General features: G+C 70.4%; 63 protein-coding genes and 2 pseudogenes (1 of these 65 only partly in view). 41 read left to right on the top strand and 24 right to left on the bottom strand.

What is annotated here, in order from left to right; all coding sequences use genetic code 11:
* On the top strand, nucleotides 1-506 hold the 3' portion of the coding sequence (locus IMZ11_RS09010) for a hypothetical protein (protein WP_228639488.1). Its footprint begins 238 nt before the window's first position; 506 of the gene's 744 nt are visible here — the last part of the coding sequence; the start codon falls outside the window, past its left edge; the stop codon is at nucleotides 504-506.
* Between the two features lie 112 nt (nucleotides 507-618).
* On the opposite strand, the gene IMZ11_RS09005 is transcribed toward IMZ11_RS09010, so the two are convergent.
* From IMZ11_RS09005 to IMZ11_RS08985, 5 genes are all read right to left on the bottom strand, one after another.
* Nucleotides 619-894, bottom strand: a complete 276-nt coding sequence (locus IMZ11_RS09005; RefSeq protein WP_228639486.1) for a hypothetical protein — start codon at nucleotides 892-894, stop codon at nucleotides 619-621.
* A 63-nt stretch (nucleotides 895-957) separates the two neighbouring features.
* Nucleotides 958-1,239, bottom strand: a complete 282-nt coding sequence (locus IMZ11_RS09000) for a hypothetical protein (protein ID WP_228639484.1) — start codon at nucleotides 1,237-1,239, stop codon at nucleotides 958-960.
* A 227-nt stretch (nucleotides 1,240-1,466) separates the two neighbouring features.
* Complete coding sequence (locus IMZ11_RS08995) at nucleotides 1,467-2,360, bottom strand: LysR family transcriptional regulator (RefSeq protein ID WP_228639481.1); 894 nt, start codon at nucleotides 2,358-2,360, stop codon at nucleotides 1,467-1,469.
* The gene (locus IMZ11_RS08990; RefSeq protein WP_228639479.1) at nucleotides 2,357-3,055 is read right to left on the bottom strand and encodes a hypothetical protein; all 699 of its coding nucleotides are present in this window, start codon (nucleotides 3,053-3,055) and stop codon (nucleotides 2,357-2,359) included. The genes IMZ11_RS08995 and IMZ11_RS08990 overlap by 4 nt, the downstream gene beginning before the upstream one ends.
* A gap of 145 nt (nucleotides 3,056-3,200) precedes the next feature.
* The gene (locus IMZ11_RS08985; protein ID WP_228639477.1) at nucleotides 3,201-4,097 is read right to left on the bottom strand and encodes a LysR family transcriptional regulator; all 897 of its coding nucleotides are present in this window, start codon (nucleotides 4,095-4,097) and stop codon (nucleotides 3,201-3,203) included.
* Between the two features lie 71 nt (nucleotides 4,098-4,168).
* Between IMZ11_RS08985 and IMZ11_RS08980 the strand changes: the two genes are divergently transcribed.
* Both IMZ11_RS08980 and IMZ11_RS08975 read left to right on the top strand, forming a co-directional pair.
* Nucleotides 4,169-5,059: an NAD-dependent epimerase/dehydratase family protein gene (locus IMZ11_RS08980; protein ID WP_228639475.1), complete on the top strand. Its 891-nt coding sequence runs from the start codon at nucleotides 4,169-4,171 to the stop codon at nucleotides 5,057-5,059.
* A complete protein-coding gene (locus IMZ11_RS08975; RefSeq protein ID WP_228639473.1) occupies nucleotides 5,044-5,937 on the top strand; it encodes an aldo/keto reductase in 894 nt (297 codons plus the stop codon). Before IMZ11_RS08980 ends, IMZ11_RS08975 begins: the two co-directional genes overlap by 16 nt.
* Before the next feature lie 9 nt (nucleotides 5,938-5,946).
* On the opposite strand, the gene IMZ11_RS08970 is transcribed toward IMZ11_RS08975, so the two are convergent.
* From IMZ11_RS08970 to IMZ11_RS08950, 5 genes are all read right to left on the bottom strand, one after another.
* Nucleotides 5,947-6,711 (bottom strand): isocitrate lyase/phosphoenolpyruvate mutase family protein, encoded by a 765-nt coding sequence (locus tag IMZ11_RS08970; RefSeq protein ID WP_228639472.1) that lies wholly within the window; start codon nucleotides 6,709-6,711, stop codon nucleotides 5,947-5,949.
* Between the two features lie 81 nt (nucleotides 6,712-6,792).
* Nucleotides 6,793-7,278, bottom strand: a complete 486-nt coding sequence (locus IMZ11_RS08965) for a carboxymuconolactone decarboxylase family protein (protein WP_228639470.1) — start codon at nucleotides 7,276-7,278, stop codon at nucleotides 6,793-6,795.
* Between the two features lie 102 nt (nucleotides 7,279-7,380).
* Nucleotides 7,381-8,145 (bottom strand): alpha/beta fold hydrolase, encoded by a 765-nt coding sequence (locus IMZ11_RS08960; protein ID WP_228639468.1) that lies wholly within the window; start codon nucleotides 8,143-8,145, stop codon nucleotides 7,381-7,383.
* Between the two features lie 7 nt (nucleotides 8,146-8,152).
* Nucleotides 8,153-8,836 (bottom strand): LysE family translocator, encoded by a 684-nt coding sequence (locus IMZ11_RS08955; RefSeq protein ID WP_228639466.1) that lies wholly within the window; start codon nucleotides 8,834-8,836, stop codon nucleotides 8,153-8,155.
* Nucleotides 8,837-8,878: 42 nt separating this feature from the next.
* Complete coding sequence (locus tag IMZ11_RS08950) at nucleotides 8,879-9,859, bottom strand: YafY family protein (protein ID WP_228639646.1); 981 nt, start codon at nucleotides 9,857-9,859, stop codon at nucleotides 8,879-8,881.
* A 72-nt stretch (nucleotides 9,860-9,931) separates the two neighbouring features.
* Between IMZ11_RS08950 and IMZ11_RS08945 the strand changes: the two genes are divergently transcribed.
* Complete coding sequence (locus IMZ11_RS08945; protein WP_228639464.1) at nucleotides 9,932-10,696, top strand: DeoR/GlpR family DNA-binding transcription regulator; 765 nt, start codon at nucleotides 9,932-9,934, stop codon at nucleotides 10,694-10,696.
* Nucleotides 10,697-10,841: 145 nt separating this feature from the next.
* The gene (locus tag IMZ11_RS08940; RefSeq protein ID WP_228639462.1) at nucleotides 10,842-12,113 is read left to right on the top strand and encodes an MFS transporter; all 1,272 of its coding nucleotides are present in this window, start codon (nucleotides 10,842-10,844) and stop codon (nucleotides 12,111-12,113) included.
* Here IMZ11_RS08940 and IMZ11_RS08935 read toward each other — a convergent pair.
* Entirely contained in the window at nucleotides 12,100-12,870 is a 771-nt protein-coding gene (locus IMZ11_RS08935) for a TSUP family transporter (RefSeq protein ID WP_228639460.1), read from the bottom strand. The two genes, IMZ11_RS08940 and IMZ11_RS08935, sit on opposite strands and share 14 nt — an antisense overlap.
* A 696-nt stretch (nucleotides 12,871-13,566) precedes the next feature.
* On the opposite strand from IMZ11_RS08935, the gene IMZ11_RS08930 reads away from it, so the two are divergent.
* From IMZ11_RS08930 to IMZ11_RS46660, 5 genes and pseudogenes are all read left to right on the top strand, one after another.
* Nucleotides 13,567-13,929, top strand: coding sequence for a hypothetical protein (locus IMZ11_RS08930; protein ID WP_228639458.1), 363 nt, complete (start codon nucleotides 13,567-13,569; stop codon nucleotides 13,927-13,929).
* An 11-nt stretch (nucleotides 13,930-13,940) separates the two neighbouring features.
* A complete protein-coding gene (locus IMZ11_RS08925; RefSeq protein WP_228639456.1) occupies nucleotides 13,941-14,795 on the top strand; it encodes a hypothetical protein in 855 nt (284 codons plus the stop codon).
* The gene (locus IMZ11_RS08920) at nucleotides 14,792-15,190 is read left to right on the top strand and encodes a YbaB/EbfC family nucleoid-associated protein (RefSeq protein ID WP_228639454.1); all 399 of its coding nucleotides are present in this window, start codon (nucleotides 14,792-14,794) and stop codon (nucleotides 15,188-15,190) included. The genes IMZ11_RS08925 and IMZ11_RS08920 overlap by 4 nt, the downstream gene beginning before the upstream one ends.
* Entirely contained in the window at nucleotides 15,183-15,563 is a 381-nt protein-coding gene (locus IMZ11_RS08915; RefSeq protein WP_228639452.1) for a YbaB/EbfC family nucleoid-associated protein, read from the top strand. Before IMZ11_RS08920 ends, IMZ11_RS08915 begins: the two co-directional genes overlap by 8 nt.
* Before the next feature lie 126 nt (nucleotides 15,564-15,689).
* Nucleotides 15,690-15,773: pseudogene (locus tag IMZ11_RS46660) on the top strand (IS630 family transposase); the annotation flags it as partial.
* Between the two features lie 353 nt (nucleotides 15,774-16,126).
* On the opposite strand, the gene IMZ11_RS08910 reads toward IMZ11_RS46660, so the two are convergent.
* Nucleotides 16,127-17,050 carry an SGNH/GDSL hydrolase family protein gene (locus IMZ11_RS08910; protein ID WP_308066770.1) on the bottom strand — a complete coding sequence of 308 codons (924 nt, stop codon included), beginning with the start codon at nucleotides 17,048-17,050 and terminating at the stop codon, nucleotides 16,127-16,129.
* Nucleotides 17,047-17,637 carry a PadR family transcriptional regulator gene (locus tag IMZ11_RS08905; RefSeq protein WP_228639449.1) on the bottom strand — a complete coding sequence of 197 codons (591 nt, stop codon included), beginning with the start codon at nucleotides 17,635-17,637 and terminating at the stop codon, nucleotides 17,047-17,049. The genes IMZ11_RS08910 and IMZ11_RS08905 overlap by 4 nt, the downstream gene beginning before the upstream one ends.
* 183 nt (nucleotides 17,638-17,820) lie before the next feature.
* On the opposite strand from IMZ11_RS08905, the gene IMZ11_RS08900 reads away from it, so the two are divergent.
* The 6 genes from IMZ11_RS08900 (at nucleotide 17,821) to IMZ11_RS08875 (ending at nucleotide 23,950) form a co-directional block, all read left to right on the top strand.
* Nucleotides 17,821-18,870: a PLP-dependent cysteine synthase family protein gene (locus IMZ11_RS08900; RefSeq protein ID WP_228639447.1), complete on the top strand. Its 1,050-nt coding sequence runs from the start codon at nucleotides 17,821-17,823 to the stop codon at nucleotides 18,868-18,870.
* 241 nt (nucleotides 18,871-19,111) lie between these two features.
* Nucleotides 19,112-19,525: an SgcJ/EcaC family oxidoreductase gene (locus tag IMZ11_RS08895; RefSeq protein WP_228639445.1), complete on the top strand. Its 414-nt coding sequence runs from the start codon at nucleotides 19,112-19,114 to the stop codon at nucleotides 19,523-19,525.
* Between the two features lie 206 nt (nucleotides 19,526-19,731).
* A complete protein-coding gene (locus IMZ11_RS08890) occupies nucleotides 19,732-20,718 on the top strand; it encodes a sigma-70 family RNA polymerase sigma factor (protein WP_255706193.1) in 987 nt (328 codons plus the stop codon).
* Between the two features lie 258 nt (nucleotides 20,719-20,976).
* The gene (locus IMZ11_RS08885) at nucleotides 20,977-21,834 is read left to right on the top strand and encodes a hypothetical protein (RefSeq protein WP_228639443.1); all 858 of its coding nucleotides are present in this window, start codon (nucleotides 20,977-20,979) and stop codon (nucleotides 21,832-21,834) included.
* A 152-nt stretch (nucleotides 21,835-21,986) separates the two neighbouring features.
* Nucleotides 21,987-23,303 carry a histidine kinase gene (locus IMZ11_RS08880; protein WP_228639441.1) on the top strand — a complete coding sequence of 439 codons (1,317 nt, stop codon included), beginning with the start codon at nucleotides 21,987-21,989 and terminating at the stop codon, nucleotides 23,301-23,303.
* Nucleotides 23,300-23,950, top strand: a complete 651-nt coding sequence (locus tag IMZ11_RS08875; protein WP_228639439.1) for a response regulator transcription factor — start codon at nucleotides 23,300-23,302, stop codon at nucleotides 23,948-23,950. The genes IMZ11_RS08880 and IMZ11_RS08875 overlap by 4 nt, the downstream gene beginning before the upstream one ends.
* Nucleotides 23,951-24,169: 219 nt before the next feature.
* Here IMZ11_RS08875 and IMZ11_RS08870 read toward each other — a convergent pair whose 3' ends face one another.
* From IMZ11_RS08870 to IMZ11_RS08860, 3 genes are all read right to left on the bottom strand, one after another.
* On the bottom strand, nucleotides 24,170-24,610 hold the full coding sequence (locus tag IMZ11_RS08870; RefSeq protein WP_228639437.1) for a hypothetical protein: 441 nt from the start codon (nucleotides 24,608-24,610) through the stop codon (nucleotides 24,170-24,172).
* A 907-nt stretch (nucleotides 24,611-25,517) separates the two neighbouring features.
* Entirely contained in the window at nucleotides 25,518-26,048 is a 531-nt protein-coding gene (locus IMZ11_RS08865; RefSeq protein WP_228639435.1) for a GNAT family N-acetyltransferase, read from the bottom strand.
* 171 nt (nucleotides 26,049-26,219) lie between these two features.
* Nucleotides 26,220-26,915 (bottom strand): transposase, encoded by a 696-nt coding sequence (locus tag IMZ11_RS08860; protein WP_228639433.1) that lies wholly within the window; start codon nucleotides 26,913-26,915, stop codon nucleotides 26,220-26,222.
* A gap of 81 nt (nucleotides 26,916-26,996) precedes the next feature.
* Here IMZ11_RS08860 and IMZ11_RS08855 point away from each other — a divergent pair, with 81 nt between their 5' ends.
* Both IMZ11_RS08855 and IMZ11_RS08850 read left to right on the top strand, forming a co-directional pair.
* Nucleotides 26,997-28,244, top strand: a complete 1,248-nt coding sequence (locus IMZ11_RS08855; RefSeq protein ID WP_374462250.1) for an IS256 family transposase — start codon at nucleotides 26,997-26,999, stop codon at nucleotides 28,242-28,244.
* Between the two features lie 373 nt (nucleotides 28,245-28,617).
* On the top strand, nucleotides 28,618-28,980 hold the full coding sequence (locus tag IMZ11_RS08850) for a nuclear transport factor 2 family protein (RefSeq protein ID WP_189143089.1): 363 nt from the start codon (nucleotides 28,618-28,620) through the stop codon (nucleotides 28,978-28,980).
* Here the strand turns inward: IMZ11_RS08850 and IMZ11_RS08845 are convergent.
* A complete protein-coding gene (locus IMZ11_RS08845; RefSeq protein WP_228639431.1) occupies nucleotides 28,905-29,264 on the bottom strand; it encodes a hypothetical protein in 360 nt (119 codons plus the stop codon). The two genes, IMZ11_RS08850 and IMZ11_RS08845, sit on opposite strands and share 76 nt — an antisense overlap.
* A 137-nt stretch (nucleotides 29,265-29,401) precedes the next feature.
* Between IMZ11_RS08845 and IMZ11_RS08840 the strand changes: the two genes are divergently transcribed.
* From IMZ11_RS08840 to IMZ11_RS08830, 3 genes are read left to right on the top strand one after another with little or no spacing between them, the layout of a single operon-like run.
* Nucleotides 29,402-29,935 (top strand): GNAT family N-acetyltransferase, encoded by a 534-nt coding sequence (locus tag IMZ11_RS08840; protein WP_228639429.1) that lies wholly within the window; start codon nucleotides 29,402-29,404, stop codon nucleotides 29,933-29,935.
* Entirely contained in the window at nucleotides 29,845-30,306 is a 462-nt protein-coding gene (locus tag IMZ11_RS08835) for a transposase (protein ID WP_308066769.1), read from the top strand. The genes IMZ11_RS08840 and IMZ11_RS08835 overlap by 91 nt, the downstream gene beginning before the upstream one ends.
* A 6-nt stretch (nucleotides 30,307-30,312) precedes the next feature.
* On the top strand, nucleotides 30,313-30,459 hold the full coding sequence (locus IMZ11_RS08830; protein ID WP_228639425.1) for a hypothetical protein: 147 nt from the start codon (nucleotides 30,313-30,315) through the stop codon (nucleotides 30,457-30,459).
* Nucleotides 30,460-30,461: 2 nt separating this feature from the next.
* Here the strand turns inward: IMZ11_RS08830 and IMZ11_RS08825 are convergent, their stop codons facing one another.
* The gene (locus IMZ11_RS08825) at nucleotides 30,462-30,806 is read right to left on the bottom strand and encodes a transposase (protein ID WP_228639422.1); all 345 of its coding nucleotides are present in this window, start codon (nucleotides 30,804-30,806) and stop codon (nucleotides 30,462-30,464) included.
* 111 nt (nucleotides 30,807-30,917) lie between these two features.
* Between IMZ11_RS08825 and IMZ11_RS08820 the strand changes: the two genes are divergently transcribed.
* Nucleotides 30,918-31,466, top strand: a complete 549-nt coding sequence (locus tag IMZ11_RS08820; protein ID WP_228639420.1) for a GNAT family N-acetyltransferase — start codon at nucleotides 30,918-30,920, stop codon at nucleotides 31,464-31,466.
* Between the two features lie 29 nt (nucleotides 31,467-31,495).
* Here the strand turns inward: IMZ11_RS08820 and IMZ11_RS08815 are convergent, their stop codons facing one another.
* Nucleotides 31,496-32,245, bottom strand: a complete 750-nt coding sequence (locus tag IMZ11_RS08815) for a hypothetical protein (protein WP_228639418.1) — start codon at nucleotides 32,243-32,245, stop codon at nucleotides 31,496-31,498.
* Nucleotides 32,246-32,340: 95 nt separating this feature from the next.
* Here IMZ11_RS08815 and IMZ11_RS08810 point away from each other — a divergent pair, with 95 nt between their 5' ends.
* The 8 genes from IMZ11_RS08810 to IMZ11_RS08775 all read left to right on the top strand — a co-directional run bounded on the left by IMZ11_RS08810 (nucleotide 32,341) and on the right by IMZ11_RS08775 (nucleotide 39,262).
* The gene (locus IMZ11_RS08810) at nucleotides 32,341-33,366 is read left to right on the top strand and encodes a MoxR family ATPase (protein ID WP_228639416.1); all 1,026 of its coding nucleotides are present in this window, start codon (nucleotides 32,341-32,343) and stop codon (nucleotides 33,364-33,366) included.
* Between the two features lie 7 nt (nucleotides 33,367-33,373).
* A complete protein-coding gene (locus IMZ11_RS08805) occupies nucleotides 33,374-34,294 on the top strand; it encodes a DUF58 domain-containing protein (protein WP_228639414.1) in 921 nt (306 codons plus the stop codon).
* Complete coding sequence (locus IMZ11_RS08800; RefSeq protein WP_228639412.1) at nucleotides 34,291-35,238, top strand: VWA domain-containing protein; 948 nt, start codon at nucleotides 34,291-34,293, stop codon at nucleotides 35,236-35,238. Before IMZ11_RS08805 ends, IMZ11_RS08800 begins: the two co-directional genes overlap by 4 nt.
* Nucleotides 35,239-35,257: 19 nt before the next feature.
* A complete protein-coding gene (locus IMZ11_RS08795) occupies nucleotides 35,258-35,878 on the top strand; it encodes a class I SAM-dependent methyltransferase (RefSeq protein WP_228639410.1) in 621 nt (206 codons plus the stop codon).
* Nucleotides 35,875-36,429 carry a TrmH family RNA methyltransferase gene (locus IMZ11_RS08790; protein WP_228639408.1) on the top strand — a complete coding sequence of 185 codons (555 nt, stop codon included), beginning with the start codon at nucleotides 35,875-35,877 and terminating at the stop codon, nucleotides 36,427-36,429. Before IMZ11_RS08795 ends, IMZ11_RS08790 begins: the two co-directional genes overlap by 4 nt.
* A gap of 97 nt (nucleotides 36,430-36,526) precedes the next feature.
* Nucleotides 36,527-37,318 carry a glycerophosphodiester phosphodiesterase family protein gene (locus tag IMZ11_RS08785; protein ID WP_228639638.1) on the top strand — a complete coding sequence of 264 codons (792 nt, stop codon included), beginning with the start codon at nucleotides 36,527-36,529 and terminating at the stop codon, nucleotides 37,316-37,318.
* 57 nt (nucleotides 37,319-37,375) lie between these two features.
* Nucleotides 37,376-38,794 (top strand): MFS transporter, encoded by a 1,419-nt coding sequence (locus IMZ11_RS08780; protein WP_228639406.1) that lies wholly within the window; start codon nucleotides 37,376-37,378, stop codon nucleotides 38,792-38,794.
* Nucleotides 38,795-38,917: 123 nt separating this feature from the next.
* Nucleotides 38,918-39,262, top strand: coding sequence for an RNA polymerase-binding protein RbpA (locus IMZ11_RS08775; RefSeq protein WP_061254757.1), 345 nt, complete (start codon nucleotides 38,918-38,920; stop codon nucleotides 39,260-39,262).
* 104 nt (nucleotides 39,263-39,366) lie between these two features.
* Here the strand turns inward: IMZ11_RS08775 and IMZ11_RS08770 are convergent, their stop codons facing one another.
* Complete coding sequence (locus IMZ11_RS08770) at nucleotides 39,367-39,648, bottom strand: DUF2218 domain-containing protein (RefSeq protein WP_228639404.1); 282 nt, start codon at nucleotides 39,646-39,648, stop codon at nucleotides 39,367-39,369.
* 110 nt (nucleotides 39,649-39,758) lie between these two features.
* On the opposite strand from IMZ11_RS08770, the gene IMZ11_RS08765 reads away from it, so the two are divergent.
* The gene (locus tag IMZ11_RS08765; protein WP_228639401.1) at nucleotides 39,759-40,244 is read left to right on the top strand and encodes a MarR family winged helix-turn-helix transcriptional regulator; all 486 of its coding nucleotides are present in this window, start codon (nucleotides 39,759-39,761) and stop codon (nucleotides 40,242-40,244) included.
* Between the two features lie 21 nt (nucleotides 40,245-40,265).
* Here IMZ11_RS08765 and IMZ11_RS08760 read toward each other — a convergent pair whose 3' ends face one another.
* Nucleotides 40,266-40,889 (bottom strand): TetR/AcrR family transcriptional regulator, encoded by a 624-nt coding sequence (locus IMZ11_RS08760; RefSeq protein ID WP_228639399.1) that lies wholly within the window; start codon nucleotides 40,887-40,889, stop codon nucleotides 40,266-40,268.
* A 259-nt stretch (nucleotides 40,890-41,148) separates the two neighbouring features.
* On the opposite strand from IMZ11_RS08760, the gene IMZ11_RS08755 reads away from it, so the two are divergent.
* Nucleotides 41,149-42,138: a zinc-binding dehydrogenase gene (locus IMZ11_RS08755; protein WP_228639397.1), complete on the top strand. Its 990-nt coding sequence runs from the start codon at nucleotides 41,149-41,151 to the stop codon at nucleotides 42,136-42,138.
* Nucleotides 42,139-42,153: 15 nt separating this feature from the next.
* On the opposite strand, the gene IMZ11_RS08750 is transcribed toward IMZ11_RS08755, so the two are convergent.
* The gene (locus IMZ11_RS08750; protein WP_228639395.1) at nucleotides 42,154-43,161 is read right to left on the bottom strand and encodes a phosphotransferase enzyme family protein; all 1,008 of its coding nucleotides are present in this window, start codon (nucleotides 43,159-43,161) and stop codon (nucleotides 42,154-42,156) included.
* 118 nt (nucleotides 43,162-43,279) lie between these two features.
* On the opposite strand from IMZ11_RS08750, the gene IMZ11_RS08745 reads away from it, so the two are divergent.
* From IMZ11_RS08745 to IMZ11_RS46655, 9 genes and pseudogenes are all read left to right on the top strand, one after another.
* A complete protein-coding gene (locus IMZ11_RS08745) occupies nucleotides 43,280-44,965 on the top strand; it encodes an FUSC family protein (protein ID WP_228639393.1) in 1,686 nt (561 codons plus the stop codon).
* A 71-nt stretch (nucleotides 44,966-45,036) separates the two neighbouring features.
* The gene (locus IMZ11_RS08740; RefSeq protein ID WP_228639391.1) at nucleotides 45,037-45,540 is read left to right on the top strand and encodes a MarR family winged helix-turn-helix transcriptional regulator; all 504 of its coding nucleotides are present in this window, start codon (nucleotides 45,037-45,039) and stop codon (nucleotides 45,538-45,540) included.
* Nucleotides 45,541-45,657: 117 nt separating this feature from the next.
* Nucleotides 45,658-47,238 (top strand): phenylacetate--CoA ligase family protein, encoded by a 1,581-nt coding sequence (locus tag IMZ11_RS08735; protein ID WP_228639389.1) that lies wholly within the window; start codon nucleotides 45,658-45,660, stop codon nucleotides 47,236-47,238.
* Nucleotides 47,235-47,672: a hypothetical protein gene (locus IMZ11_RS08730; RefSeq protein WP_061254768.1), complete on the top strand. Its 438-nt coding sequence runs from the start codon at nucleotides 47,235-47,237 to the stop codon at nucleotides 47,670-47,672. Before IMZ11_RS08735 ends, IMZ11_RS08730 begins: the two co-directional genes overlap by 4 nt.
* Entirely contained in the window at nucleotides 47,669-48,751 is a 1,083-nt protein-coding gene (locus tag IMZ11_RS08725; RefSeq protein ID WP_228639387.1) for a hypothetical protein, read from the top strand. Before IMZ11_RS08730 ends, IMZ11_RS08725 begins: the two co-directional genes overlap by 4 nt.
* Nucleotides 48,748-49,740 carry a hypothetical protein gene (locus IMZ11_RS08720; protein WP_228639385.1) on the top strand — a complete coding sequence of 331 codons (993 nt, stop codon included), beginning with the start codon at nucleotides 48,748-48,750 and terminating at the stop codon, nucleotides 49,738-49,740. The genes IMZ11_RS08725 and IMZ11_RS08720 overlap by 4 nt, the downstream gene beginning before the upstream one ends.
* 206 nt (nucleotides 49,741-49,946) lie before the next feature.
* Nucleotides 49,947-50,429, top strand: a complete 483-nt coding sequence (locus IMZ11_RS08715) for a hypothetical protein (protein WP_228639383.1) — start codon at nucleotides 49,947-49,949, stop codon at nucleotides 50,427-50,429.
* Nucleotides 50,392-51,504, top strand: coding sequence for a serine hydrolase domain-containing protein (locus IMZ11_RS08710; protein WP_228639381.1), 1,113 nt, complete (start codon nucleotides 50,392-50,394; stop codon nucleotides 51,502-51,504). Before IMZ11_RS08715 ends, IMZ11_RS08710 begins: the two co-directional genes overlap by 38 nt.
* An 85-nt stretch (nucleotides 51,505-51,589) precedes the next feature.
* Nucleotides 51,590-51,670, top strand: a pseudogene (locus IMZ11_RS46655) (hypothetical protein); the annotation flags it as partial.
* Nucleotides 51,671-51,875: 205 nt separating this feature from the next.
* Here the strand turns inward: IMZ11_RS46655 and IMZ11_RS08705 are convergent.
* Entirely contained in the window at nucleotides 51,876-52,544 is a 669-nt protein-coding gene (locus IMZ11_RS08705) for an endonuclease (RefSeq protein ID WP_228639379.1), read from the bottom strand.
* Between the two features lie 79 nt (nucleotides 52,545-52,623).
* Nucleotides 52,624-53,427 carry an SAM-dependent methyltransferase gene (locus IMZ11_RS08700; RefSeq protein ID WP_228639377.1) on the bottom strand — a complete coding sequence of 268 codons (804 nt, stop codon included), beginning with the start codon at nucleotides 53,425-53,427 and terminating at the stop codon, nucleotides 52,624-52,626.
* Nucleotides 53,428-53,484 lie beyond the last annotated feature (57 nt).

The following is a 53,484-nucleotide window of genomic DNA, read 5'->3' as shown; positions in this document are numbered from 1 at the left end:
TGGTCGACCTCGGGGCCATCGCCAGATCGGAGGGCATCTCCTACGAGGAGGCCATCGACCGCTTCGGCTCACAGTCGTCCAACAGCCGGGTGATCGACAAACTTAATGCGGAGTTCCCCGACGAGATCTCCGGCGTCAGATACGTCGACGACCAGCGGGGGCTGCGCGTCGGCTTCAAGGGTCCCATCCCGACTCGCGCGATCGAGCTGGCCAGGACCCTCCCCACGGAAGTCACCCTGATCGGCGGCAAGGGATTCTCGGCCGCGGAGCTCCGGCGGGCCCAGGACACGGTCGTCTCCTGGCTCCGAACCCGTCCTGAGGTGGCCACGATGATGGCGCAACCAGATGAGGAGACCGGCCAAGTCAAGGTCACAGTTCAACCGAAGGTGATGCCGGACGATGCGGAGGAGTTCAAGCGTGGGCTTCAGCTCCCGCAGCTGGACAATCCGTACATCACCGTCGAGGTCACCCTCTCCGCCGAATCGATCGCCGTTCGCCCGCAGTGAGGGCCACCGAAGCTCCCGGCGCGCACACGACTGCGCCCGAACTCACCGACCCGGCAGACCTCGCCGCCCAGCGCGCCGAACTCCAGCACCTGGTCGATCAGAACTGTCGTGATCAATACGGCACGACCACGCCGAGTTCGCGGAGCCGGGCGACCGCCAACGACAGGCACAGTGCGGCGCTGGCGGCATCGGTACGCATGCCCACCACCAGCGGGCCGCCGCTCGCCGCGAAGGTCCAGGAAGGCCGCCCCTCCGCCAGCCTCTCGGCATCAACCCTGAGCATCGCACCGATGCCCTGCTCGGCGAGCCACTCCATGATGAGCAGGGCCGCGTCCTCAATCCCGCCATCGTGATCGGCCTTCGGCCATCTCTCTTTCCGCCCGGTCACGAGACGACCACATAGACCGGAACCGCAGCCGGAGCACCGGAAGGCCGGGTGCGTTCGGAGAGCTCACCCCGCATTCTGGAGGCGCTCCCAAAGCATCGTGAGCCACGGCGGACCGTCCTGCGCGGGCGCGGAACGAAGTGGATGCACGGGAGCCGACTCGATCACGTGCAGGAGCGACCAGGCCACACCGTGACAGCCGTCCGGCCCGAAGCACCCGGCCAGCAGCTCCGCTTCCTCGACAGTTACCGGAGCGGAGATCGCATGAAGCTCGCTCTCCCGATCGGCGATCTCTTCGAACTCGGCATCCTCGCTGGGCAGAGGACCCGCATCAACGAACTTCGCCACCTCAGGCCTCACCACAAAGCGATCTTCTCAGAGAATCCGGCCTGCGTCCGTTCCCTGCACGTCCGGTCCCCCGTCGATCGAGAATCCCGGCATCCGCACGTTATGTCGCCGGCTGGAGGCCGTCGAGAGCCAGGCCCGTGACAGCCGGCGGACTTCGCGCGCCGGCCTTCCGCTTCGACACGACGCCCGAGAGCTACCTGGCCGCGTACAGGCCCTGGACCAGGTGCTCATCGGGTGGCGACGGTGAGAGTGACGGCCAGCTCGGCGAAGGCGGCGGCGGCGGGGAGCGGATCCGCGGGCAGGACGAGGAGAACGGTGCGCTCGGCCGCCGGATCCAGCGGGATCGCGTGTACGCCCGCGCGGTGGGCGGGCAGCGAGAGTTCGGGGACGATGCTCACCCCGAGGCCCTCGGCGACCATGGCGAGGATGCTGTTGGTGTCGCGCACACGGTAGTGGCACGTCAGGCTCGCCCCCGCCGCCCGCGCGAGCGCCGTGATCAGCGGCTCGCACCCACCCGTGGACATGATGAACGGGTGCCGGGCCAGATCGGCCACCGGCACCGAGTGGCGTACGCCCAGCTCGTGACCGCTGGGCAGGACGGCCAGCATGCGGTCCGCGGCGAGCGGCCGCGCCACCGCCCCGGCGGGGAGCGGGAACCCGGCCGCGCCCGTACCCCCGGCTGACACGGTGGCGATGTCCGCCGCCCCCGTCTCCAGCCACTCCAGCACCTCGTCGTCCGAACCCTCCAGCACTGTCAGGCGCACCCGCGGATGCGCGTCCCCGAACCGCCGCAGGATCGGCGGCAGCAGCCGGACGTTGGCGCTGGGGATGACACCGACGCGCAGGCTGCCGCGCTCCTGCTCCCGGGCCGCGGCCACCTCCTGCTCCAGCGCCTCCACCTGGGTGAGGATGAGCGCGGCGCGGCGGCGCACGGCACGCCCGGTCTCCGTCAGGGTCACCCCGTGGTTCCCGCGCACCAGCAGCGCGACCCCGAACTCGTTCTCCAGCGCGCGCAGCGCGTGGCTGACGGCGGACTGCGTGGTGGCCATCTCCTCGGCGGCCCGGGTCATGTTGCCGGTCCGTGCGACCGCCAGCAGGATCCTGAGCTGGGTGAGCGTCACAGCGCCGCACGCAGTAGGCCGACGACCAGCGGGTGCGGGGCATCGGGGCGCGAGCGGGCCTGCGGCACATACAGCGTGGCCACGTAGTACGGATGGCCGGGGAGCTCCAGCACCCGGGCCTCGCCGTCACCGTCCACGCCGGTGACCGGGAACCCGCCGTCGTGGAGGCTCCCCTGCCGGCTGGGGTCGAGGCCGAAGTTGCAGTAGTACTTCTCCTCGACCTCGGTCCGTCCGTACAGCGCGGCCACCCGGGAGCCGGGGACCAGGGTGACGGGCATGGTCATGCCCGCCGGCGAGCAGGTCAGCGCCGACACGAACAGGGTCGAGGCGTACGGGTCGTACTCGGCGTGCTGGGCGTCCTCGTAGCCGAGCACGTGGCGGGCGTACTCGATGACCATGTGCTGGCAGCCGCCGCACGTTCCCAGGGTGGGCACGCCGCGCTCGCGGCCGTACCGGAGCGCGGCGAGGGCGCCGAGCAGGCTGCGGTACGGGCTGCCGGGCGCGCACCACAGCACGTCGGCGGCCTCGACCTCGGTCAGGTCGGATTCGAGCGGTTCGGTGGCCAGCCAGCGAACGTCCACCGCGATACCGAGGTGCGCGGCGGCGTGCCGCAAGGCGTCGTCGGTGGCCAGGTGCGGGGGAAACGCCGGGTCGCGATCGCCGATGACGGCGACGCGCAGGGATCGGTCGAACATGGCACTCACTATGCGGTGGGCCGGCCATGACGGCCAATGCCGGATCACACGCCCGCCATGAGCGATCGCTCAGGTCAGGACGTGACCGCCGATACGCGGAGAATCCGGCGCATCGAGCGCTCTGACGGCGGGATCCCGCCCTCACTCAGGCTCCTTCCGACAGGAGCCCGCAGAGCGCCTCGACGTACGGCTGGGCGGGGCCGCGGTGGCGGCGGGAGGTCGCGATGCCGATGAAACGGGACGGGCTGGGCGGCTCAAGGGGGATCGCGACGACGTCCGGGGCGGGCGTCAGGGCGATCTCGGGGATGAGGGCGACGCCCACACCCGCGGTGACCAGGGACTGCGCGAAGAAGTAGTCGGTGGCGCTGCAGGAGATCCGCAGCTCGAAGCCGGCCAACTCGGCGTAGCGACCGAGGAGGTCAACGGTCTTCAGGCATCCGAGGATCCAGCGTTCCCCGGCGAGTTCGGCCAGATGGAGGCGGGCGTTCCCGGCTCGGGGATGCGTCCGCGGGAGGACGACCCGGAGCGGGTCGGCGATCAGCGGGGTCCAGTCCATGCCGGAGCGGTCACCGGGGCGGACGGGCGCGGGCCCGTCGAAGTGGTAGGCGAGGGCCAGGTCGGCGCGGCCCTCCCTGACCAGGGGCAGGCTGTCCTCCGGTTCACGCTCGAGGATCGTCAGCTCGGCCTCGGGATGCTCGACGACGAATCGGGCGAGCGCCGGCGGCAGGAGGCGGCGGCCCCCGCTGGCGAAGGCCGCGATCGTGAACCGGGCCCGCTCGGTGGACAGCCGGTCGATGCGCTCCTGAGCGTCGGCCAGTTCGGCGGCGATGGCCTCGGCGGCCTCGACGAGCAGGCGCCCCGGCTCGGTGAGGACCACGCCTCGGGTGCTGCGTTCCACCACGGGGACGCCGAGGCCGCGCTCCAGTGCGGCGACCTGCTGCGAGACCGCCGAAGGGGTGAACCGCAGGGCGGCGGCGGCGCGGTTGAAGCTGCCATGGCGGGCGACCTCACGCAGAACGCTGAGCCGGTGAACATCGATCAACAGTTTTCCTTACGACCAACTAAGAAGATCACCACTACCGCTGATGACTATACGCGGGCACCCTGATCCTCATGAGCGAGATATGCATCATCGGCGGAAGCAGGCACTTCGGCAGGCGGCTGGTCGAGAACCTGCGCGACGCGGGGACGGCGGTCACGGTCGTCAACCGGGGATCGGCTCCGGCGCCCGCGGGCGTGACGCACCTGCGGGCCGACCGGGACGACGAGGACGCCCTGCGCCGCGTCCTGGACGACCGCGACTTCGACGCGGTGATCGACCAGGTCTGCTACACGCCCGCGCAGGCGGCCGTCGCGCGGCGGGTGTTCGCGGGCAGGACCAGGCGTTACGTCATGACCTCGACGATCGAGGTGTACGCCGACCTCGACGGCCCGCCGCACGCGGAACACGCCGTCGATCCCGCGAACTGGCCGGTACGGACGGACCTGCCATGGGACGACCCGGCGTTCCTCGACCACAACTACGGCGAGGGCAAGCGCCAGGCCGAGGCGGTCTTCACACGCGACCCCGCGTTCGGCTTCGTCAGCGTCAGGACGGCGCACGTGCTGGGTGGCGCGGACTTCACCGGACGGCTCGCGCACTACGTCCGCAGGATCCGGGCCGGCCTTCCGGTGATCGTCCACGAGGATCCCCGGCCGGCGTCGTTCATCCACGAGCGGGAGATCGCGGAGTTCCTTGCCTGGGCCGCGCGAGCGGATTTCACCGGAGCCGTCAACGCCGCCTCGCACGGGACCCTGGACGTCCGGCAATTGTGCGCCGCCATCGGGGAGCCCGTGTACGCGGTCGGCGAGGACGTCTCGCCGTTCTCCTTCGACCGGTCCTACGCCATGGACAACGGGCGCGCCACGGCTCTCGGCTTCCCGTTCTCGCGGGTCGCCGACTGGCTGCCGTCCGTCATCGAGGACGCGCTCGCGGAGGAGGAGCGGACATGCGCACTCGCCTGATCGGAGACGTCCCCGTGAGCGCCGTCGGCCTCGGCGCGATGCCGCTGTCCATCGAGGGCCGGCCGGACGAGGCCAGGGCGATCGCCACGATCCACGCCGCCCTCGACGCGGGCGTCACGCTGATCGACACCGCCGACTCCTACCACTGGCACGCCGACGAGATCGGCCACAACGAACGGCTGATCGCCCGCGCTCTCGCGGCCTACGGCGGTGACGTCACCGATGTCCTCATCGCCACGAAGGGCGGCCGCGGCCGCCCCGGAGACGGCTCATGGACGGTGAACGGCGACCCGCGCCACATCATGCGGGCCTGCGAGGCGTCGCTCAAGCGGCTCGGCGCCGACTCGATCGGGCTCTACCAACTCCACAAGCCCGACCCGGACGTCCCCTTCGCCGAGTCGGTCGGCGCACTCCGCGACCTGCTCGACGAGGGCAAGATCCGGATGGCCGGGATCTCGAACGTCGACGTCCGGCAGATCCGCCAGGCCCACCGGGAACTGGGCGGCCGTCTGGCCTCGGTCCAGAACCGCTACTCCCCCGCTGTGCGGGACAGCGACCCCGAACTGCGTCTGTGCACCGAGCTCGGCGTCGCCTTCCTGCCCTGGAGCCCCCTCGGCGGCGTCTCCCGCAGCGCGCTGGACTCCGACGACCCTGCCGATGGGACGCCGTTCCACACGATCGCCCGCCGACGCGGCGTGAGCCCGCAGCAGGTCTGCCTCGCCTGGCATCTGGCCCGCTCCCCGCGGGTCGTCCCGATCCCCGGCGCCAGCCGTCCCGCGTCGATCCGCGACTCCGCCGGGGCTGCCGAGCTGACGCTCACCGCCGACGAACTCGCCACGCTGGACCGGCTCGACCGGCTCGACCGGCCAAGGGGGTGATCCCGGTTTTCAGGGCGCGACGTCGCCGTACGGGCTGAGCCCGGCGCCGATCGCCGCGACCATCCGCTCGGCGTACGCGTGCGTGGCCCGATGAAGGTTGTGGCCGAAGCTGATCCGGGCCACGCCCAGCTCCGCGAGCGCGGCGGGCGACGGCGAGCCCGGCCCGCACAGCGCGTTGACGGGCCCGCCCATCTCCTCGACCAGCGTGGCCAGATCCGCGGTGCGGGCCAGGATCGGATAGACGCAGTCCGCGCCCGCCTCCAGGTAGCGGCGGCCCCGTCGCACCGCCTCGGCGAGCGGGTCGTCGTGCCGGGACAGGTACGGATCGGTCCGGGCGTTGACGACCAGGCCGGGCGCCGCCTGCCTGACGGCGGCGAGGAAGTCGGCCTGCTCCTCCACGTCCACGAGACCGCCGGTGCGCGGATCGAAGTCCTCGAGGTTGCAGCCAACCGCGCCGCTCTCGGCCAGGCGCTCCGCCAACTCGGCGGGACGCAGGCCGTATCCGCGCTCCACGTCCGCGGTCACGGGGACCGCGACCACCCGGGAGACACGGGCGATCGCCGCGAACATCTCCGCCGGAGGGGTCTCACCGTCGTCGTACCCGAGGACCGCGGCGACAGCGGCGCTGCCGGTGGCGACGGCGAGGAACCCGGCCTCCGCCACGATCCTGGCGCTGGCGGCGTCCCACACGTTCGGCAGGACCAGGGGTCTGCCGGGCACGTGAAGGGCCCGCAGCGTCGCGGAGGCCGTGTCCGTAGCGTCGGCCATGTTCATCGTGATCTCCTTGTCCGCCGTAGTCGCGGCCCCGCCGCGGTAACGCCTGTCATCCTGCTCACGCCGCGGCCTGTGCGCCGGCTATCCGGCGGGGCGGTACTTTGCGACCATCCGTGTCGAGATCGCGACCCGGTTCCAGGCGTTGATCGCGGTGATGGCCCAGATCAGCCGGGCCAGCTCCTGCTCGTCGAACTCCTCGGCCGCCTCCGCGTACACGTCGTCGGGCACGCGGGTGCCGGCGATCAGCGTGATGGCCTCGGTGAGGGCCAGCGCGGCGCGCTCGCGCGCGGTGAAGAACGGCGCCTCCTCCCACGCGGACAGGGCGTAGATCCGCTGCTCGGTCTCTCCGGCCGCCCGGGCCTCCTGGGTGTGCATGTCGATGCAGAACGCGCAGCCGTTGATCTGAGACGCCCGGATCTTCACCAGCTCCTGCAGCGAGGACTCCAGGCCGGACTCGCCGATGGTCCGATTCAGCGCCACCATCGCGCGGTAGATCTCCGGGGCCAACCGGCCGATCTCCATGCGCGCGGGCACGGGAATGGTCGTTGACGTGCTCTCTTTCCCCATATGGGCCACTCTAGATCAGCGGTCGGCCGACGTCTAAGAGCCAATTCCGGGTCTACTGAACGATCCATTTCGGCCGCAGAAGCCTCGCTCCTCGCCTGCCGGTCATGATCGGCCGGTCAGGAACTCCTCGATGATCCGGGTCGTCTCCGCCGGGCGTTCCATGCTCGGCAGGTGCCCCGCCCACTCCAGCCGGACGAGGCTCGCCGTGGACAGCGTCCGGGCGAGGTGGCGGGCCGTCTCCTGGAAGTACAGGAGGTCGTGGTCACCGGTCACCACCAGGGCCGGAACCCGGATCCGGGCCAAGTCGATCTCACCACGGACCCGCTCGGGCTCCGGATCGGCCTTGAGCTGCAGCTCGAAGGCATCGCGCTGCATCTGGGACACCCATGCCCTCGTGGCGTCGTCCGCCTCGGGTCCGAGCCAGGTCCGCGCGTTGAGGTCCGCGGCGCCCGCGATGTCACCGGCCTCGATCAGCCGGTCCTCCTCGGCGCCGAACTCCTCCAGGTCGGGAGTCGCGGGCAGCCCGCACCCGGCGTTGAGCAGGACCAGCCGGGAGACCAGATCCGGATGCCTCGTGGCCAGTTCCAGTGCCACCCGCCCGCCGTGCGAGGCGCCGACGACGGCCACCTCACGCAGTCCGAGGGAGGCGAGCAGCTCCGCGACGTCGCCGTCGTCGGAGTACGGACCGTCCGCAGCCCACGGGCTGCGCCCGTATCCCCGGAAGTCGAGCCGTACCACCCGGAACGACGCGGTCAGCGCCTCCCACTGCGGGGCCCACATGCGGGCGTCGGTCACACCGGAATGCAGCAGCACCACCGGATCGCCGGCTCCCGCGACCTCGTACCAGACACCGGTCAACCCGATCACAACTCCTTCATCGAGCGTCCATCGCGACGCGCAGGCCGAGGCCAATCAAGATCACGCCGGAGATCTGTTCCAGCCGGCGACGTACAGCGGGGCGGTCGAACACGAGCCGGGCCCGGCCGACCACCCAGATCAGCCCGAGGTACCACACCAAGTCCACCGCCACCCAGATCGCCGCCAGCAGCGACAACATCAGCGGGACGTTGCCACCCGACACCGTGCCCGGCGGCACGAACTGCGGCAGGAACGACATGGCGAACACGGCCGCCTTCGGGTTGGCGCCGCAGGTGGCGAGCCCCAGAGCGTAGGAGCGCCGCCAGCCGCGCGCAGCCTCCGGCTCCCGCTCCGCTCGCGCCCCCTCCGCGGAAGAGCTTCGCGTCATGCCTTCCCCCGCTCCGGCCGGTACGGCACGGCCGCGCCTGGCCTGCCACAACGACTGGGCGCCCATCACGACGAGCACGACGGCGCCGACGACCCGTATCGCGGCATAGGCCACCTCGGAGGCGAGGACCAGCGCGGACAGCCCGAACACGGCCGCCATCGCCCACAGGAAGATGCCGGTCTCGTTGCCGAGCGTGGCCGCCACGCCTGACGCACGCCCCGCGCGGAGCGTCTGGCGCAGGATGACCGCGGTGCTGACCCCGGGGATCATCGCGAGCAGCACGCATGAGCCGATGAACGTGAGCAGGAACACCCGCCCATCGTCATCACGGCACGGGCGGGGCGCAAACGGTTTTCAGCCCGTCGCGGGGCGGGAGCCGTACATGGCGGAGAGGTCGGCCGCCGCCTCGGCCATCATGTCGCGCAGTTCGGACGGCTCCAGGACCTCGACAAGGGCGCCGAGTCGGAGCAGCTGCCAGCGCGCGTGCCGGAGCGACTCGATCGGCAGGGTCAGCCGCGTCCACCCGTCGTCGCCGGGGACGCCCTCGCGAAGCGCATCCTCGGCCACGTCGCCGAAGGTGTAGCGGAAGAGGCCCACGGCGTCGGGCGCGAGCCGTACGACGGCGTCGGCGGTGTACATGCGCGCGGCGAACTCGGCGGAGAACTCCCGCCAGAACGCCACGAGATCGAAGTCCTCCTGCCGGTCGAACCGCTCGTCCAGGACCTCCACGTCGATGATGCGGCTGACGCGGTAGGTGCGGACGCTCTCGCCGCAGGCGGCGGCCAGGTACCAGGAACCGCCCTTGAGCACCAGGCCGTACGGGTGGACGGTCCGTTCCACGTCCTGCGGCCCCCACCGCCGGTAGCGGAGCCGCAACACCCGCTGGTCCCACACCGCCCCGGAGACCTCGGCGAGGAACGGGACGTCGTCGCCCGCGCGGTACCAGCCCGGCACGTCGAGATGGAAGCGCTCGCGCATCCGGGCCGCGTGTGAACGAGGTTCCGGCGGCAGCGCCGCGAGGAGTTTCAGCTCGGCGGTCGCCGCGACCTCGGCCAGCCCGAGCTCGGCGGCGGGACCGGGCAGCCCGGCGAGGAAGAGCGACGACGCCTCCTCGCGGCTGAGCCCGTTCAGCTTGGTGCGATATCCGTCGAGGAGCCGGTAGCCGCCCGCCGGGCCCCTGTCGGCGTACACGGGGACGCCGGCCGCCGACAGGGCCTCGACATCCCGGTAGACCGTACGGACCGACACCTCGAGTTCGGCGGACAGCTCGGGGGCGGTCATCCTGCCGCGGGTCTGCAGCAGGAGAAGGAGGGACAGCAACCGGCTGGCACGCATGTCACCCATCCTGCCACCTTTACAACGTAGATTTATTTGCTCAACGCACAACGCTCATGTTCAAATGAACACATGGAGAGTGCGGACAGGATGAGAGCGATCATGAGCGCTCTTCGTACGGCCGACAGCGTCTCGGTCGCCGAGTTGGCGGCCGAACACGGCGTCTCGGAGATGACCATCCGCAGAGACCTGGACGAACTCGCCCAACAGGGCGTCGTCCGCCGGGTCCGCGGCGGCGCGCTGAGCCTGCTGCTGCGCGGAGAGGAACCCCCCTTCGGCGTACGCGAACGCGAGGCGGTCGAGGCCAAGCAGCGCATCGCCGCCGAGGTCGCCGCGCTGCTCGCCGACGGAGAGGCGGTGCTGTTCGACGGCGGCACGACCCTCCTCGAGGTCGCCCGCGCCGTACGAGAACGACGGCTCACCGTGCTCCCCCTCGCCCTCCAGTCGGCTCAGGAACTCGCCACCGCGCCGCGGATCCGTCTGGTCCTGCCCGGCGGAGAGGTACGGCAGGGCGAGCTGAACTTCGTCGGCCCGCTCACCGAGACGTCGATCAGGGCGCTGCGGTTCGACACCGCGGTGATCGGGTGCTGCGGCCTGTCCGCGGAACACGGGCTGACCGCGCACGACCTGCCGGAGGTCGCGATCAAGCAGGCCGCCATCGCCTCGGCGCGGCGGGTCATCGTCGCGTGCGACTCCGGCAAGTTCAGCAGGACCGCGTTCGGCGCCGTCTGCGGGCTGGACCGGCTCGACGTGGTCGTCACCGACGAGGGCGTCCCCCGGGACCAGCACGACGCCCTCACCGCCGCCGGCGTGACCGTCCGCATCGCCCGCCCCTGATCTCCACGACCTCACTCCTGGTCTCCGAGCCCTCCGGCTCGGGCCCTCCAGCTCGGGATCTCCGTCGTCGGGTCGCCCTTCGACCTGTGGAGATGCCGCGTCGCTTGCTGAAACCTTTCGTGACATCCCCCCATCGGAGTGTCTTATGGTCCTTCTCGCCCCCAGCCGCCCGGCGCTGCTGCGCGCCCGGCTCGCCGTGTACGGGCTGTTCCTGCTCTCCGGGCTCACCATCGGCACGTGGACGGCCCGCGTCCCCGCCATCAAGGAACGCCTCGCCCTCGGCGACGGCGAACTGAGCCTCGGCCTGCTCGGCATCGCGGCGGGCGCCATCGCCGGCATGCAGATCGTCGGCCGGCTCATCGACCGGTTCGGCAGCCACCGCGTCATGATCCCCATGGCCATGGCCCAGGGTTTCGTCCTCGTGCTCCCCGCCTACGTCCCGAACCTGCCCTCGCTCGCCCTGGCACTGTTCGTCTTCGGGCTGGCGCACGGCAGCCTGGACGTCGCGATGAACGCCAACGCCGTCGTCGTCGAGCGCGCGTACGGCAGGACGCTCATGGGCTCGTTCCACGCGGTGTTCAGCATCGGCGGCTTCCTCGGTGCCGCGATCGGCGGGCTGTTCGCGCACGTCTCCGTCGACGCGGGCCGTACGTTCCTGTCGGCGGGCCTGCTGATCGCCGTACTGGCGGTCGTGTCGGCCCGGTGGGCCATGCGCGACGCCCCCGCCGGGCATGAGAACGGCGCCGCCGCGCCGGAGAGCACCACCACCGGGCAGACCACCGGGACCACCGGGACCACCAAGGCCAGCCTGCCGCGAGGCGTGCTCTTCCTGGGTGTGCTCGCCTTCTGCTGTCTGGTGGGAGAGGGCACGGCGGCCGACTGGAGCTCGGTCTACCTGGTCGAGACCCTGGGTTCCTCCCCCGGCGCCGGCGCCGCCGCGTACGCCGCGTTCGCCGTCATGATGACCGCGGGACGGTTCGCCGGGGACCGGCTGGCGAACCTACTCGGCCCGGTGCCGCTGGTGCGCTACTGCGGGATCCTCGCCGCCGGCGGGCTGGCCCTGGCGGTGCTCGGCGGCGCGCGGATCACGGGCGTCATCGGGTTCGGTCTCTTCGGAGCCGGTCTGTCATGCACCATCCCGCAGGTCTTCTCGGCCGCCGGGCACCGTGACCCGGCCCAGGCCGGACGTGCGCTGGCCCGGGTCGCGAGCCTCGGCTACGCCGGTCTACTCGCCGGTCCCGTCCTGATCGGCGGCGCCTCGGAGCTGTCCACCCTGCGCTACGCGCTCCTGATCCCCGTCGTCCTGTCGGCGTTCGTGGCCTTCGCGGCACCCGCGCTCCGGGCGCCCACGACGGCCGCCCCGGCGGAACCGGCCGCCGAGAGCGGCGTCCCCGGCGGGAACGTCACGCCGGTCTGAGGAACTGCTCGTAGCCGAGCTTGACGACCAGGCCGGTCACCACGCACAGCAGCACGATCCGGACGAAGCCGGAGCCCCGCTTGAGCGCCATGCGCGCTCCGAGCTGGGCTCCGGCGATGTTGCACACGGCCATGCCGAGGCCGAGGGCCCACAACACGTGCCCCTGCCAGGAGAAGACGACCAGAGCCCCGAGGTTCGTCCCGGTGTTGAGGATCTTCGCGGTGGCCGAGGCGTTGACGAAGTCCATGCCCAGGATGGACGTGAACGCGATGAGCAGGAACGTCCCCGTCCCCGGACCGAGTATCCCGTCGTAGAACGCGATCACCCCGCCCGCGACGGCGACCGCGGCCAGCAGCCGTCCCCTCGTACGCAGATGAGGACGCGGGAGCAGGCCGAACGCCGGACGCGTCGTCACGAACGCCGCCACCCCGAGCAGCACGACGAGGACCAGTGGCTTGAGCACCGCCGCGTCCAGCATCGCGGCCGAGGCCGCCCCCAGCCCGGCGAACGCCACCGCGAGTACGCCCGACGGTACGGCCACCGCCCGGTCGAGCTTGGTGTTCCTGGCGTACGTCAGCGCGGCGGAGGCCGTACCGAAGATGGCCGCGGACTTGTTCGTCGCCATCGCCTGCACCGGGGACAGCCCGGCCAGCAGCAGCGCGGGGAGCTGGAGCAGCCCTCCCCCGCCGACGACCGCGTCCACCCAGCCCGCGGCGAGCGCCGCCACGAGCAGGATCACGACCTCTCCCGCCCCCATGCGGCGCCCCTTTCCCTGACGATCTCTTGACCATCCGAGGGTAGCCAGCCGTCCCGGTCTGTACGGCCACGGGCGGGCTGCGGCGTTCCGGCGCCACACGTCGACGCACTGTCCTACTACGACGGTGCGCGATCTTCGGCGGTGGAGGCGCACTCGGGGGTCGACGATCGCGCCGCCCTTGCCCTACTCGCCCGCCCTGGCCGCTGCGAGATACGGCCTGGAGGCAGTGCCGTCATCGGTGGCATCGGCATGACGCCCGAGGACGTGGCAGCCCACGAGGAGGCAGGCATTTAGTAGGGACCGTTATTAACATCACATCAGGTGAATCCGCTGTCGCCTGCATCAAATGTGACGAATATGCATTCGTAGACGCACACGAGCTCCGTGCCCTAGATTGTTGGCGATCATGTAATCCGGCAGTGAGAAGGCGCCGGCCTCCTGTCCGGTGCTTCTTGGACACCTCAGCTGCCGAGCGACTGGAAGGTGCATCGGTTGTCCGACGTCTCCTCAAGCCCGGCGTCTCCCGGCATGCCCGAAAACTCGCGGCCCAGCGAATCTGGCACGCCGAGTTCATCGCAAAGCGGCTCGGGAACACCCAGCTCGTCGCCTACGGACTTCGGCTCATGTCCCCACACCCCCGACTGTGGCCCCGGTCCCTGCCTGCCGTCGAGCCTGCGCCCCACCTCCGAATCCCCGTTGCCCGTCCGTCCCGCGTCCTCCCAGCCCGACCCGGCTGACAAGAACGGCTTTGAGGTCGCCACGGACAAGCTCGGCAGCTTCGCCAATGTGATGACGACGTCCGCCGTGCACGTCAACCAGATCAAGGCGGCCACACCCAGGTTCGAGAGTTGGAACCTCGTACCCGTCGCCGGTATCCCCAGCATCGGGCTCCTGTACGTCAACCGGCTCAACACCATCAGCGACGTCTGGGCCGACTGCGCGGGAGTCCTGAAGGAGGTACTCGAGGTGGACGGCGGACTGCTCGTCACCGTGGCCGGCAACTATCGCGCCGCTGAAGAGAAGTCCCGCGCGGCCGCCAGCAATGCGATCAACCTCTGAAAGGTCCCATGATGTCAACCCCCTCCGGCGGCCCGCTGAACATTCCCAGCCAGCTCCAGAGTGCCGGCCCTCGGCAACTGAACATCTACGCCCCTGACGGGAGCGTCGCGCGGACGGTCACCATCGGCCAGCAGCCGGTCACCATCGGCCAGCAGCGCACTGATCCGGGGTTCTTCAAGAACGTGGTCACCCGGATCCGCACGCACAACCAACCCATCAGGGCGGGACTGGTCGTGGCGGGATTCGGTTTGGGAGGAACGGCCCTACTCTCGGCCGCAGTACTGAACCTCGGCAACCCCGCCCTCTTCGTCTTCCGCCGGGACGACTGGAAGGAGATGCTGAGCCATCTCAAAGGCAGCGCCTGGGACGTATGGCTCTCCTATTTCAGCGACGTGGCGCCGCAGTGGAAGGGCCACGCCGTCGAAACGTTCCAGCAGTATCTCCGGTTCAAGCTGATCGGCATGTTCGACCAGCTCGGCGCCATCACCAAGGACATGAGCGGCACCATGCACGGCCAGTACAAGGAGGTGCTGGAGTACGACATGTCGTTGGTGGCCATGTGGGCCGCCGCCAGTCCGGTCTTCAAGATGCTCCTTCCCGCGAGCAACACCCCGCTCGGCAGGGTCGCGCTGATGACGCATGCCGGCGTCTTCCTCACCGCGGTCGGCACGCTGCTCAAACAGTTCGCCGACGTGTACAACAAGTACGAGGGCGATCTGAACGACATCGAGCTCAAAATCACCGACCTCAAGGGCGCCTTCTACAACATGGGCAACCGCTCGATGGGTGCCCGCGACCTGCACGTGGACGCGGATATCATCGGCGACCTCCGCAACTGGAAGCCCGCCACCGAGGAAGGCTCATGACGCACAGCGACGCCTTCAACGCGGGCAGGGAGGGTGACCTCCGAGGCGTGATCCGGGAGGTCGGGGGCTTGGTCGACGCGGTCGCCGGAGCGTTACGCGAGCTGGACGAGCAAGAGATGACGGGGACCGACAGCACCGGCCGGGTGGTGGCCACGGTGTCAGGTTCGGGGCGCCTGCTGACACTACGCATCGACCCGCGGGCGATGCGCGACCTCGATCACGTCGCGATCGCACAGGTCATACAGGAGGCCATCGGGGCGGCGCGCGAGGCGATGGCCGAGGGCATGGGCGCGATGATCAGCGCCCTGAACGGCGGGCTGCCGGATCCCGATCCCCACCACGATCCGCTCGCGGCCCACTTCGACGCCGTTCTGCGGGAGGGCGAGCATGGATGAGATGGATGAGCTGCGCAGGCTCTCCGAGCAGTTGGCGGGTGCGTCGGCCGAGACCGACGCGACCATGGCCGAGTGGGGCGCGCGCCGGTTCACCGGCACGGCCGACAAAGGCGGTGTGGTCGCGACCGTCGACGCCGTGGGCAACCTGTTGGCGCTCGACGTCAGTGTGGCGAGCAAGCGCCGCCTCGACAGCGTGACCCTCGGCGATGCGGTGATCGCCGCGATTCACGCGGCCGAGCAGGCGGCGACAGAGGCGAAGGACGCGATGATGCGAGAGCTGCGCGTTGGCTGGGGACCCGGTCTCGGGGACCTGTTCGGTGACGCCCAGCGGTCCTTCGAAACTCGCAGCGGCATCAGGATCGACCCCCGGTAGGTTGCCGGCCATGGGCGGCACGTCGGCCGATTCCTCGAACGGGATCCCTTCGAGGCTCTGCGACGCCCGCCCGACAATCCAGCCCCGGGCCCCGCACGCCTACCCGGGCCGGCGCGACGCCGAACCCGCCATTCCGACGTCCCGGCCGCCCAGCGCCGTGAACGTGCCCGGATCCGCGGCGAGAGCGGCGTCCGCCGGGGCGGACGCCCTCCGCCGTTCGCCGAACTGAACTCCTCCAAGGGACGGTCGAGGTCGACATCCGCGGCGGACGGCGGCAGCGGGCCGCGATACGCCCCGTGAGGAAGCGGCGAATCTCGTCTTCACCGAACAGGTCCGCGTGGCAGCTCCAAGAACACCCGAGGTGGTCGGCAAACTTACCCAGACGTATCGGGATAAGGGAGATCACAATCCATCTCGGCGTTTATACGAACGGGATAAATCATGACATCTGATGAGATTTGTGGTCAAAGCGCAAGTAATGATCCCGCTGCCCGTGGGCCCACTGGTTCTTCGCCAAGCGCTCACCGCACAAGATGGCCAGGGTCGTGCACCGCGAAGAGCGGTTACGGCGACCGGTGATCAAGGCCAAGATCGCGCTCCAGGAGGTCCTCTCCGGGCGGCACGACCTGCCGTCCACCCACCGCGGGCGCCGGCACCTCTGGGCCCGCCGCCGACCCGGCCAAGGGAGCGGACTGCGGCATGCTGAGGCTCGCGGCCGGCTGGGCCCACGGCGTGAGCTCCGGCCGCTTGGCCGTGCGGCCGTCGCCCGAGGAGCGGCCGCGGATGCGGCGGCCGATCCACGGGCCCGCGAACGTGGCGAACCAACGCAGCTCGGCCGCCGCCACCCGCCACGCCCGCGCCGGGGGCAAGGGCGGGAACGGCAGCATCCACGTGTCGTCACTGCCGGGCAGGCTGAGGGAGTGGGCCATGGCGGCGGCGATGCGGGCGTGGCCCTCCGGGCTCGCGTGCAGCCGGTCCATGCCCCACATGCGCGCGTCGGTGACGAACTCCATCGCGAACGTGTCCACCACCGTGACCCCGTGGCGGGCCGCGGCGGCGCGGATGCGGGCGTTGAGGTCGAGCACCTTGGGCCGGAGCGGCCGGGCTATCGGGGCGATCTTCCCGATATCCGGAAAAGTCACGGTAACCACGTGCGCGCCCGCCTCGGTCAGGGCGGCGTACATCTCCTCCAGCACCTCCGCCACAGCGGCGGGCTCGCAGCCGGGGCGAATGAGGTCGTTCATGCCCGCCATGACCGTGGCCAGGTCGGGGCGCAGCGCCAGCGCGGGGGCCAGCTGCTCGGAGCGGATCTGGCCCGCGAGCCGGCCGCGGACCGCGAGGTTGGCGTACAGGAGGCCGGGGTCGGCGCGGGCCAGGTGTTCGGCGAGGCGGTCGGCCCAGCCGCGGTGGCCGTTGACGTCGTCGCCGTCACCGAGGCCCTCGGTCTGGCTGTCGCCGAGCGCGACGTAACGCGTGTAGACGGTCATGAGGTCTCCTTTCCGGCGCGGGCCGTGCGCTCGCCGAGCGTCCGCGCCGTCTCCAGGCACCAGGCGCGGGTCTCGCGCTCCAGCCTGCATCCCGCCAGGCAGGACAGGTAGGGGCCGACGTGCTCGCCCTGGCGCAGGAACGTCTCCTCGTCCAGCTCGCCGCGCAGGCGCAGCAGGAGTTGCTCGAACACCTCCAGCTTGGCGGCGGCCTCCCGGGCCCGGTCGTGCAGTTGCCCGATCACCGGCGCGGGGTCGAGCAGGTCGACGGCGTGCACCTTGACGGCCAGGTCGTCGCGGATGAGCAGGGGTTTGGCCGGTGTGGCGGCGAAGGCGGCCAGCTCGCCGAGCCCGGCCTCGGTCACCTTGAACACGCGCTTGTTGGGGCGGCCCCGCTGGACCACCTCCCGGCCCGTGACCAGGCCGTCGGCCTCCAGTTTGGTCAGCTCGGCGTAGAGCTGCTGCGGGGCGGCGTACCAGAAGTTGGAGACGCCGATGTCGAAGATCTTGGCGAGCTGGTATCCGCTGTATTCGCCGTCGAGCAGCGCCGCCAGCACCGCGTGTCTGAGGGCCATCGGCTCAGTACTCATGGATATGAGTAGTCATGGAGATGACTATAAGCCGACGGGCGCCTCGGCGCCAGAGGGCCGCCACGGACCGCAGGGGCCCGCGACCGGCAGGACGACCATGGCGGCGGCGCCCGGCGGGGCCAGGCCCGGCGCAGCGCCAACGCGTTCTCCATGGTGGCGGCGCCGCCCGCTAGATTGCCCCGCATGATCAGCACATGGGCGACGCAGGCGATCGGAAGGCTGGATCAAGAGCAGGAGTGGGCGGGCACCACACCGCTCCGCGAGTTCCCGCTGCCCGCCGGGTGGGGCGTGCGCCTGCTGCTGAAGGACGAGTCGGCCCAGCCGACCGGCGGCCTCAAGCACCGACTGGCCCGTGCGCTCTTCCGCGACGCGATCGTCACGGGCCGGATCTCGGAGGGCACCACCGTGGTCGAGGCCACCGGAGGCGCGATGGCCACCGCCCAGGCGTACTTCGCCCGGCTGCTCGGCCTGCCGTACATCGCCGTGATGCCGAAGAAGTCCTCCGGCGTGGACGTCGAGCGGCTGGGCGGGACGTGCCGGTACGTCGATCCGCCGCTCGCCGTGTACGGCGAGGCCGGACACCTGGCCGACCGGCTGGGAGGCCACTACCTCGACCACTACACCGCGGCGGCGACCGTGGACTGGCACGGCGGAAGCCTGGCGGAGGAGCTGTTCCGGCAGGTGGACGAGTGCCCACGCTGGATCGTGGTCGGCGCGGGGACCGGTGCCACGTCCGCCGCCGTCGGCCGTCACCTGCGCGGCCACGGCCTTCCCGGACGGCTGGCCGTGGTGGACCCGGAGAACTCCGCCTATTTCCCCGGCTGGACGTACGGCGCCGCCGACTACGCCACCGGGATGCCCTCCCGGATCGAGGGCATCGGCCGCCCGCGCATGGAGCCCGGATTCGCCACCGACGTCGTCGATCTGGTCGTCCCCGTGCCCGACGCCGCGAGCGTGGCCGCCGCCCGCCGCGTACGCGAGGCGACCGGTCTGGCGGTCGGCGCCGCGACAGGCGCGAACCTGTGGGGCGCGCTCGAACTCATCGACCGCATGCGCGCCGAGGGTGTGTGTGGTGACGTGGTGACCGTGATCGGCGACGCGGGGACCCGTCACCTGCGTACGTGCCACGACGACGCCTGGGCCGAGAGCAAGGGGCTCGACTGGCGCCCGCACGCGGCCCGGCTCACCCGCCTCCTCGATCACGAAGGGCCGTGGACGCCTGCCCGCGAGTGAGACGGCCGAACCGGATCGACTCGGCCACAGGCCCCCTGTCAGCGTGTCCCCGAGCAGGCCACCACGGCCCGCCGGGACCGGCCCGAAGAGGCCGCACATCCGGCGGGACGGCGGCCACCAGGCCGCCCTTGAAGACGAGAGAAAGTTCCCATCTGCCGCGATGAGTTCCGACCCCACCGCCGGTATGTACTGACGAGCTCGCCGGAATATCCCGGGCGAACCGATCACAAGGGAGCATCCGATGTCAGACAGTCGTGTGGAAGACCAGGCCGCCATCCAGGCCGTGCTGGTTGACTCCTACAAGGCGTGGGAGGCCGGCGACGCCGACAGCATGGTCGCCAACTACACCGCGGACGCGACCGCCATCATGACCGGCTCGCTCCGCGACAGCCGTGACGTGATCCGTCAGAACATGGCCCTGGGCTTCGAGGGGCCGCTCAAGGGCAGCTCGACCTACAACAAGCAGCTCAGCATCCGCTTCGTCGGCAGGGACGGCGCGATCGTCATCAGCGAATCCGCCATTCTGTTCTCCGGCGAGACCGAGGTTCCGGATGACCTGCGTAAGGTGAACGCGACGTGGGTCTTCGAGAAGCGGGACGGCCAGTGGCTGATCGCCGCCTATCACAACAGCCCGGTGCTGGCGCCTGGGCAGTGAACCGTTCCTTGTTACCGGCAGTGACCGTGTGTACCTACGCGTGAGGTTCAGGAACAAGCACCGATCTCACTCTTTATCCGAATCGGGACGTATACCGTGGTCAGGCTGTTGATGACCGCGTGGTGACCTATCCGCCCATAGCGGATTGTCACTGCACATCGCCAGGAAGGGTGGTTGTGGCGGCAGTGGAGATGGGGCGTGGCGTGATGACGAGGGAGAAAGGCTTCGATCGCCGGATCGAACCGTTCCGGACAGAGCTGCTGGCGCACTGCTACCGGATGCTCGGCTCGGCTCACGACGCAGAGGACGTGGTCCAGGACACGTATCTGAGGGCGTGGCGGGCGCGGGAGCAGTACGACGATACTCGCAGCTCATTGCGCACCTGGCTCTACCGGATCGCGACGAACGCCTGCCTGACCGCCCTGGAGGTACGCGGCCGCCGACCGCTGCCGTCGGGCCTGGTGGCCGCGTCGGATCCGCTCGGGCCGCTCGTCCAGGGAGAGCACGTCGCCTGGCTCCAGCCCTTGCCGGACTCGTTGCTGGACGCGGGCGATCCGGCTGGGGCCGTGATCGACCGCAGCAGCCTGCGCTTGGCGTTCGCCGCCGCCCTGCAGCACCTGTCGGCGCGTCAGCGCGGTGCGCTGATCCTGCGTGACGTGCTCAGCTTCTCCGGGTCCGAGACGGCGGAAATCCTCGGCACCACCGTCGTGTCGGTGAACAGTTCCCTGCAGCGGGCGCGTACCCGCATGAAGGAGGTCGGGGTCCGGCGGGAACGGGTCAGCGAGCCGTCCGCGGCCGAGCAGCGCGCCTGGGTCGAGCGCTACATGAACGCGTTCGTGCTCGCCGACGTCGAGGGCCTCAAGCGGCTGCTCACCGAGGACGTGCTCATGGAGATGCCGCCGATGCTCAACTGGTTCTCCGGCCGCGGCAACTATGGCCTGTTCATGGAATGGGTCTTCGGGGCTGCCGGGAAGGACTGGCTTCTCAAGGAGGTCGCGGCCAACGGCGGCCAGCCCGGATTCGCCGCCTATCAGCGCGTCGGCGACGGGTACGACCTGCACACGCTCCAGATCTTCACCGTCACCGACGAGGGCATCAGCCGGAATTCGGTGTTCCAGGACTCCGACGTCTACGCGACTTTCGGCCTGGCGGCCAGGCTCGACGACCAGGGACTCGCCATCGCCGAGGCCTAGCCGGGCGAGGGTGGGGTGGGGTGGGGGGCCTCCACCTCCAGTCGCTCGGCCACGAACTCCAGCCCCGCACCCGGCACATCCAGCGGATGTGCCGGGAACGTCCGCAGCCACCGCACCGTCACCAGTCGCAGCGCGAACCCGGGCGGTGCTGTTCGACCCCCGCGTCCAAGGCACGTCGGCGCGATCTCCCCCTCGCGGGGGACGCGCCTCACCCCGGCTCGGGAGGACCGGAGTTCGCGATCACGCGAGTGTGGATCCATGAACCGGCAACCCGCGAACTCACAAATCGAGACCCGCCCGGCAGCGCCGCCGTACCGCCCTCTCGTCGCCGCCGCCGGATGGACGGCCACCGTGCTGCTCATCGGCTTCGCCGCCACCGGTGTCGCCCTGGACATCCTTCTGACGATCATGAAGGGGATCTCCCTCCTGACGGGCGACCGGGGCGTGCTCGACCCGGACATGAACTGGACGCTCAGCGGCGCCCGCGTCGCGTCCCTCATCGCGGGCACGGCCGTCGCCGTCGCCGCGATCCGCTACCGGCGGCGGTCACTCGGCGCCTGCCCCCGATGCGGCCGGACACCCCACAGCGCGAACGATCACACCGGCGCCGCCGAGGTGAGTGGTCTGAGCGGATACACCCGTCACGCCGGGTACGTGTCCGCCCTGCTCGCCGCCGCGTACGGCGGGTTCAAGGCGCAGTGGGGACTGGGCGGCACCTTCGGCCTCGACGATCCGCACGCCTTCGGCGACGACGTGCACCTGTGGACCCCGGGGCTCGGGGACACGGCCGTGCTGGGTCTCATCGGAGTCGCTCTCGGCATCGGCTTCGCCCGCACCTGGACGCCCCGGCTCATCCCGCACTGGATGCCGCTGACCGCCGGGTACGTGGGCTCGGTGATGCTCATTTCCACCGGCCTCATGGGGACCGGCATGACCGTCGCCCACAGGCTCGGGCTGGTCGACCCGCCGCAGGCCGGCGACCTGGGGGGCGTCTCCGCGTGGGTGTTCCAGGGCATCTATCCGCTGTTCCTCACCTGGGGCCTCACCATGGCCTCGGCCGCGATCGGCTACCGCTACCGGACCAGGGGCCGCTGCCGGGCCTGCGGCCTCGGCTGACCACCACCGGGACGACGCGTCCTCCCGCGGCCCCCAACCCGTCTCGTCTTCCACCGGCGTCGGACGGCACGATGGGGTGCGTACGGAGCCGCCGACCCCGCGGACCACGGATTCTCGCGGGCCGGCAGGACCCGCTGAGGAAAGGAGCACGGGTGAACGGTGTCATCGCACCGTTGCGCAGCGCGGTCACCTACCGCCGATGGGCCTGCCTGGTCGTCGGCGGAGCGCTGCTGATGCCGTACATGATGGCGGGTGAGGTGGTGGCGGCGCTGTGGCGGCCGTCCCCTGCGCCCGGGGACCCCCTGCTGTCGGTGCAGCCGCTGATCTTCCTGGCCGCGCTCCCTTTCGTCGCCGCCTCGGGGCTGGTCCTGCCGGTACGCGCGTTCGAGATCGCGGCGGTGCGGGCGCTGCTGGGCGTGTCGATCGATCCCCCGCCTCCCCTCGCGACGCGGACCCGGGCGGAACGCCTCAGAACCGCCGGGTGGTTCACCGTCCACCTGGCCGTCGGCGGCGTCGCCAGCGGCCTGGCTCTGGCCCTCGTGCCGTTCGCGATGTGGGCGGCGGCGCTGCCCCTCATGGACGGCCCCACCCGCATCGGGGACCTCTCCATCGAAACCGGCCGGGCCGCGCTCTGGGGGCCGCCGCTCGCCGTGCTGACCCTCGTCCTGCTGGTCGGCCTCCTCGTGGGAGCGGGCAGGCTGCTGGCCACGCTCGCCCCGGTCCTGCTCGGCCCCTCGCCCGCCGACCGACTGGCCGCGGCCGAGGCGAACGCCCGGCGACTGGCCGCCCGCAACCGCCTGGCCAGGGAGCTGCACGACTCCGTCGGCCACGCCCTCAGTGTCGTCACCGTGCAGGCCGCCGCCGCCGGCCGCGTGCTCGACCGCGACCCGGCCACGGCGCGGGCCGCGCTGCACGCCATCGAGGAGTCCGCCAGGTCCGCGCTGGCGGAGCTCGACCACGTCATCGGGGTGCTGCGGGACGGCGCGGGCCGTACCGAGCCGGAGCCGACCCTGCACGACCTGGACCGGCTCCTGGACTCCTCGGGCGCCCGGATCATCAGTCGGATCGACGATCTGTCCGGCGTCCCTCCCGTGGTGTCCCGCGAGGCGTACCGGATCGTCCAAGAGGCACTGACCAACGCCATCCGGTACGGCACCGGCCCGGTCGAGGTGGCGGTGGCCGTACGGGACGAGAGCCTGGAGCTCGACCTGCGAAACGCGACACGGGCACGGGCCGCCACACGGGCCACCACGCAGACCGCCACACGGGCCACCACGCAGACCGCCACATGGGCGGCCACACGGACCGCGGCACCAGGGACGGTCGCACCACGGGCCGGCCGCGGCCTGGCGGGCATGCGGGAGCGGGCGGACCTGCTCGGCGGCGAGTTCGAAGCGGGCCCTGCGGACGGCGGTTGGCGGGTCCACGCCTCCCTCCCCCTGCCCGCCGAGGGCAGGTGGCCGGCATGACCGTGCGCGTCGTCATCGCGGACGACGAGAGCCTCATCCGTACGGGACTGCGCGTCATCATCGGAGCGGAGCCCGGCCTGGAGGTGGTCGGCGAGGCGTCCGACGGGGCGGAGGCGCTGTCCGTCGTCCGCGAGACGCGGCCCGACGTGGTGCTCATGGATGTGCGGATGCCCGCCGTGGACGGCATCCAGGCGACCCGGGCCATCCTGGCCGGGCAGTCGCCGCCGAAGGTGCTAGTCGTCACGACCTTCGAGAACGACGACCACGTCTACGAGGCGCTGCGGGCCGGGGCGAGCGGGTTCCTGCTCAAGCGCGCCCGGCCGGAGGAACTGGTGCACGCGATCCGGCTGGTGGCGTCCGGGGACTCGCTGCTCTTCCCCGCCGCGATCAGGTCGCTGGCCGCCGCGAGCGGCGCGTCCGGGAGCGCCCGCGCCGTACCGGGGATCGACCGGCTCACCTCGCGCGAGGGGGACGTGCTGCGGCTGATGGCGCGCGGCCTGTCGAACGGCGAGATCGCGGCCGAGCTCGTGGTCGGCCCCGAGACCGTCAAGACCCACGTGGGGAACGTGCTGGCCAAGCTCGGCGCGCGGGACCGGACCCAGGCGGTGATCGCCGCCTACGAGTCCGGCTTCGTCTCCCCCCGCTGAGCATCCACCGCCGCGAAGGTCCCGGCAATTCCACTGACGTGACCAGGCTGGAGGCGCAGCCACCCGATCCCGGCAGGTGGCTACTGGGCAAGATCGACGCTCGCGAGCAGGCGTTGACATGCCAGATCGAGCAGACCCAGGCGGAGATCGACTGAGAACTGAGGCAGTACTCGGGGCCCGGCTGGCCGACCGGACGGGCCCCGAGTATCGTCCCGCGGGTCAGTTCGCGAGGTCCTCGTCCCTGATGGTCTCGACCCGGCAGTGCGAGAGCGCGTTCCGCTTCGGCTGGTAGACGCAGACCTTGAGGTCGATCCTCTTGACCTGGCCCTTGGTTTCGAAAAGGTAGCCCTTGTACCCGGAGGAGGCGCAGGACCACCGCGCCGGCGACCAGGACGGTCCACCCTTCTGGTAGTGGAACCTGGCGCGAACCCAGGCGCAGTGACCGGGGTGGCGATCTCGGTCATAAATCCTGCCGTACGCGGTGAAGTGGCTCTGGTTGAAGCCGGTGACCCACAGCTGCGCCTTGGCGTACCCGGAATGCACGGAGCCGGATCTGACCGTCCCCAGATAGAAGTCGCCCTGGGCCGTCGCACTCGCCGCGGCGGGCAGTCCCAGCACGAGGGCCGTGGCCAGCAGCACTCCACGGGCGATCCTGCGCATTATCTCTCTTCTTTCCTGTGCTTCCCGGCGCGGGTTCTTCTTGGCTCGGATGATCCGTCACCAGTGATACGCGAGACGACTTGGAACCCTCTTGCGAGTCACTGCCCGCAGCGCACCGCCCGGCCCGCCGCCTTATCTCGCCGAGGAATCCGGGGAGCCGGAGGGATCCGGAGAGCCGGAGGGATCCGGAGAGCCGGAGGGATCCGGAGAGCCGGAGGGATCCGGAGAGCCGGAGGGATCCGGAGAGCCGGAGGGATCCGGAGAGCCGGAGGGATCCGGAGAGCCGGAGGGATCCGGAGAGCCGATGGATAGCAGCGCGGCGGTATGGCCGACCGACAGGAAGGTGAGGCTAACGACCACCGTGGGCGCCGTGATGGCGACCAGTTGCGCGAGGGCCGACTCCCAGTCGCGCCCGACGAGATGTCCCTGGCCGGCCCCCTCGTAGGATCGCCCAGTACCTCCGCACCACCCGGGGGAAACATGGCCGACTACGAAATTCCTGACGATCTGATCGCTGCCCAGCGCGCCTACGACGCGGCCGACGCGCGTGTCCAGGAAATGACGGACGCGCTGCCGTCGGCGCAGGAGGTCCTGGAGGGGGCCATGACGGACGAGCAGAAGGCTCAGCTGGCCGAGGTGCGAAGCGCTCGACCTTCCTTTGACGCACAAGGACATCGAGAACATCCGCGCCAAGATCAAGCGCCTGGCCGGCCGCGGTCAGCACGTCCTCGTCGCCGTGGGCACCAACCTTCTCCGGCTTGCCGATCACGACATTCCGGGCGTCTACCCCCGACGGCCGATTTCGCTCTCTTCGGCCGTTCGAACGCCTCATCCACGACCTGCCAGCATCGTGAAGATCATCAACAGCATCCAGGAAAAGCGTCAGAGCCAGAATCGCGTAGCCCCATCACGTGGCCGGGGGCCGCAGGCCGAGCCACTGCTCGGCGTCCCAGGCATGGAACCGCTCGACCTCGGTGAACCCCAGCTTTGCCGCGAGGCGCATCGAGCCGACGTTGGCGCTCTGGGTGGTGAGCACCACCGGCTCGCCGGGAAGGGCGCCGTCAAACCAGTCGAGTGCCGCCGCACACGCCTCGGCGGCGTACCCTTGCCCCCAGGCCTTCGGCAGGAACAGGTAACCGAGATCGGCCTTCCCCACGGCAGCCGGGCGACGGTGCCCGGCTGCTCTCCTGAGCAGGATCTGGCCGATCATCGCCCCGTCGAACTCGACGACGAAACTCCCGGGCCATCGCTCGGGCACCTCGGGCATCTCACGCTCAAGCTCGTCACGCGGGCGGGGACCGCCGAGGTAGGTGTGCACCTCTGGCGAGGCGAGCAGCTCGATGAACGTTGTACGGTCCCGCGCCTCGGGCTCACGGAGCACGAGCCGCTCGGTCCGGATCAGCTCAGGCGGCCAAGCCACATGTCCTAGATCTGACATGCGCGCAACCTAACAACCCTGTAGGACGACGTTCAAGTTCGCCCAGACGCGCGGTGAGAGCGTCGATCTCCGTCTGGATCTGCTCGATCTGGCAGGTCAGGGAGTGCTCGCGGGCGTCGATCCGGTCCAGGAGCCAGGTGCCGGGGTCGGATTGGCACACGTCGGGTCTGATCATGTCCACCGCCATGACGGGGCGGTGCCACGGGTCAGGCGGCGGGACATCACATCCGTCATCGCCCAATACACCCGGGATTCGGAGGCCGGCAGGTGCTCGTAGTCGCGGACCAGACGCCGGTGGAACATCAAGATGCCGTACGTTTGCTCGACGACCCATCTCGTGCGCTGGGGGACGAACCCCTTGTCGGCGGGGTTACGCTCGACGATCTTCACGTCGATCCCCAGGTCTACGCCATGCGCGACGACGGCATTTTTGAACCCCTGGTCGACCAGCGCTTTGGTCACCGTGCCCTCGGTGCCAGCGACGACTCGGTCCAGCAGGGCGATCCCGGCGACATTCTCGTGGACCGAGGCGGCCAGCATGACCACGGCGATGACCAGCCCCAGCACGTCCACCGCCAAGCCCCGCTTCCTGCCCGGCACGCGCTTGGCGGCATCTTTTCCGGCGGTGAAGGCGGTGATCAGGCTGGGACGGTACTGCATCCGTTTCAGTCGGTTCTTCACTATGCGCAGGAGATCGTCGACCGTGTGCACCGCGAGGTTGGCCGGCGCCCACACCGCCTCGACCAGGTTGAACTCCGGCGCGTAGGCGGGAAGTTGGAAGACCGTCAACCAGGGCCGGTTTCCCGTGGCCTGGGCGGCAAGGTTCGCGTCCAGGGAGATGGTGTGCGGGTGATCTAGACCTGGCACTGGCACGGGTGAGATCCATGTGACAAGAGACGGCCACTCCGTAATCCTTCGATTCGCTCAGATCAACACGAAGGGGACGAAGTGGCCGTCAATGACATTGTGCCCGCTGCCGGGGAGTACTTCGAAGACACCCTCGCCGCGGCGAGCCCGGACCTGCTCAAGACGATGATCCGGGAGTTCGCGCAGCGGATGATGGACGCCGAGGTCGAGCAGATCTGCGGTGCCGGCTACGGCGAAGTGTCCGACCAGCGGGTCAACACCCGCAACGGCTACCGGAGCAGGCCGTGGGACACCCGGGCCGGGAGCATCGAGCTGGCCGTGCCGCGCCTGCGGGCCGGCTCGTACTTCCCGGATTTCCTGCTGGGCAAGCGGCGCCGGGCCGAGCGGGCGCTCACGTCGGTGGTAGCGACGTCGTATCTGCTGGGGGTGTCAACGCGGCGGGTGGAGAAACTGGCCGAGGCGATGGGCATCACGAGCCTGTCGAAGTCGCAGGTGTCGGCGATGGCCGCCGAGTTGGACGGCATGGTGGAGCAGTTCCGGTCCCGGCCGTTGGACGGCGGGCCGTACACGTTCGTGTGGGTGGACGCGTTGACGCAGAAGGTGCGTGAGGGCGGGCGGACGGTGAGCGTGCATGCCCTGGTCGCGACTGGGGTCAACGCTGAGGGGTATCGGGAGATCCTCGGTCTGGACGTGACCTCGTCTGAGGACGGGGCGGGCTGGCTGGCGTTCCTGCGTGGCCTGGTCGCTCGTGGCCTGTCCGGGGTGCAGTTGGTCACCTCCGACTGCCATGCCGGGTTGCGGGACGCGATCGCCTCGACGTTGCCCGGTGCGGTGTGGCAGAGGTGTCGGGCGCACTACGCGAGGAACCTGTCCTGCCGGGTGGCGAAGTCGGCGCAGCCGTGGGTGGCGACCATGCTGCGGACCGTCTTCGAGCAGCCCGACGCTGAGTCGGTGTATGCGCAGCATCGTCACGTCGTGGAGGTGTTGGAGGCCAAGTATCCGGCCGCTGCTGAGCATTTGGACGAGGCCAGGGACGACATCTTGGCGTTCGCCGCCTTTCCGAAGGCGGTGTGGCGGCAGGTGTGGTCCAACAACCCTCAGGAGCGGTTGAACAAGGAGATCAGGAGGTGCACGGACGTGGTCGGTATCTTCCCCAACCGGGAGGCGATCGTCCGGCTGGTGGGTGCGGTGCTGGCCGAGCAGAACGATGAGTGGACCGAGCAGCGCCGCTACATGGGCCGCGAGGTCTTGGCCGAGTGTCGGAAGAAGACCGGCATGGAGAATGGGACAAACGATGCTAAAGTGAATATTGAGGCGATTACTGCCTAATAGTCCACCGGATTACGGGTGGCCTTCTCAAACACCACCTCCCCGGACGTGGCCGCGGCAAGCGGCCAGAGCGGTCGGCCTTGACGATGCAACTGCTCGCCGCAGCACCTAGTTAGGAACAGTTCGGATGTCTCAATCCATGTTGTGTCTCAGAGGGTGTCTTCAATCCTCGACCGTCGCGAATCACAGAAGACGCGAACTCGCGACGGTCTGATTTTCCGGGCCGCCGCGCACCACTTCAACGGCCTGTCGGGGAGCCTTCTAAACCCGACACCCACTCACCGACGATCGGAGTCCCTGGATCGGATTGCGAAGATCAGCCGAGCGTGAACGTCCTGGCGCGGATACGGCGCTGGCTGGGAGGGTGGACCTCATGATGGAGGACTTGCGGGACGCCGAGCGCCGACTCCAGGCCGCGCAGCTCGCTGGAGATGTCGAGGCGCTGGATCGGCTGCTGGATGATCGGCTGATCTTTACCTTCGGTGCGAACGTTGCGACCAAGGCGGACGACCTGGAGCTGCACCGCACTCGGGCGCAGGTGGTGACGAGGGTGGCCGAGGAGGAGTTGACCGTGCTCGCCGATGGGCGCACCGGGGTGACGTGGTTTCTCGGCACCGTCGAAGGGACCGTCTCCGGTGCGCCGTTCGCGGCCAGGATGCGCTACACCCGTACTTGGCTATACGGCGAGACGCACGGCTGGCGAATCATCGCCGTGCACGCCAGCACGACCGATTGACATAGCCGACACGTTGTCCGACGACCGGCCAGCCCGAGGCTCTCCAGGAAGTCGAGGAAGTCGTAGGTGTAGTCCTGCAGCGACTTCGCCTTGAGCGTCTTGGCCAGGTCGAGGAAGAACGAGCAGTGCGGCTCCAGCGGCCGCATGTCCGATCCGAGGAAGAACGGGGTGCCGTCCTTGAGTGCCCGCTGCCGGGTCACGTACCGCAGGAAGTCAAGGTCGATGCCGTCGGCTATCGCACCGAACCCCCGAACCTTGTCACGGGAGGCGAAGAAGTAGTCCACAGAACCCCTCGAGACGGATAAGAAGCCATGAACCTAACCACTTCCCAGACACAAAGAAACCCCCCCGCGAAGGGAGGCTGGGACAGTCTCAAATGCTTGGCCTAACCGCCTGGCTGCAGCAGGAGCCCGTATGCGCGATGCTGACGCCCGGCACCTACAACATCGTCGCGTTGCTGGATGGCCGAACAGTCGGGATGGCCTGCGGCCTTCCGGGGGACAGCGGCGCATGCGAGCTGAGGTCGGTGTGGGTCAGCCCCCGGGCGCGGGGCCGCAGCATCGGAGACCGGCTGTATGCGGCGGGCGGGAGGCAGGCGCTGGCCTCGAAAGGGCCGGGTGGTGCGGTGTGCAAGCTCACCGATGCGCAGCTGGCGGTACTGGAGGCCGAGCTTGAGGCAGGGCCGGCCGCGTACGGCTGGCAGGACCAGTGCTGGACGCTGAGCCGGATCGCGGAGGTGGTCAAGGCTCGGTTCGGGGTTTCCTACACGCTGGGCGGGATGTGTTACCTGCTGCACCGGCTCGGCTGGAGCTGGCAGGCTCCCGCCCGACGGGCCGCTGAACGTGATGAGGCTGCGATTGCCGGGTGGAGGGACGAGCAGTGGCCTGTCATAAAAGGGCCGCGGCCGAGTTGGGAGCCTGGCTGTGCTTCGAAGACGAGGCCGGTCAAAGCCTGAGGTCACCCAAGGGGCGTACGTGGGGGCGGCGTGGCAGGACCCCGGTCGTGGCGGTTCCGGCGCGTAGCAGCGGCCGCATCTCCATCGCCGGGCTGGTTGTGACCAAGCCCGGCCATGCTCCGCGGCTGATCTACCGCACCCGTGTTCATCGTGGCCGCAAGGGTGAGCGGAAGGGCTTCACCTCTGCCGACTACGCCGCGTTGTTCGATGCCGCCCACCAGCAGCTCGGCGGCCCGCTGGTGATGGTGTGGGACAACCTGAACACGCACACCTCGGCCGAGATGAAGACGTTGATCGCCAACCGGCCCTGGTTGACGGTCTTCCAACTTCCCGCCTACGCGCCGGAGTTCAACCCGGTCGAGGCGGTGTGAGCGCATATGAAGAGGAGCCTGGCCAACCTCGCGGTGCACACGGTCGACGATCTCCTGCGCATAGTGAAGAACCGACTGAAACGGATGCAGTACCGTCCCAGCCTGATCACCGCCTTCACCGCCAAGACCGGCTTGGACTTCCAACCGCCCTAACCTCAGCCCTTAAAGCTCTCTAATCGCTCCTTCTTCTCGCGCAGATGCCAGCGCAGCAGGTCGTGGATTGTCTTGTCGGTGCCGTCGTCGCGCCACTTGGAGAAGTAGTAATACGTCGCACTCTTGGGTGGCAGGTCGTGCGGCCGATAGTCCCATTGGACGCCGGTCCGCCCCTGGTAGCGGATGGCGTTGACGATCTCGCGTAATTCGCAGTTGCCCTCGTGGCCGCTGACGGACGGGTGCGCGGCCTTCCATGCCGTGAGCACCGGCTCGATCAACGCCCACTGCTCGTCGGACAAGCCGCTGGGGTACGGCTTGCGCTCACTCGCTCGGCTATCCCAGCACATCCGGACCCACCAACCGGTGGTAACGCTATAAATCCATACGATCACACTGCGGCATCAAGGACATGGGCTCGCGAACCGCACTCTGATCACAACAGGCCCTAACGTTGGTCCATGTCCGAAATGCCATCACGGGTCGAACTGCACCCACTCGCCCTCTCCGACCAGGACGAGTTCTGCTCGCTCGTGCGGGCCAGCACCGAGCTGCACCTGCCATGGATGCAGCTGCCCGCGACCGCGGAGGAGTTCCAGATCTGGATGCGCCGCTTCGACGACGGCACCAACCTGGGCTTTCTGATCCGTGTCCGGGAGACCGGCACAGCCGCCGGCATGGTCAACATCAACTCGATCATCCGGGGCCGCTACCAGGGCGCGTCCCTCGGCTATGCGGCCTTCGCCCCGTCCGCAGGGCAGGGTTACATGACCGACGGGCTCACCGTCGCCCTACGGCACGCCTTCACCGACCTGCGGCTCCACCGGCTGGAGGCCGGCATTCAGCCGGCGAACAAGGCATCCCTGGCCCTGGTCCAGCGCCTGGGCTTCCGTTACGAAGGGCTGTCGCCCGCCTACCTCTACATCGACGGGGCCTGGCGCGACCATGAACGCTGGTCCATCACCGCGCCGAACCCCTGGAGACCCGATCCCTCCCTTCCAGAGGTATGAGCCACACGGCGCCGCTTATGAAACACGTCCTAGATGTCCCCGCCGACGTCGTCGTCGCCCCCAGGGAGCGTCGTCCGGCTCTCCGAACCTCCCTCTGACGGCGTGGGCGACTGCTCTCCGGGTCGCGGGGACGCCGGGGTCGGCGGCGGCGTGGGGACGACGACCGTCGGCGGCAGCGGCCGGGTCGGCTGGGGATCGCCCTCCAGACGGACCAGCAGCAGCCACACCATCGCGATCATCATGGCGACGAGCGTGGCCAGCAGCGCCGAGGCGAGGCCGACGGAGCGCCGTGTCCCGACGGGAGGAGGCCCGGGAGGCGCGGGGGCGGGCAGCGCCGGATCCCGGTCTCCCAGCCAGTACGGCACGAAATCGGGCCCCTGCCGGTCGCCGAGCAGCATGCCCGACACCATGACGGGTTCGAGGAACCGCTCCGCGCCCGCTCCCCCCGGCACGTACGGCACGGCCACCCACGGCGCCCGGCCCTCGTCCATGGCGACGACCTCGGGGGTCTCGGCGCGGCCGCGCACCACACCGATCAGCGGGACGTTCCGGCCGCGCCACCCGCCGCGGTGCCGCCCGGCATCCTTGATCGCGGTGACGAACCGGTCCCTGGCCGCCGCGTCCAGCGCTGCCCCTCGGGTGAGGACGGCCACGGACACCGCGCGCCCGTCGGGCCCCTGGCCCAGGTAGACGAGACCGGCCGGCGCGGTGAGCAGTCGGGCCTGCAGCACGAAGGGCCCCAACCGGGGCGGGTCGCCGTACTGCAAAGGAGTGGCCATCCAGCTCATGAAAACACACCCGACGGTTCTGCCCGCCGACGCCGGGCACTGTCAGGGCATGGATTCTCCCACGGAGTCACGATTGAATAACACGCATGACCGTCGCGGATGAGCGCAGTGAGCCGGAACGGGGCCGGGCGAGGGGCGGGGACATCGGGGCGTTGCGGGAGACTCTCGCCGAGGTGCGCCGGGTCATCGTCGGGCAGGACCACATGGTCGAGCGGCTGCTGGTGGCGCTGCTGGCACGGGGGCACTGCCTCCTGGAGGGCGTTCCCGGCGTCGCCAAGACGCTCGCCGCCTCGACGCTGGCCACGGTGGTCGGCGGCTCCTTCGCCCGGATCCAGTTCACCCCCGACCTGGTGCCGAGCGACATCGTCGGCACCCGCGTCTACCATCCGGGCAGCGAGCGGTTCGACGTGGAGCTCGGGCCCGTGTTCGTCAACTTCCTGCTGGCCGACGAGATCAACCGTGCCCCGGCGAAGGTGCAGTCGGCCCTGCTGGAGGTGATGGCCGAGCGGCAGGTCACCCTGGCGGGGAAGACGCATCCGCTGCCCCGGCCGTTCGTGGTCCTGGCGACACAGAACCCGATCGAGTCGGAGGGGGTCTACCCGCTGCCCGAGGTGCAGCGGGACCGGTTCCTCTTCAAGGTGCGGGTGTCCCATCCGAGCGCCCACGAGGAGCTGGAGATCCTTCAGCGGATGAGCGTGCGTCCGCCGGTGGCCGCACCGGTGCTGGACCCGGAGCGGCTGATGAAGCTGCAGGACATGGCGGAGGAGGTCTCCGTCCACCATCTGGTCGCCGACTACGTGGTGCGGCTGGTGATGGCCACCCGCTCCCCCGCCGAGTACGGCCTGCGCGAGCTGGAGGAGACGATCGAGATCGGTGTGAGCCCGCGCGCGACGCTGGGCCTGATGGCGGCGGGCCGGGCGCTGGCGCTGGTACGCGGACGCGACTACCTGCTGCCCGACGACGTGCGGGACGTGGCCGTCGATGTGATGGCGCACCGGCTGATGCTCACCTTCGACGCCCTGGCCGACGACGTGGACGCCGCGGACGTCGTCCACCGCATCCTCGCCACGGTTCCCCCGCCCGTCGTCGTGTGGAACCAGGGCACCAGGTGAGCGGATCATGAGCGCCGGATCGCCGGAGCTGGCCCTGCGGCGGCTGGAGCTGACCGTGCTCCGGCGGCTGGACGGCCTGCTGCACGGCAACCACCAGGGGCTGATCCCCGGGCCGGGCAGCGAGCTGGGCGACACCCGCGTCTACGTGCCGGGCGAGGACGACATCCGCCGCATGGACTGGGCGGTCACCGCGCGCACGACCACGCCGCACGTGCGGGATCTGATCGCCGACCGCGAGCTGGAGACCTGGGCCGTCGTGGACCTGTCGGCCAGCATGGACTTCGGCACCGCCGACATGGAGAAGCGCGACCTGGTCATCTCGGCCGTCGGCGCGATCGGCTTCCTGGCCGGCCGGGTCGGCGACCGGTTCGGCGCCTACGTCCTGCACGGTGACCAGGTCCACCGCTATCCGGCGCGCGGGGGGCGGCCCGCCCTGTACGCGCTGCTGCACTCGCTGGCCGGCGCCCCTCGCGGGACCGGGTCCGTGGACCTGGCCTCCGCCGTCGAGATGATGGCCGCGGCACACCACAGGAGGGGCCTTCGGGTGGTCGTCTCCGACTTCCTGGACGAGCCGGGCACCTGGGAGCGGCCGCTGCGCCGCCTCGCGGCCCGCCACCAGGTGCTGGCCGTCGAGGTGGTCGACCCGCGCGAGCTGGAGCTGCCCGACGTCGGCCTGGTGACGCTCCACGATCCCGAGACCGGCCGGACCCGTGACGTCCACCTGTCGCGCAAGGTCCGCGAAAGGTACGCCGAGGCGGCGGCCGCGCAGCGGGAGGCGACCCGGGCGGCACTGCGCCGCGGCGGCGCCGCGCACATGGTGCTGCGCACCGATCGGGACTGGGTGGCGGACATCGCCCAGTTCGTCCTCCAGCAGCGGCGTACCGCCCACCTGGCCCGGCGGCACCCGATCGGAGGACGCGGCAAATGATCTTCCTTTCCGCCGGCTGGCTGTGGCTGTTCGTCCCGATCGCGCTCCTGCTGGGCGGGTACATCGCGCTGCAGTTCGCCCGCCGTAGGTACACGGTCCGGTTCACGAACCTCCGGTTGTTGTCGGTGGTCGTCCCCGAGCGACCCGCGTGGCGGCGGCACGTTCCCGCGGCGATCTTCCTGGTGATGATGAGCGTCCTCGTCGTGGCCGCCGCCCGCCCGGCCGGCACCGTACGCGTACCGAGGGACCGGGCCACCATCATGATCGCGGTGGACATCTCGCTGTCGATGGAGGCGCAGGACGTCCCGCCCACCCGGCTGGTCGCGGCCAAGCAGGCGGCCCAGCAGTTCGTCGCGGACCTGCCCGAACGCTTCAACGTCGGCGTGGTGTCCTTCGCCCGGTCGGCGTCCGTGGTCATCTCCCCCACGGCCGACCATCCGGCGGTGATCACCGCCATCTCCAACATGACGACCAGGCCCGGCACCGCGATCGGCGAGGCCGTGTTCAACTCGCTCGACTCGATCAGGTCGTTCGACCAGCGGGCGGTGACCGATCCGCCGCCGTCGGCGATCGTGCTGCTGTCCGACGGCGACAACACCTCGGGCCGGTCCGTCAACGAGGCGATCCAGGCCTGCCTCTCCGCCAAGGTCCCGGTCTCCACCATCGCGTACGGGACGCCCGAGGGGACGGTCACGATCGACAACAGGCCGGTCCAGGTCCCGGTGAACAAGGCGACCCTGCAGTCGCTGGCGGACGGCACGGGCGGCCGGGCGTACGAGGCCCAGTCGGGCAGCGAACTGCGGGACGTGTACGCGCAGATCGGCACGTCCCTGGGCTACAAGATCGTGCACCAGGAGGTCACCCAGCGGTTCATCCTCGTCGCGCTCCTGCTCGGCGCGCTCGCGGCCGGCGCCGCCATGCTCCTCGGTTCGCGGCTGCCCTGACCGGCCGCGATCCGCTCGCATGCGGGCATTGGTAACGTCTCTCCATGTGGCACATTACTTCGAGGAGCGCCCCCAGGCGGCCAGCAGGCCGAGTGTGGTCACCCTGCTCCTCCCCGATCTGCATCTGAGGCTGGAGACCGACCGCGGGGTGTTCTCGCCCGACCGGATCGACGCCGGCACCCGCGTCCTGCTGGAGAGTGTGCCGCCACCGCCCGCCGAGGGCGACCTGCTCGACCTGGGCTGCGGCTACGGCCCGATCGCGCTGACCATGGCCTCCCGCGCTCCGGGCGCGACCGTGTGGGCCGTCGACGTGAACCGCCGTTCCGTGGAGCTGTGCGAGCGCAACGCCAAGACCGCCGGCCTTGACAAAGTAAGGTCAGCGCATGTCGACGAGGTGCCCGACGACGTGCGCTTCCGGGCGATCTGGTCCAACCCGGCCATCCGCATCGGCAAGCAGGCCCTGCACGAGATGCTCACCCGCTGGCTGGACCGGCTCACCCCCGACGGCGTCGCGTACCTCGTCGTACAGAAGCACCTCGGCTCCGACTCTCTCCAGAACTGGCTGAACGACCAGGGCTGGCCCACGACCCGTGCGGCCAGCCGGTCCGCCTACCGAATCCTCAAGGTGGAAGCGCGATGAGCACCCCGAACCCGCGCAGGCAGCTGCGGCCGACCGACGTCAAGCGGCTCAACCGGACCTGGCGCCGCGCCACCGAGTCCCGCCTCGCGCTCATCCTCGAATCGGTCACCGGCCCCTTCAACGTCGGCTCCGTGTTCCGCACGGCCGCCGCGTTCGGGGTCGAGACGATCTGGCTGGCCGGGAACGCCACCCCGCCGACGAACCCGAAGGCGCAGAAGACCGCGCTGGGCACCGACCGGCTGGTCGAGTGGCACGAGCCGGTTCCCGCCACCGAGGCCGTACGCGCGGCGAAGGAGGCGGGCTACCGCGTCGTCGCGGTGGAGCTGACCGGAGACGCCGCTCCGCTGCACGAGGCCAAGCTCGGCGGCGACGTGTGCCTGGTCGTCGGCAGCGAGGACCACGGCTGCTCCCCCGCCCTGCTGGAGGCGGCCGACGGCGTCGTCTACATCCCCCAGGTGGGCCGGGTCGGCTCGCTCAACGTGTCGATCGCCGCCGCCATCGCGGTCGCCGAGGCCCGGCGCCAGGAGTGGACGTCAACGGCGCATCCGTGATTCCCCATGTTCATGGAGCGCTCACTGACGATCTGGGCCTCCAACCGGCATACTCCTGGTCATACGGGAACTGATCCAAGGAGCGGTGACCACCAGAATGACCCGCCGTCGTTTCGCCTTTCTCGACCACCCCGGGCCGCTCGCCTTCGCCCATCGCGGCGGGGCGGCCGAGGGCCGCGAGAACACGATGACCGCCTTCGCGCGGGCCGTCGATCTCGGGTACATGTACCTGGAGACCGACGCCCACGCGACGGCCGACGGCGTGCTGCTCGCCTTCCACGACCACACTCTGGACCGGGTGACCGACCGCAAGGGCCGGATCTCCCAGCTCCCCTACCGCGAGGTCCGCAAGGCCCTCATCGCAGGCACCGAGGAGATCCCGCTGCTGGAGGAGCTCCTCGGCACCTGGCCGGACGTGCGGTTCAACATCGACGTCAAGGAGAGCGCGTCGATCCTGCCGCTGGCCCGCGCGATCCGCCGGACCAACGCCTACGACCGGATCTGCCTGACCTCGTTCTCCGACCTGCGCCTCGCCCAGGCGCGCAGGGCCGTCGGCACCCCGGTGTGCTCCTCCCTCGGGCCTCGCGGGGTCGCCGCGCTGCGGGCCGCCGCCATGGGGTCGGGCTACGGGCGGCTGCTCACCACGCTCGCCCGCGCCGGCGTGCCCTGCGCGCAGGTGCCGATCGGGGTGCGCGGGCTGCGCGTCACCACCCGTTCCTTCGTCCGTACGGCGCACGCGCTCGGCATGCAGGTGCACGTGTGGACGATCGACGACCCGGCGGTGATGCGGCGGCTGCTCGACCTCGGCGTCGACGGGATCATGACCGACAACATCACCGGCCTGCGCGACGTACTCGACGCGCGCGGGCAGTGGCACCCCCGCACGTAACCAGCGGCACCCCAGGCACCCCCGACCCCTGCGGCACGCGCCCGGCGAGGAGACCATATGACCGCCCCCCAGGTCATCGACGAGACCCCGAAGGCACGCCTGCGCGAGCAGCGTGGCTGGTACTGGTACGACTGGGCGAACTCCGCCTTCTACACGACGATCATCTCGGTCTTCCTCGGGCCGTACCTCATCCCCGTCGCCAAGGCGGCCGCCTGCGGCAAGGACTTCCCCGGGATGCCGGTGGACACCTGCGTCGCCGACTTCGACCGGCTGGCCACCGACCGGCTGGGCTTCGTCGACGTGCTGGGGGCCGACATCCGGCCCGCCGCGTTCTTCGGGCTGATCATGACGGTGGCGGTGCTGCTGCAGATCGTCGTCCTGCCCGTGGTGGGCGCGCTGGCGGACCACACCGGCCGCAAGAAGGAACTGCTCGGCGGCTTCGCGTACGTGGGCGCCATCGCCACGATGTGCCTCTACTTCGTGGCCGGCGACCGCTACCTCCTCGGCGGCGTGCTGTTCATCGTCGCGAACCTGTCCTACGGCGCGTCGGTCGTGGTCTACGACTCGTTCCTGCCGCAGATCTCCACGCCGAACGAGCGGGACCGCGTCTCGTCGCGCGGCTGGGCCATCGGGTATCTCGGCGGCGGCCTCCTCCTCGCCCTCAATCTCGTCCTCTACCTCGGCCGGGACGGCCTGGGCGTCAGCGAGGGCATGGCGGTGCGGATCAGCATGATGTCGGCCGGGCTCTGGTGGGCGATCTTCACGATCATCCCGCTGCTCGCGCTGCGCAACCGGCCCGTTCCCGCGCACGAGACGACGGCGCTGAGGTCGGTCGGCGGCAGCTTCCGCCAGCTCGGGCGGACCGTCGCCGAACTGCGCCGCTACCCGCGCACGCTGCTCTTCCTGGTCGCCTACCTCGTCTACAACGACGGCGTCCAGACGGTGATCGGGAACTCCGCGGCATACGCCTCGGAGGCGCTGAAGCTCAGCAAGAACGTACAGATCAGCACCATCCTGATGGTGCAGTTCGTGGCGTTCGGCGGCGCGCTGCTGCTCGGCGCGCTCGCCAGGAGGCACGGTACCAAGCGCACCATCCTCGCCAGCCTGGTCGTCTGGACCGTGATCGTGGTCGTCGCGGTCTTCCTGCAGGAGGGCGCCGCGGCGCAGTTCTACGCCATGGGCTTCGCCATCGCCATCGTGCTCGGCGGCACCCAGGCGCTGTCCCGCTCGCTGTTCTCGCAGGTCATCCCCAAGGGGAAGGAGGCGGAGTATTTCAGCCTGCTGCAGATCAGTGACAAGGGGTCGGCCTTCATCGGATCGCTGACGGTCACCCTGGCGCTGCAGTTCTCCAACAGCTATCGCATCGCGATCGTCTCACTCGTCGTCTTCTTCGTGATCGGCTTCGGTCTGCTCGTCGCGGTGAACATCCCGCGCGCCATCCGGGACGCCGGTAACGAGGTCCCGGAACGCATCTGAGGAACCACGCGCCGCAAAGGGCGGTTGGATCACGCTTCCTGTGGGAATCCCCACACGGTATCAAGCGTTGAACGCGGTGGAGACCGACCCCTCTCAGGCGGGGACCTCAGGAGGCATTTGAACATGGGCGAGCGTGCACTTCGCGGTACCCGGCTCGGCGCGACCAGCTACGAGAACGACCGCAACACCGATCTGGCTCCGCGCCAGGAGGTGTCCTACACCTGCCCCAAGGGCCATCGCACCACCGTGCCGCTTGCCGCCGAGGCCGAGATTCCGGCGAGCTGGGAGTGCCGCAGTTGCGGGGCCACCGCTCTCCGGATGGACGCCGAGCAGCCCCAGCAGAAAAAGGCGAAGCCGCCCAGGACCCACTGGGACATGCTGCTGGAGCGGCGCACCATCGAGGATCTCGAGGAGGTCCTCAACGAGCGCCTGGCGATCCTGCGGGCACAGCGGCGGAAGAGCGCGTAGAGGCAGCACAGCACAGAGGTCAGACGACAACAACGGCGACGCCCCCGGAGGATTCCTCCGGGGGCGTCTCGCATGCCGCGGGCCCGCCGGGACGGGCCGGTGCCTCACTCCCAGGTGACGGTGAGCTCGTTGCGCTGGCCGAACCTCTCAAGGTGGCGGCCGAGCACGTCCTGCACGACGCCGAGCGACTCGGCGTCCGCGGCGCTGGCCCGCATGACGAGCCGGTCGGCCTCGGGCGTCAGCACTCCCTCTCCGGCGGAGAAGGTCAGGCGGTAGCCGCCGTCGGGCAGCTCCTCGGCCTCGAGCTTACGGCCCAGGTGGGAGGCGAGCTGCTTGGCGTACCGGGCGGCGGCGTCGGTCGCGACGTACGCGATGGAAGTGGCCACGGCGGAGAACCTCCTACATTAAACGGTCAATAACCGCAAAACGGTCCACAGCCAGACTACTCGCAATGGCACAAAAGTTGAAAGTTCAATTATTCCGCTAGGCTGGAGGCATGTCCGGGACACGATGGCTGAGCGACGAGGAGCAGCGGACCTGGCGAGCCTACCTGGCGAGCACCCAGCTGCTGCAGGAGGCTCTGGAACGGCAGTTGCAGCGCGACTCGGGCATGCCGCACGCGTACTACACGATCCTGGCCATGTTGTCCGAGGCGCCCGGCCGGACGCTGACGATGACCAGGCTCGCGCGCGTCACCATGTTCTCCGCCAGCAGGCTCTCCCACGCGATGGCCCGCCTGGAGGAGAAGGGCTGGGTCCGCCGGGTCAAGCACGGGCAGGACCGGCGCACGACCATGGCCGAACTCACCCCGGAGGGTTTCGCGGCGCTGGAGGCGGCCGCGCCCGGTCACGTCCAGGAGGTACGGCACCGCCTGTTCGACCCGCTCACCGACGAGCAGACGCGGCAGTTCCGCGACATCCTCGCCGCCCTCACCGCGGCGTACGCGCGCGAGGGGCACGAGAGCGGCCTCGCGTCTCCCTGATCGCGGTGACGCCGCCGCTCGTCATCCCTTGGGCGCCCGGATCCCTTCGAGCACCATGCCGAGGTACCGCTCGGCGACCTCGTCGGCCGTCAGGCGCCCGCCGGGGCGGTACCAGCTCGCCGCCACCCACACGGTGTCGCGCAGGAAGCGGTACACCAGCGGCACGTCGAGGTCGGAGCGGAAGGCGTTCTCCTTGATCCCCCGGTCGAGCAGCTCGCCCCACATCCGTTCGAACCGGTCCCAGGACTCCCGCAGGTAGGCGAAGCGCGGCCCCTCCGACAGGTGTCGCGACTCGTTCTGGTAGATCACGACGGCCGCCCGGTGCCGGTCGATGGAGCGGAACGACTCGACGACGAGGCGCTCCATCGTCTCCCGCGCGCCGAGTCCCGCGCCGAGGACCTCGTCGTAGCGCGCCCAGAGGTCGTCCAGGAACGTGGACAGGATCTCGTCCACGATCGACTCCTTGGAGTCGAAGTGGTAGTAGAGGCTGCCTCCGAGGATGCCGGCCGCGTCGGCGACCTCCCTGACGGTGGTGGCGGCGTACCCTCGCGAGGCGAAGACCTCGGCCGCGGTGGCGAGCAGCTCCGTGCGCCGCCCCGCGCGCGCGGTCGCGGCGCCCTCGGCGTCACGCCGTCGTGGACTCATCTGTCATGGCTCCCTGGACGCTGACCGGAGACGGGGCAGGTCCACCCCGTCGCATGTGTACGAGCACCAGTCTCCCGTCTCCCGCGAGACGTAGGTGCCGGGCGGAGGTCCACGACCTAGGACCTTTGTCCGATATCGGGCCGACCGTCCGGGGATCTAGAACAGATGGCGTGGGGCCGCGAGGCCACGACCGAACCATCGACATCCGATCCGGCCGATCTATCCGATCTATCCGATCCGTCCAATCTGGGAGACCACCATGCGCGCCATCCGCCTGCACGCCTTCGGGCCCGCCGAGAACCTCCGCTACGAGGAGGTCGAGGACCCCCGTCCAGCCGCCGGCCAGGTGCGCGTGGCCGTACGGGCGGCCGGGGTGCACCTGGTCGACACCACGCTCAGGGCGGGGAACTACGGCGGCGGCCCCATCCCCGTACCGGAACTGCCCACCATCCCCGGACGCGAGGTCGCGGGGGTGGTCGACGCCGTCGGACCGGGCACCGACCCCGGCTGGCTGGGGAAGCGGGTCGTCACCCACCTGGGCATGGTCCCCGGTGGCTACGCGGAGCTCGCCGTACGGGACGCCGAGGCGGTGCACGAGCTCCCGGACGGGCTGGGATACGAGGCGGCGGTCGCGATGATCGGGACCGGCCGCACCACTGTGGGCATCCTCGACGTGGCGGCGCTCACCGCCGACGACGTCGTGCTGGTGACCGCCGCCGCGGGCGGGATCGGCAACCTGCTCGTGCAGGCGGCCCTCGGCGCCGGCGCCGCCGTCGTCGGGCTGGCGGGCGGCGCGGCCAAGGTCGAGCGGGTCCGCGGGCTCGGCGCCGCGTACGCCGTGGACTACAACGCGCCGGACTGGCGGGAGGAGGTGCGGGCCGTACTCGGTGACCGGGAGGTGACCGCGGTCCTGGACGGCGTCGGCGGCGCGCTGGGACGGGGCGCGATGGAGCTGCTGGGGATCGGCGGCAGGCTGATCCTGTTCGGCTGGGCCGACGCCGCGGGCGGGCCGACCGAGATCACCACCGGGGATCTGTACGCGCGCGGCCTGACCGCCTCGGTCGCGGTCGGCCCGCGGATCCTGAGGCGGCCGGGCGGGCTGCGGGGCCTCGAGGAGCGCGCGCTGGCCGCGGCGGCGACGGGCGCGCTGGTGCCGCTGACCCAGAGCTTCCCGCTCAAGGACGCCGCCGCCGCGCACGCCGCGCTGGAGAGCCGCGCGACGATGGGGAAGGTCGTCCTCGTGCCCTGATCCGGGCGGTTCACGTCAGAGCGAACCGCCGAGGTAGCGCTCGGCCAGCTCGCAGCTCCCGTCGGTGTACCCGGCGCCGAGCTCGCGGGCGATGTCGACGGCCGAGTGGGTGCCGATCCAGGCCACCAGCAGCAGCCGGCGGAACAGGATGAAGGTCCAGATCTCGGCCTCCTCCTCCTTCGACAGCGGGAGGACGGTGCGGTATCCGCGGAGCCAGGAGTCGATCATCTCGGGCACGAGGGGGTGGTGCTCGATGAAGCTGACCGCCGCGCCCAGGTCGTACAGGTACCAGCCGAACCCGCAGTCGTCGAAGTCGATGACGTTGGGCGCCCGCTCCCCCTCGACGAGCAGGTTCGCGAGCCGCAGGTCGGCGTGGATCAGCCCGTAGCGGTCGCTCCCCCGGCCGAACGCCGCCAGCCGGTCGCGCAGTTCGGTGTCGAGCCGCTCCAGTACGGCTCTCGCCTCGCCGTCGACGCCCGCACCGTCCTGCCAGCGTCCCCAGCGGGACTCCCTCCCGAGTGCGGCGTCGTAGTCCCAGTGGAACCGGTCGAAGCCCGCGGGACGTCGCCATTCGCGGGCGTGCCGGTGCATCCGCGCCGTCAGGGCGCCGAGCCGCTCGAAGTCCTCCACCAGGCGGTCCTCGGTCGGTTCGGCCCCCGGCAGGTACTCGAACATCACGCAGTGGCGCCGTTCCCCGCCGGGGGCGTCGATCGCGAGGACGCGGGGGCCCGCGACGGAGGGGATCACGCGGGGGGTACGGACGCCCGCCTCCTCACGCAGGGCCTCCAGCCAGCCGAGCTCGGACTCGATCGCCCGCTCCGAGTGGTAGCCGAGGCGGTGCACGCGCAGGATCGACCGGTGGCCGGTCGCCGGGTCGTCCACCCGGTACGTCGCGTTCTCCGAGACGTTGATCAGCGTGGCGGTCGCGTCCCCGGACAGGTCGTGGTGGCGCAGTGCCAGGCGCGCGACCAGGTCCGTGCGCTCAAGTACCTCCGCGCCTCCGGAGAGGTCGTGTTCCCGCATGCGCTGTCCTCCGAGGGCTGGGAAGGTCATCGACATTCTGGGGCACGGCTTCGGCCGGGCGCACACGGGGCGGCGCGCGAGATATTTTCCAAGTAAATTATATGCTAAACTGTTAGCCATGCCGGAGCGGAGCCATCACGACACATCCACGCACCCTCGATCCGGCACCCGCGTCAGGCCGCTCCCGATCAAGGGGGTGCTGCGCCTGAGGCCGTACGGAGACATCTGGCACAAGCCCGCCTTCAGCGTCGTGATCGCGACGGCGATCCCGTGCCTGGTGCTGCTCGCCCTCGGCCGCCTCGACCTCGCCGTCTACGCCTCCGCCGGCGCCCTCTGCGCGCTCTACTGCCACGGCCTGCCGTACGCGGCACGGGCCAGGACGCTGCCGTGGCTGGTGGCCGGGATGCTGACGGGCACGGGCGCGGCGCTGGTGACCGCATCGCTCACCGACTCGACGTTCATCCGGGTGGCCGTGGCCGCAGTCATCGCCGCCGTCCACCGGATGTTGTGCGACGCGACGCGCGTCGGGCCCCCGGGGAACGTCGTGCTCACGTTCGTCGCCGCGAGCTGCGCCTTCATGCCCCAGCCGCTGAACGACATCCCGGGCCGTCTGGCCATCGGCGTCGCCGGAGGCGTCCTGGCGCTGGCGGTCTGCCTGGCCCCCGCCCTCGTGCGACCGCACGGACCCGAGCGCGTCGCCGTCGCCCGCGCGCTGGATGCGGCGGCCCTTCTGCGCTCGGGTGCCCGCGAGGAGGGTCACGCGCGCGCGGCCGCGCGGCACGACACGGCCGCCGCCGTGAACGCCGCCTGGCACACCCTTCTCCTGCTGCGCCCGAGAACCGCCGCCGGGTTCCGGTCGCGTGCCGTACTGGAACGGCTCGTGGAACACGCCGAGGCCGCGCTCGCCGGCGACCCGGCCGACCGCTCCGAGGCGGAACGGCTTCGCGCGTGGGCGCGGGCGCTGCGCCGCGGCGGCCCGCCGCCCGAGGTGGAGCCGGACCCCGGAATCCGCACGACGCCGCGCCTTCCCGCCCGGCAGGGTCCGCACGGCGTCCGCGCCCTGATGTCCGCGCTGCGTCCGGGCTCCCCGCTGCTCCCGATCGGGGCGCGGGTGGCGGTGGGCTGCGCGCTGGCCGGATGGGGGTCCATGGCCGCCGGGGTCGGCCACCCGTACTGGGCGGTCGTCACCGCCGCCTCGATCTTCCAGGCCAACACCTCGCTGAGCTGGCAGCGGGCCCTGCAGCGGGTCCTGGGCAGCGTCGCCGGCCTGGTGCTGTTCACCGCGGTCCTGCCCGTGTCGCGGATCAGCCCGCTCACGCTCATCGCGGCGATCCTCGTGTGCCAGTTCCTGACCGAGGCGGCCATGACCCGCAACTACTGGGTGGGCAACGTCTTCCTGACGCCGATGGCCCTGCTGATGACGGAGTTCGCCGTGCAGCGGCCGCTCACGGTGCTCGTCACCGACCGCTGGCTGGACACCTGCGTCGGGGCGGGGCTCGGCATCCTGAGCTGTTTTCTGGTGCCCAACCGCTGGGCGGGCGGCAGGATCGGGATCGCGTTGCGCCGGGTGGCGGCGGCCGAAGCCGCCGCTAACGATCTGGACACGGAGGATTCCGGGGAGGCGGCGCGCGTCAGGCGGGAGCTCGCGGTGGCGCTGGTCCAGCTGCGGGAGGCCGTCGACGTCGCCTCCGGCGAGTGGTGGCAGCGGGCCCTGCCCGAGCGGGAGGTCGCGCTCGCGGAACGCGAAGGCCACCGGCTGCTCGCCGAACTGGCCGCGCGGTTGCCCCGGGTCAGAGCGGCATGATCGGGGCCGGTGCGCGCCTGATCGCCGCCGCTGACAGACTGGCAGGCCTGACCATCGAAGGGAAACCGTTCGTGGAGGACGTCGTCGCCGGAGTGCTGCGCCAGTGGCAGCGGGTTCACCCCGAGATCGACCTCGGGCCGATGGCCGTGATCGGCCGGCTGAACCGCTGCTCCGCGCTGCTCCGTCAGGCCTCCGACGCCCTGCTGGGCGAGGAGGGGCTGACCCGGCCGGAGTTCGACATCCTGGGGGCGCTGCGCCGGGTCGGCGGCGAGCTGACCCCGAGCCGGCTCGCCAAGGAGACCTTCGCGTCCGGAGCCGCCGTCACCAAGCGGGTCAAGGTCCTGGAGAGCGCCGGCCTGGTGTCCCGCCGTCTGGACGAGCGGGACCGCCGGGTCTGCCACCTCTCGCTCACCGACAAGGGCCGCGAGCTCATCGACCGGCTGCTCCCCGAGCAGCTCGCGCTGGAGGTGACGCTGCTGTCCGGTCTCGGCGACGACCGCCAGGCCGAGCTCGCCGACGCGCTCGGGGAGCTGCTCGTCACCCTGGAGGGACGGCTGGGCGGACTGATCGGCTGATCGGTTGATCGGCTGATCGGCTGATTTCAGCGGGGCTTCAGTCGATCACAAGTCACACGGTCCAGACTCGGCAACCGCGGCGTTGATATCCATCGATACCCGGATGAAGCTGGAGAAATGAGCAACGTGACCAAAGTACGCCTCTCGCCCCGGCTGGGCGCGCTGAGCCCCCGCGAACACTGGCGCAGGACACGGCTGCAGGCATACTCCTGGCTGCTCACCGGGCTCTACCGGACGGCGTCCGTCCATCCGGCCGTCTGGCGCTTCGTGGCGCGCAGTTACCATCCGGTCCTGGACCGGCTAGCCGCACGGCACGCCGAGGTCGCCTGCCGGTTCGCCGCCGTCGACGTGCCCGCCTACCGCCACTTCCTCCAGGAGGGCGGAGCGTCCCGGGCCAGGCGGCTCGCCGACTTCCCCGAGACCACCAAGGCGAACTACGCCGGCGCGTACGACGAGATCAGCCGGTGTCAGGAGGGCAAATTACGGCTCAGCGGCACGATCGTGGACGAGTCATCCGGGTCGAGCGGCAAGCCCTACAACTGGCTGCGCGGGCCCCGGGAGCTGAAGGCGATCTACCGGAACGCGGCGGGGTACACCGAACTGGTCTTCCCGGGGAAGCGGCTGTTCGTGATCAACGCGTACTCCATGGGGGCGTGGGCCACCGGCACGACCACCGGGGCGGCCATGGCCCGCATCGCCGTGGTCAAGAACACCGGCCCCGACCTGGAGAAGATCGTCGACACGCTGGAGCACTTCGGGCCGGACTTCGACTACATCGTGACGGCGTACCCGCCGTTCCTGAAGCACCTGCGCGACCGGCTCGACGCGGCCGGGTTCCCCTGGGAGCGCTACCGGATCCGCGGCCTGGTCGGCGGTGAGGGCATGACCGAGGCGCTCCGCGACTACCTGCAGGAGCGCTTCGAGGAGGTGCGCTCGGGGTACGGCGCCAGCGATCTGACCATCGGCATGGGGGCGGAGACGGGGTTCACGGTGTGGCTGCGCAAGCGGCTGGCCGTGGACCGCGAGCTGCGCGGAGAACTGCTCGGCGAGCACGAGCAGCGGCTGCCGATGATCTTCCATTACAACCCGCTGGAGACGTTCCTGGAGGTCAACGAGCGGGGCGAGCTGCTCTGCACGATCAACACCAAGAGCGTGTTGCAGCCCAAGCTCCGGTACAACGTCGGCGACGAGGCCCGGCTCGTCTCCCTGGTCCGGGTACGGGAGATCATCAGGCGCGACCCGGAACGCTGGGCGGAGTGCCGGAAGGCCACCGCGGACGAGCGGATGGCGCTGCCGCTGCTGTTCCTTTTCGGGCGCAAAGACAGCACGATCTCCTACATGGGCGCCAACCTGTACCCGCAGGACGTGGAGTACGGCCTCTACACCGGCAACCCGTACGCGGCGGAGATCTCCCGGTTCTGCCTGTCCCTGGAGGAGTTGCCGGGCCTGGAGTACCGGCCGGTGGTCAACATCGAGTTGCGCTCGGCCTCGCTCGGCGAGAAGGAGCGGGACGAGCTGGCGCGGGCCTGCCGCGAGGGCGTGCTCGCCCATCTGGCCACGGTGTCACGGGACTTCGCGGAGTCACTCAAGGAGGACCCCACGGCCGCCGACCTCCGGATCCGGGTCGTCGATCCGGGCGAAGGGCCGTTCGCGGGCCTCAACAAGCTCAAGAACGTCTACCTGCTGAAGGACGCATGAGAACCACGGATTTCAGCGGCGCTCCGCCGCAGGCGCGGGCGACCGCGATGTTCGTCGGAGCGACCCGCTATCGCGGCCCGCTCTCGATCATCACACTGAGCCTCACCTGGTTCAGGCTCGTCCGCGACATGAAGCGGATGCGCGGTTACTGCTGGCACAAGGTCTACTGGGAGTTCCCCTTCACCCTCGGCACGCTCGCGTTCTTCACCGACAGGGACGCGATGATGCTGTTCGCGCGCAGCCGCCACCACAGGAAGCTCATGCGGTGGGTCACCGAGGGCACGAAGAACGCCACCGGCGGATACATCCGGGTCTACAACGCCGAGCCCGAGGGCTACAGCAACGGCGTCTGGCGGGCCGAGGGGAACACGATGGCGCACATCCCGACCTTCACCCCGCTGTCGTCCGAGGAGACGGGACCTCCCGTCCGATGAGCGGCGGGACGCGGCTGCGGCCGGTCGAGAGCCGCCGGGACCTGCGCGACTTCCTCGGCCTGACCGACCGGATCTACGGCGGCGACCCGCGTTTCGTGCCGCCCCTGCGCCAGCAGGTCCGCCGCTGGTTCCGGGAGGGCGTCCCGATGTACGTCCTGCGGGACGGCCGGGACGTCGTCGCCAGGACCACCCTGCACACGGACGCCGCCTTCGACGCCAAGCTGGGACGCCCGCTGCAGCTCTTCGGGCTGACCGAGTTCACCGAGGGCGCGGCGGAGGCGCTCTTCGACGAGATCGTCGCGGCGGGGAGGCGGGCGGGCCGGGCGGCCGTGTTCGGACCGGTCTCCCTGCTGCCCAACCAGTCGGGCGGCGTCATCACCTCCGGGTACGACGACCGCGGTTTCATCGACAGCGCCTGGAACCACCCGTTCTATCCGCAGGCGTACGAGAAGTATGGTTTCGGCCGGCGGTTCGAGTCCGACACCTGGATCTGCCCGGTGGCCGGCGACCCCACCGCTCCCGCCGCACCCGAGCCGCTCCCCGACGGGGTGGAACTGCATCGGGGCGACAGGAAGCGGATCGGCGAGCAGCTCCCCCTCCTCCGGGAGATGCTCAACGCCGCCTTCGCCCAGCTCGGGTACTACACCGAGATCTCGGCGGAGCAGCTGGCCCGGCAGACCGACGGGCTCGCCTACCTCCTGGACGAGTCGCTGCTGCTCTATCTCACCAAGGAGGGCAGGCCGGTCGCCTTCGTCCTGTGCCTGCCGGACATCTCGGAGTTCGTCGTCTCGGCCGGGGGCGATCTCGGCCTCTTCGCGCAGCTCCGGCTGCTGGCCAGCAGGTCGCGTTACCGCCGCGACGCCGTACTGATCATCAAGGGGACCGTGCCGGACGAGCAGGGGCGCGGCCACATGCGGGTGCTGTCCCGGGAGCTGTCGCGCAACCTCCGCGACGGCGGGTACGCCACGCTGCGCAGCACCTATGTCGAGCGGGCCAACCCCGGATCGGCGGCGCAGTTCGCCGCCATGGGAGGCCGCCCGCTCCACGGTTACACGTTCTACGAGAAGGCACTCGGTTGACAGACTCCCGAGCGGCGGCGCCGTTCCACGCGCTGCGCGAGCTCGAACACGACTTCTGGCGGGCGCCGAGCGCGCACAACACGCAACCGTGGGTGCTGCGCTACGGCCCCGACGGCGTGGAGATCGGCTGGGATCCGGAGCGCGCGCTCCCGGTGAGCGATCCGACCGGCCGGGACCTGCGCCTGGGCCTGGGGGCCTTCGTCGAGTGCTGCCTCATCGTGTGCGCGGACGCCGGCATCGCCGTCGACTTCGAGCCGGGCCACCGCGAACGCGACCTGCGGGTGGGGCGGCTGGTCGCCTCGGCCGCGCCGTACGCGACGCCGTTCTCCGCCGAGGACGTGCGCCGGCGCGGATCGAGCCGGGTGCCCTACGAACCGGGACGGCTGCCCGAGCCCGTCGTCGAGGAGCTCCTGCAGGAGGCGGAACAGGAGAGCGGGGGCGCCGTGCGCCTGCTGCCCTGCCGGGATCTGACCAGGCTGCTACGGGCCGCCGACCGGCACCAGTTCGGGGCTCCCGAGGTCGTGACCGAGCTGCGGGAGTGGATGCGGCTCACACCCTCGCATCCGCGCTACCGGCTCGACGGGCTGACCGACCGTGCCCTCGCTCTCGGCCGGGCCGAGGCGCTCGGCCTGCGCACGGCCCTGTCACCGGCCGCGTACGGCGTGCTCCGCAACCTGGGGCTGCCGTACCTGCTCGCCGCGGCCTCGGGTGGGCTGCTCGACTACAACGGCGACGTGCTTGTGCTCGTGGCCCCGCCGGGATGCGACGCGGACGGGCAGGTCGCGATGGGGCGGGTGCTCCTGCGGCAGATGCTCCACCTCGCGCGGCACGGGCTGTCCACCCACCCGCTGAGCCAGATCATCGACGCTCCGGCGACCCGGGACGGCCTGGCCGCGCTCCTCGGGGTCGACGCCCCCGATCGGCTGCTCCATGTCGCACGGGCGGGGCGTCCCATCGGGCCGGCGGCCAGGTCGGCCCGGATCGTCTAGTGGCCTGTCACGCGACCTCGGCCGGGTAACCGGTCATGCGTCTTGGGCTGAGCTTAGTGGTCGGCTCCGGAAGTCCTTCGGGGGTTGACTTCCGGAGCCGATGTCGCGGGTGGTGCCTGCTCAGATGTCGGGGGCGGTCAGGTAGAGCCGGCAGGCACAGCCGAGGGCGCCTTCGGGGCTACCAGCGAAGCCGCCTGCTGTCCGCCTTGGACGGTGACAAGCAGATGGACGGGCACCACCAGCTGCTGTCCGTACGGGCGCATCTGCTGGAGAAGACCGGCGACACGGCCGGGGCGCACGAACACCACCGGCGCGCCGCGAAGTCCACCGCCAGCATCGCCGAGCGGCGCTACCTCGAATCCCGGGCCGGCAAGGTGGCCGCCCCGGCGGCCGGATTGAAGCGTCCAGCCGATGCTGACGCCGCCGGGCCCCCGCCGTGCGGTGGAGATGGCCGGGTGGCCGGTGCGGGCCGCGAATGGGCGGGCGCATGCGCCCATTCGTTTGGGTTCTCGTCCCAGATCATCCCGAGCTTGGCCAGCCTGGTGGTCGGGCAGCGCCGAGTAGCGCTGTGGAGATGTCAAGATCTCACCGTTGGTACCGACTCTCGGGTGAACGGTGCCCACAAGCGCCGCAGCCAAAGATCGAGAGGGCATGAACATCATGCAGAAGCTTGTGCAACAGGCAATTGACCAGCTGGTGGAGTCGGGCGCCGAGCTGGGCATCCAGGTCGCGGTGTACCAGCACGGCGAGCTGGCGGTGGACGCGGTGGCGGGCGTCGCCGATCCGGACAGCGGCCGTCCGGTCACCTCGGACATCCCGTTCTACAGCGCCTCCACCGGCAAGGGTGTGACTGCGACGGTGGTGCACGTCCTCGCAGACCGCGGGGCCCTTGACTATGACACGCCGATCGTGGAGCTCTGGCCCGAGTTCGGCACCCACGGCAAGAACAAGGCAACCATCCGCCACGCGCTGACCCACTCCATCGGCGTCCCGGCAGTGCCGTCCGACCTCACGGTGCAGGACCTGGCTGATTGGGACAGGATGTGTGCCCTGATCGCTAGCTCCGAGCCCTGGTGGGAGCCCGGGACCAAGACCGGCTACCACGCGATGACCTGGGGCTTCGTGATGGGCGAAATCGTCCGCCGGGCCACCGACAAGCCGATCTCGCAAGTACTCAGGCAGGAGCTGGCGGCTCCGCTGGGCATCGCCGACGAGCTGTTCTTCGGCGTCCCGGAGTCCGAGCTCGGCCGGCTCGCCCGACTCGAGGAGGCGCCCGGTACCGCCGCGATGATGGCAGCGGTGCCCGCCGACATGCCGATGGTCAAGGCCACGCCGCCCGCCGTGACCCCCAGCGCCAAATACGGCAACAACCCCGTGGTGCTCACTTCAGACATTCCCTCGGGCGGCACGATGTCCGCCCGCGCGGTGGCCAGGATGTACGCCGCGCTGCTTGGTGAGGTGGATGGCGTCCGGCTGGTCTCGGACGAGCGGCTGCGTGAGGCCACAGCCCTGGCCACGGCCGATGTCGACCAAATGGTCGGCTTCCCGATGCCGCGCGCGCTGGGCTACAACCTCGGCCGGCCCGGAGCCAACCCGCAGGAGACGCTGAGCGTTTTCGGCATGCCCGGCATGGGAGGCAGCGCGGCGTATGCCGACACCGCGACCGGCATTTCCTTCGCGCTGACCAAGAACCGGTTCTTCCCTGGTCCTTCCGCCGCGGTCAATCAGATCAGCGAGCTGGTCGCGAAGGCCGCCGCCAGCTGAGACTCTCCGGTCGGGCCCAGCCGGGGCCAGGCGGGAGCGGTTGAAGAAGGCGGCCTGGGGCCACCGAAGCGAGTACCGGGCGCGGGTGCGCGCGCAGATCGTGCTGCTGGCCGCACGCGGCTGGGCCAACGCGCGCATCGCCCGGCAGGTCGGGGTGCACCTGGACACCATCCGCCGGTCGACGACGCCCCGAAGATCCTCGCCGCCGCCGACCGCGTCTACCTCGACCTCCCCTTCTTCCCACGCGACGAGGAGAAGACCGTCTCCGCCGTATAGACCCCGCACCCCTCCAGAACGCGGCGGCCCACTGGGCCGCCGCGTTTCCGCACTCCCCTTTGGCGCCGCGTGGCCCGGTGGCCTCACGGCTCGCCTCACCGGGACGACCGCGCGGCGGATTTCACCTCGTCCGTCGATCCCTTGTGGCGGGAGACCCGGATCAGCGCGGCCGAGAGCCGGGCGAGGTCGTCATCCGACCCGACCAGGGCGGCCAGGGGGCCACCTTGACGGGGCAGGCCGACCGTCTGGGCGGCGTCGAGGACGCGGCCGTCGAGGTACGGTGCGACCTGCGGCCACACCACCTGAACCTCGCGGAGGAAGATGTCGGCGCCCGTGGGCCCGATGCCGGGAATCTCGGTGAGCAGGGCCTTGGCCCGCCGCGTTTCGCGGCCGGCCTCCTCCCACAGCCGGCGCAGGTCGCCCGACCACCGGTCGATCAGCATGTCGGCCGCGTCGCCGAGCATCGTCGACGTACGCTCGTCGTACCGCCGATAGTGACCCCGCCCCAGCGCGTCCACGCGATCCTGCCAGCTCGCCTCGCGCATCGACCGGGGCGTGCGGCAACCGGCGGCGAACAGCTCCCGCGCGGCCGCGACCGCGATCTCCGCCGAGATGCGGGCGCTCAGCAAGGTCGCGAGGACGAGGAGCTGGTACAGCGGGCCCGGCTTGTCGGCGAGCCGGATGCCGGCCTCCTCCGCGTAGGTGCGGCCGTATCGGTCGAGCAGGATGCCCACCAGGGCTTTGTCCGTGTCCGTCCGTGCCATGGGCTTCCGCTACCCGCGTGCCTCCGGCGCATTCGCGACGACGCCACGGGGCGACGCGGGCATGACGAGCCCGCGTCACTCAGCCGAGGCGGCCGACCCCCGCGTAGACCCACATCTTCTCGGGGTCGACGGGCTGCGCGATGTGCGGGTGCCATTCGGGAGCGGTCACCAGGCCCGGCTCGACGAGAGCGAAGCCGTCGAAGAAGCGCATGATCTCCGCGCGGTCGCGGGCCACCCACGGAGCTCCCGAGCGCCCGGACACGGCGACCAGCTTGGCGATCTCCTCAGGCCGGAACTCGTTGGTGACGTGGGACACCGCGAGATAGCTCCCGGGAGCCATGAGGTCGCGCAGCCGGGCCACGACGTCGACCGGGCCGCTCCCATCCGGGATGAAGTGGAGGACGGCCACCATCAGCACCGCGACCGGCTCGGAGAAGTCGATCAGCCGCTGGAGGTCCGGGTGGCCGAGGTAGTCGTCGGGAGCGCACAGGTCGGCCTGGACGAACGCGACGTCGTCGCTGGTCGCCAGCAGCGCGTCGCCGTACCTCGCGACGATGGGGTCGTAGTCCACGTAGACGACGCGGCAGCGGGGATCGACCTCACGGGCCACCTCGTGGACGTTCTGCTGGGTCGGCAGGCCGGACCCGATGTCCAGGAACTGGCGGATGCCCGCCTCCTCGGCGAGGTAGCGCACGACGCGGCCGAGGAACCGGCGGTTCTGCCTGGCCATGGAGGGCATCTCGGGGGCCAGCGCGAAGACGGTCTCCGCCACTTCTCGATCGACGGCGTAGTTGTCCTTGCCGCCGATGGCGTAGTCGTAGATTCTGGCCGAACTGGGACGATTCGGGTCCACACCGGCCGGGACGGGACGTTCGTCAGTCACCGCACACTCCTGGTCAATCCTGGAGAGACCACTATCGCATAAACGATCACATCCCGC

It is taken from the genome of Microtetraspora sp. AC03309, assembly GCF_020826795.1.
Lineage (GTDB): Bacteria > Actinomycetota > Actinomycetes > Streptosporangiales > Streptosporangiaceae > Microtetraspora > Microtetraspora glauca.
Note: the sequence above shows the minus strand (reverse complement) of the source record. Positions and strands in the feature narration are given on the sequence as shown.

Bases quoted from the DNA above. Each gene is read 5' to 3' on its own strand.
- IMZ11_RS08990 (WP_228639479.1), bottom strand. From the start codon at position 3,055: ATGTTCGACCGATCCCTGCGCGTCGCCGTCATCGGCGATCGCGACCCG.
- IMZ11_RS08980 (WP_228639475.1), top strand. From the start codon at position 4,169: ATGAGCGAGATATGCATCATCGGCGGAAGCAGGCACTTCGGCAGGCGG.
- IMZ11_RS08975 (WP_228639473.1), top strand. From the start codon at position 5,044: ATGCGCACTCGCCTGATCGGAGACGTCCCCGTGAGCGCCGTCGGCCTC.
- IMZ11_RS08970 (WP_228639472.1), bottom strand. From the start codon at position 6,711: ATGAACATGGCCGACGCTACGGACACGGCCTCCGCGACGCTGCGGGCC.
- IMZ11_RS08965 (WP_228639470.1), bottom strand. From the start codon at position 7,278: ATGGGGAAAGAGAGCACGTCAACGACCATTCCCGTGCCCGCGCGCATG.
- IMZ11_RS08950 (WP_228639646.1), bottom strand. From the start codon at position 9,859: ATGCGTGCCAGCCGGTTGCTGTCCCTCCTTCTCCTGCTGCAGACCCGC.
- IMZ11_RS08945 (WP_228639464.1), top strand. From the start codon at position 9,932: ATGGAGAGTGCGGACAGGATGAGAGCGATCATGAGCGCTCTTCGTACG.
- IMZ11_RS08940 (WP_228639462.1), top strand. From the start codon at position 10,842: ATGGTCCTTCTCGCCCCCAGCCGCCCGGCGCTGCTGCGCGCCCGGCTC.
- IMZ11_RS08935 (WP_228639460.1), bottom strand. From the start codon at position 12,870: ATGGGGGCGGGAGAGGTCGTGATCCTGCTCGTGGCGGCGCTCGCCGCG.
- IMZ11_RS08925 (WP_228639456.1), top strand. From the start codon at position 13,941: ATGTCAACCCCCTCCGGCGGCCCGCTGAACATTCCCAGCCAGCTCCAG.
- IMZ11_RS08920 (WP_228639454.1), top strand. From the start codon at position 14,792: ATGACGCACAGCGACGCCTTCAACGCGGGCAGGGAGGGTGACCTCCGA.
- IMZ11_RS08915 (WP_228639452.1), top strand. From the start codon at position 15,183: ATGGATGAGATGGATGAGCTGCGCAGGCTCTCCGAGCAGTTGGCGGGT.
- IMZ11_RS08910 (WP_308066770.1), bottom strand. From the start codon at position 17,050: ATGACCGTCTACACGCGTTACGTCGCGCTCGGCGACAGCCAGACCGAG.
- IMZ11_RS08905 (WP_228639449.1), bottom strand. From the start codon at position 17,637: ATGAGTACTGAGCCGATGGCCCTCAGACACGCGGTGCTGGCGGCGCTG.
- IMZ11_RS08900 (WP_228639447.1), top strand. From the start codon at position 17,821: ATGATCAGCACATGGGCGACGCAGGCGATCGGAAGGCTGGATCAAGAG.
- IMZ11_RS08895 (WP_228639445.1), top strand. From the start codon at position 19,112: ATGTCAGACAGTCGTGTGGAAGACCAGGCCGCCATCCAGGCCGTGCTG.
- IMZ11_RS08890 (WP_255706193.1), top strand. From the start codon at position 19,732: ATGACGAGGGAGAAAGGCTTCGATCGCCGGATCGAACCGTTCCGGACA.
- IMZ11_RS08885 (WP_228639443.1), top strand. From the start codon at position 20,977: ATGAACCGGCAACCCGCGAACTCACAAATCGAGACCCGCCCGGCAGCG.
- IMZ11_RS08875 (WP_228639439.1), top strand. From the start codon at position 23,300: ATGACCGTGCGCGTCGTCATCGCGGACGACGAGAGCCTCATCCGTACG.
- IMZ11_RS08870 (WP_228639437.1), bottom strand. From the start codon at position 24,610: ATGCGCAGGATCGCCCGTGGAGTGCTGCTGGCCACGGCCCTCGTGCTG.
- IMZ11_RS08865 (WP_228639435.1), bottom strand. From the start codon at position 26,048: ATGTCAGATCTAGGACATGTGGCTTGGCCGCCTGAGCTGATCCGGACC.
- IMZ11_RS08850 (WP_189143089.1), top strand. From the start codon at position 28,618: ATGATGGAGGACTTGCGGGACGCCGAGCGCCGACTCCAGGCCGCGCAG.
- IMZ11_RS08840 (WP_228639429.1), top strand. From the start codon at position 29,402: ATGCTGACGCCCGGCACCTACAACATCGTCGCGTTGCTGGATGGCCGA.
- IMZ11_RS08830 (WP_228639425.1), top strand. From the start codon at position 30,313: ATGAAGAGGAGCCTGGCCAACCTCGCGGTGCACACGGTCGACGATCTC.
- IMZ11_RS08825 (WP_228639422.1), bottom strand. From the start codon at position 30,806: ATGTGCTGGGATAGCCGAGCGAGTGAGCGCAAGCCGTACCCCAGCGGC.
- IMZ11_RS08820 (WP_228639420.1), top strand. From the start codon at position 30,918: ATGTCCGAAATGCCATCACGGGTCGAACTGCACCCACTCGCCCTCTCC.
- IMZ11_RS08815 (WP_228639418.1), bottom strand. From the start codon at position 32,245: ATGGCCACTCCTTTGCAGTACGGCGACCCGCCCCGGTTGGGGCCCTTC.
- IMZ11_RS08810 (WP_228639416.1), top strand. From the start codon at position 32,341: ATGACCGTCGCGGATGAGCGCAGTGAGCCGGAACGGGGCCGGGCGAGG.
- IMZ11_RS08805 (WP_228639414.1), top strand. From the start codon at position 33,374: ATGAGCGCCGGATCGCCGGAGCTGGCCCTGCGGCGGCTGGAGCTGACC.
- IMZ11_RS08800 (WP_228639412.1), top strand. From the start codon at position 34,291: ATGATCTTCCTTTCCGCCGGCTGGCTGTGGCTGTTCGTCCCGATCGCG.
- IMZ11_RS08795 (WP_228639410.1), top strand. From the start codon at position 35,258: ATGCGGGCATTGGTAACGTCTCTCCATGTGGCACATTACTTCGAGGAG.
- IMZ11_RS08790 (WP_228639408.1), top strand. From the start codon at position 35,875: ATGAGCACCCCGAACCCGCGCAGGCAGCTGCGGCCGACCGACGTCAAG.
- IMZ11_RS08785 (WP_228639638.1), top strand. From the start codon at position 36,527: ATGACCCGCCGTCGTTTCGCCTTTCTCGACCACCCCGGGCCGCTCGCC.
- IMZ11_RS08780 (WP_228639406.1), top strand. From the start codon at position 37,376: ATGACCGCCCCCCAGGTCATCGACGAGACCCCGAAGGCACGCCTGCGC.
- IMZ11_RS08775 (WP_061254757.1), top strand. From the start codon at position 38,918: ATGGGCGAGCGTGCACTTCGCGGTACCCGGCTCGGCGCGACCAGCTAC.
- IMZ11_RS08765 (WP_228639401.1), top strand. From the start codon at position 39,759: ATGTCCGGGACACGATGGCTGAGCGACGAGGAGCAGCGGACCTGGCGA.
- IMZ11_RS08760 (WP_228639399.1), bottom strand. From the start codon at position 40,889: ATGAGTCCACGACGGCGTGACGCCGAGGGCGCCGCGACCGCGCGCGCG.
- IMZ11_RS08755 (WP_228639397.1), top strand. From the start codon at position 41,149: ATGCGCGCCATCCGCCTGCACGCCTTCGGGCCCGCCGAGAACCTCCGC.
- IMZ11_RS08750 (WP_228639395.1), bottom strand. From the start codon at position 43,161: ATGCGGGAACACGACCTCTCCGGAGGCGCGGAGGTACTTGAGCGCACG.
- IMZ11_RS08745 (WP_228639393.1), top strand. From the start codon at position 43,280: ATGCCGGAGCGGAGCCATCACGACACATCCACGCACCCTCGATCCGGC.
- IMZ11_RS08735 (WP_228639389.1), top strand. From the start codon at position 45,658: ATGAGCAACGTGACCAAAGTACGCCTCTCGCCCCGGCTGGGCGCGCTG.
- IMZ11_RS08730 (WP_061254768.1), top strand. From the start codon at position 47,235: ATGAGAACCACGGATTTCAGCGGCGCTCCGCCGCAGGCGCGGGCGACC.
- IMZ11_RS08725 (WP_228639387.1), top strand. From the start codon at position 47,669: ATGAGCGGCGGGACGCGGCTGCGGCCGGTCGAGAGCCGCCGGGACCTG.
- IMZ11_RS08710 (WP_228639381.1), top strand. From the start codon at position 50,392: ATGAACATCATGCAGAAGCTTGTGCAACAGGCAATTGACCAGCTGGTG.
- IMZ11_RS08705 (WP_228639379.1), bottom strand. From the start codon at position 52,544: ATGGCACGGACGGACACGGACAAAGCCCTGGTGGGCATCCTGCTCGAC.